Annotated in this window: 55 protein-coding genes and 3 pseudogenes (1 of these 58 running past the window's edge); 32 read left to right on the forward strand and 26 right to left on the reverse strand. The window is 36.3% G+C overall.

Annotation, left to right across the window (positions count from 1 at the left end):
• Positions 1–140 precede the first annotated feature (140 nt).
• The 3 genes and pseudogenes from ACFIJK_RS06380 to ACFIJK_RS06390 form a co-directional block, all read right to left on the reverse strand.
• On the reverse strand, positions 141–335 hold the full coding sequence (locus ACFIJK_RS06380; protein ID WP_375627264.1) for a hypothetical protein: 195 nt from the start codon (positions 333–335) through the stop codon (positions 141–143).
• 169 nt (positions 336–504) lie between these two features.
• Complete coding sequence (locus ACFIJK_RS06385; RefSeq protein ID WP_375627265.1) at positions 505–852, reverse strand: hypothetical protein; 348 nt, start codon at positions 850–852, stop codon at positions 505–507.
• A gap of 110 nt (positions 853–962) precedes the next feature.
• A pseudogene (locus tag ACFIJK_RS06390) lies at positions 963–1,319 on the reverse strand (YqaJ viral recombinase family protein); the annotation flags it as partial.
• Between ACFIJK_RS06390 and ACFIJK_RS06395 the strand changes: the two are divergent.
• From ACFIJK_RS06395 to ACFIJK_RS06405, 3 genes are all read left to right on the forward strand, one after another.
• Complete coding sequence (locus tag ACFIJK_RS06395; RefSeq protein ID WP_375627266.1) at positions 1,311–2,177, forward strand: hypothetical protein; 867 nt, start codon at positions 1,311–1,313, stop codon at positions 2,175–2,177. The pseudogene ACFIJK_RS06390 and the gene ACFIJK_RS06395 overlap by 9 nt on opposite strands.
• Positions 2,161–2,547 (forward strand): hypothetical protein, encoded by a 387-nt coding sequence (locus ACFIJK_RS06400; RefSeq protein WP_375627267.1) that lies wholly within the window; start codon positions 2,161–2,163, stop codon positions 2,545–2,547. The genes ACFIJK_RS06395 and ACFIJK_RS06400 overlap by 17 nt, the downstream gene beginning before the upstream one ends.
• 83 nt (positions 2,548–2,630) lie before the next feature.
• Positions 2,631–3,146, forward strand: a complete 516-nt coding sequence (locus ACFIJK_RS06405; RefSeq protein ID WP_375627268.1) for a hypothetical protein — start codon at positions 2,631–2,633, stop codon at positions 3,144–3,146.
• Between the two features lie 67 nt (positions 3,147–3,213).
• Here ACFIJK_RS06405 and ACFIJK_RS06410 read toward each other — a convergent pair whose 3' ends face one another.
• Together ACFIJK_RS06410 and ACFIJK_RS06415 are read right to left on the reverse strand one after the other, a co-directional pair.
• Positions 3,214–3,507, reverse strand: coding sequence for a HigA family addiction module antitoxin (locus ACFIJK_RS06410; RefSeq protein ID WP_004856691.1), 294 nt, complete (start codon positions 3,505–3,507; stop codon positions 3,214–3,216).
• A gap of 16 nt (positions 3,508–3,523) precedes the next feature.
• Entirely contained in the window at positions 3,524–3,805 is a 282-nt protein-coding gene (locus ACFIJK_RS06415; RefSeq protein WP_156851769.1) for a type II toxin-antitoxin system RelE/ParE family toxin, read from the reverse strand.
• A 188-nt stretch (positions 3,806–3,993) separates the two neighbouring features.
• Here ACFIJK_RS06415 and ssb point away from each other — a divergent pair, with 188 nt between their 5' ends.
• The 4 genes from ssb (at position 3,994) to ACFIJK_RS06435 (ending at position 5,940) form a co-directional block, all read left to right on the forward strand.
• Positions 3,994–4,434, forward strand: a complete 441-nt coding sequence (gene ssb, locus ACFIJK_RS06420; protein WP_375625806.1) for a single-stranded DNA-binding protein — start codon at positions 3,994–3,996, stop codon at positions 4,432–4,434.
• A gap of 335 nt (positions 4,435–4,769) precedes the next feature.
• Positions 4,770–5,243 (forward strand): hypothetical protein, encoded by a 474-nt coding sequence (locus tag ACFIJK_RS06425; protein ID WP_375627310.1) that lies wholly within the window; start codon positions 4,770–4,772, stop codon positions 5,241–5,243.
• 107 nt (positions 5,244–5,350) lie between these two features.
• Complete coding sequence (locus tag ACFIJK_RS06430; RefSeq protein ID WP_375627269.1) at positions 5,351–5,608, forward strand: AbrB/MazE/SpoVT family DNA-binding domain-containing protein; 258 nt, start codon at positions 5,351–5,353, stop codon at positions 5,606–5,608.
• Positions 5,608–5,940 carry a type II toxin-antitoxin system PemK/MazF family toxin gene (locus ACFIJK_RS06435; RefSeq protein WP_375627270.1) on the forward strand — a complete coding sequence of 111 codons (333 nt, stop codon included), beginning with the start codon at positions 5,608–5,610 and terminating at the stop codon, positions 5,938–5,940. The genes ACFIJK_RS06430 and ACFIJK_RS06435 overlap by 1 nt, the downstream gene beginning before the upstream one ends.
• Before the next feature lie 187 nt (positions 5,941–6,127).
• On the opposite strand, the gene ACFIJK_RS06440 is transcribed toward ACFIJK_RS06435, so the two are convergent.
• Positions 6,128–6,424, reverse strand: a complete 297-nt coding sequence (locus ACFIJK_RS06440) for a hypothetical protein (protein ID WP_375627271.1) — start codon at positions 6,422–6,424, stop codon at positions 6,128–6,130.
• A gap of 32 nt (positions 6,425–6,456) precedes the next feature.
• On the reverse strand, positions 6,457–7,095 hold the full coding sequence (locus ACFIJK_RS06445) for a hypothetical protein (RefSeq protein WP_375627272.1): 639 nt from the start codon (positions 7,093–7,095) through the stop codon (positions 6,457–6,459).
• 281 nt (positions 7,096–7,376) lie between these two features.
• Between ACFIJK_RS06445 and ACFIJK_RS06450 the strand changes: the two genes are divergently transcribed.
• The 9 genes and pseudogenes from ACFIJK_RS06450 to ACFIJK_RS06490 all read left to right on the forward strand — a co-directional run bounded on the left by ACFIJK_RS06450 (position 7,377) and on the right by ACFIJK_RS06490 (position 14,191).
• Positions 7,377–7,691: a hypothetical protein gene (locus ACFIJK_RS06450; RefSeq protein ID WP_375627273.1), complete on the forward strand. Its 315-nt coding sequence runs from the start codon at positions 7,377–7,379 to the stop codon at positions 7,689–7,691.
• A pseudogene (locus ACFIJK_RS06455) lies at positions 7,672–8,999 on the forward strand (PBSX family phage terminase large subunit). The gene ACFIJK_RS06450 and the pseudogene ACFIJK_RS06455 overlap by 20 nt, the downstream one beginning before the upstream one ends.
• Positions 8,984–10,027: pseudogene (locus ACFIJK_RS06460) on the forward strand (portal protein); the annotation flags it as partial. The pseudogenes ACFIJK_RS06455 and ACFIJK_RS06460, both read left to right, overlap by 16 nt.
• On the forward strand, positions 9,975–10,949 hold the full coding sequence (locus ACFIJK_RS06465) for a tail fiber protein (protein ID WP_375627311.1): 975 nt from the start codon (positions 9,975–9,977) through the stop codon (positions 10,947–10,949). The pseudogene ACFIJK_RS06460 and the gene ACFIJK_RS06465, both read left to right, overlap by 53 nt.
• Before the next feature lie 9 nt (positions 10,950–10,958).
• Positions 10,959–11,222, forward strand: coding sequence for a hypothetical protein (locus ACFIJK_RS06470; RefSeq protein ID WP_375627274.1), 264 nt, complete (start codon positions 10,959–10,961; stop codon positions 11,220–11,222).
• A gap of 6 nt (positions 11,223–11,228) precedes the next feature.
• On the forward strand, positions 11,229–12,938 hold the full coding sequence (locus tag ACFIJK_RS06475) for a hypothetical protein (protein WP_375627275.1): 1,710 nt from the start codon (positions 11,229–11,231) through the stop codon (positions 12,936–12,938).
• Between the two features lie 13 nt (positions 12,939–12,951).
• Positions 12,952–13,617 (forward strand): lysozyme, encoded by a 666-nt coding sequence (locus tag ACFIJK_RS06480; protein ID WP_375627276.1) that lies wholly within the window; start codon positions 12,952–12,954, stop codon positions 13,615–13,617.
• Positions 13,614–13,841, forward strand: a complete 228-nt coding sequence (locus ACFIJK_RS06485; protein ID WP_273788001.1) for a hypothetical protein — start codon at positions 13,614–13,616, stop codon at positions 13,839–13,841. The genes ACFIJK_RS06480 and ACFIJK_RS06485 overlap by 4 nt, the downstream gene beginning before the upstream one ends.
• Before the next feature lie 131 nt (positions 13,842–13,972).
• Entirely contained in the window at positions 13,973–14,191 is a 219-nt protein-coding gene (locus tag ACFIJK_RS06490) for a hypothetical protein (protein WP_273787999.1), read from the forward strand.
• A 60-nt stretch (positions 14,192–14,251) separates the two neighbouring features.
• Here ACFIJK_RS06490 and ACFIJK_RS06495 read toward each other — a convergent pair whose 3' ends face one another.
• Both ACFIJK_RS06495 and ACFIJK_RS06500 read right to left on the reverse strand, forming a co-directional pair.
• On the reverse strand, positions 14,252–14,533 hold the full coding sequence (locus tag ACFIJK_RS06495; RefSeq protein WP_273787998.1) for a type II toxin-antitoxin system YafQ family toxin: 282 nt from the start codon (positions 14,531–14,533) through the stop codon (positions 14,252–14,254).
• Between the two features lie 7 nt (positions 14,534–14,540).
• Positions 14,541–14,822 carry a type II toxin-antitoxin system RelB/DinJ family antitoxin gene (locus tag ACFIJK_RS06500; protein WP_375627277.1) on the reverse strand — a complete coding sequence of 94 codons (282 nt, stop codon included), beginning with the start codon at positions 14,820–14,822 and terminating at the stop codon, positions 14,541–14,543.
• 190 nt (positions 14,823–15,012) lie between these two features.
• Here ACFIJK_RS06500 and ACFIJK_RS06505 point away from each other — a divergent pair, with 190 nt between their 5' ends.
• The 8 genes from ACFIJK_RS06505 to ACFIJK_RS06540 all read left to right on the forward strand — a co-directional run bounded on the left by ACFIJK_RS06505 (position 15,013) and on the right by ACFIJK_RS06540 (position 22,647).
• Positions 15,013–15,444: a helix-turn-helix domain-containing protein gene (locus ACFIJK_RS06505; RefSeq protein ID WP_375627278.1), complete on the forward strand. Its 432-nt coding sequence runs from the start codon at positions 15,013–15,015 to the stop codon at positions 15,442–15,444.
• 638 nt (positions 15,445–16,082) lie between these two features.
• A complete protein-coding gene (locus ACFIJK_RS06510; RefSeq protein ID WP_375627279.1) occupies positions 16,083–17,246 on the forward strand; it encodes a D-alanyl-D-alanine carboxypeptidase family protein in 1,164 nt (387 codons plus the stop codon).
• Positions 17,247–17,274: 28 nt separating this feature from the next.
• Positions 17,275–17,919 (forward strand): dTMP kinase, encoded by a 645-nt coding sequence (gene tmk / locus ACFIJK_RS06515; protein WP_375625837.1) that lies wholly within the window; start codon positions 17,275–17,277, stop codon positions 17,917–17,919.
• Positions 17,916–18,959: a DNA polymerase III subunit delta' gene (locus ACFIJK_RS06520; RefSeq protein WP_375625839.1), complete on the forward strand. Its 1,044-nt coding sequence runs from the start codon at positions 17,916–17,918 to the stop codon at positions 18,957–18,959. The genes tmk and ACFIJK_RS06520 overlap by 4 nt, the downstream gene beginning before the upstream one ends.
• 76 nt (positions 18,960–19,035) lie before the next feature.
• The gene (gene metG / locus ACFIJK_RS06525) at positions 19,036–20,595 is read left to right on the forward strand and encodes a methionine--tRNA ligase (protein ID WP_375627280.1); all 1,560 of its coding nucleotides are present in this window, start codon (positions 19,036–19,038) and stop codon (positions 20,593–20,595) included.
• A complete protein-coding gene (locus tag ACFIJK_RS06530; protein WP_375627281.1) occupies positions 20,585–21,358 on the forward strand; it encodes a TatD family hydrolase in 774 nt (257 codons plus the stop codon). The genes metG and ACFIJK_RS06530 overlap by 11 nt, the downstream gene beginning before the upstream one ends.
• Before the next feature lie 10 nt (positions 21,359–21,368).
• The gene (locus ACFIJK_RS06535) at positions 21,369–22,178 is read left to right on the forward strand and encodes an MBL fold metallo-hydrolase (protein ID WP_375627282.1); all 810 of its coding nucleotides are present in this window, start codon (positions 21,369–21,371) and stop codon (positions 22,176–22,178) included.
• Between the two features lie 109 nt (positions 22,179–22,287).
• Positions 22,288–22,647: a hypothetical protein gene (locus tag ACFIJK_RS06540; RefSeq protein WP_375627283.1), complete on the forward strand. Its 360-nt coding sequence runs from the start codon at positions 22,288–22,290 to the stop codon at positions 22,645–22,647.
• Positions 22,648–22,940: 293 nt separating this feature from the next.
• Here ACFIJK_RS06540 and ACFIJK_RS06545 read toward each other — a convergent pair whose 3' ends face one another.
• Genes ACFIJK_RS06545 through pcsA form a run of 3 tightly spaced genes read right to left on the reverse strand, consistent with a single transcriptional unit; the run spans position 22,941 to position 25,236 of the window.
• Positions 22,941–23,354 carry a DUF6163 family protein gene (locus ACFIJK_RS06545; RefSeq protein ID WP_375625848.1) on the reverse strand — a complete coding sequence of 138 codons (414 nt, stop codon included), beginning with the start codon at positions 23,352–23,354 and terminating at the stop codon, positions 22,941–22,943.
• A complete protein-coding gene (locus ACFIJK_RS06550) occupies positions 23,351–24,397 on the reverse strand; it encodes an enoyl-CoA hydratase/isomerase family protein (protein ID WP_375627284.1) in 1,047 nt (348 codons plus the stop codon). Before ACFIJK_RS06550 ends, ACFIJK_RS06545 begins: the two co-directional genes overlap by 4 nt.
• Positions 24,398–24,423: 26 nt before the next feature.
• The gene (gene pcsA / locus ACFIJK_RS06555; RefSeq protein WP_375627285.1) at positions 24,424–25,236 is read right to left on the reverse strand and encodes a phosphatidylcholine synthase; all 813 of its coding nucleotides are present in this window, start codon (positions 25,234–25,236) and stop codon (positions 24,424–24,426) included.
• A 183-nt stretch (positions 25,237–25,419) separates the two neighbouring features.
• On the opposite strand from pcsA, the gene ACFIJK_RS06560 reads away from it, so the two are divergent.
• The 4 genes from ACFIJK_RS06560 (at position 25,420) to sodC (ending at position 28,626) form a co-directional block, all read left to right on the forward strand.
• Positions 25,420–26,646 carry a UbiH/UbiF family hydroxylase gene (locus tag ACFIJK_RS06560; protein WP_375627286.1) on the forward strand — a complete coding sequence of 409 codons (1,227 nt, stop codon included), beginning with the start codon at positions 25,420–25,422 and terminating at the stop codon, positions 26,644–26,646.
• Positions 26,647–27,037: 391 nt separating this feature from the next.
• The gene (locus tag ACFIJK_RS06565; RefSeq protein ID WP_375625856.1) at positions 27,038–27,382 is read left to right on the forward strand and encodes a hypothetical protein; all 345 of its coding nucleotides are present in this window, start codon (positions 27,038–27,040) and stop codon (positions 27,380–27,382) included.
• Positions 27,360–27,716, forward strand: coding sequence for a hypothetical protein (locus tag ACFIJK_RS06570; RefSeq protein ID WP_375625858.1), 357 nt, complete (start codon positions 27,360–27,362; stop codon positions 27,714–27,716). Before ACFIJK_RS06565 ends, ACFIJK_RS06570 begins: the two co-directional genes overlap by 23 nt.
• 382 nt (positions 27,717–28,098) lie before the next feature.
• Positions 28,099–28,626 carry a superoxide dismutase [Cu-Zn] SodC gene (sodC, locus tag ACFIJK_RS06575; protein WP_375627287.1) on the forward strand — a complete coding sequence of 176 codons (528 nt, stop codon included), beginning with the start codon at positions 28,099–28,101 and terminating at the stop codon, positions 28,624–28,626.
• 648 nt (positions 28,627–29,274) lie between these two features.
• On the opposite strand, the gene ACFIJK_RS06580 is transcribed toward sodC, so the two are convergent.
• The 9 genes from ACFIJK_RS06580 to ACFIJK_RS06620 all read right to left on the reverse strand — a co-directional run bounded on the left by ACFIJK_RS06580 (position 29,275) and on the right by ACFIJK_RS06620 (position 41,818).
• A complete protein-coding gene (locus tag ACFIJK_RS06580; protein ID WP_375627288.1) occupies positions 29,275–30,213 on the reverse strand; it encodes a COG2958 family protein in 939 nt (312 codons plus the stop codon).
• A gap of 443 nt (positions 30,214–30,656) precedes the next feature.
• The gene (locus ACFIJK_RS06585; protein WP_375627289.1) at positions 30,657–33,407 is read right to left on the reverse strand and encodes a DEAD/DEAH box helicase; all 2,751 of its coding nucleotides are present in this window, start codon (positions 33,405–33,407) and stop codon (positions 30,657–30,659) included.
• Positions 33,408–33,429: 22 nt separating this feature from the next.
• Entirely contained in the window at positions 33,430–35,070 is a 1,641-nt protein-coding gene (locus ACFIJK_RS06590) for a site-specific DNA-methyltransferase (protein WP_375627290.1), read from the reverse strand.
• An 83-nt stretch (positions 35,071–35,153) separates the two neighbouring features.
• Positions 35,154–35,555, reverse strand: coding sequence for an SUF system Fe-S cluster assembly protein (locus tag ACFIJK_RS06595; protein WP_273787976.1), 402 nt, complete (start codon positions 35,553–35,555; stop codon positions 35,154–35,156).
• On the reverse strand, positions 35,548–36,792 hold the full coding sequence (locus ACFIJK_RS06600) for a cysteine desulfurase (RefSeq protein ID WP_375625868.1): 1,245 nt from the start codon (positions 36,790–36,792) through the stop codon (positions 35,548–35,550). Before ACFIJK_RS06600 ends, ACFIJK_RS06595 begins: the two co-directional genes overlap by 8 nt.
• A 10-nt stretch (positions 36,793–36,802) precedes the next feature.
• On the reverse strand, positions 36,803–38,065 hold the full coding sequence (gene sufD, locus ACFIJK_RS06605; RefSeq protein ID WP_375625870.1) for a Fe-S cluster assembly protein SufD: 1,263 nt from the start codon (positions 38,063–38,065) through the stop codon (positions 36,803–36,805).
• 11 nt (positions 38,066–38,076) lie between these two features.
• Positions 38,077–38,832 (reverse strand): Fe-S cluster assembly ATPase SufC, encoded by a 756-nt coding sequence (sufC, locus tag ACFIJK_RS06610; protein ID WP_375627291.1) that lies wholly within the window; start codon positions 38,830–38,832, stop codon positions 38,077–38,079.
• Positions 38,833–38,990: 158 nt separating this feature from the next.
• Complete coding sequence (sufB, locus tag ACFIJK_RS06615; RefSeq protein ID WP_375625872.1) at positions 38,991–40,502, reverse strand: Fe-S cluster assembly protein SufB; 1,512 nt, start codon at positions 40,500–40,502, stop codon at positions 38,991–38,993.
• Positions 40,503–40,672: 170 nt separating this feature from the next.
• Positions 40,673–41,818, reverse strand: a complete 1,146-nt coding sequence (locus ACFIJK_RS06620; RefSeq protein ID WP_375627292.1) for a cysteine desulfurase family protein — start codon at positions 41,816–41,818, stop codon at positions 40,673–40,675.
• Between the two features lie 161 nt (positions 41,819–41,979).
• Here ACFIJK_RS06620 and ACFIJK_RS06625 point away from each other — a divergent pair, with 161 nt between their 5' ends.
• From ACFIJK_RS06625 to ACFIJK_RS06635, 3 genes are all read left to right on the forward strand, one after another.
• Positions 41,980–42,660, forward strand: a complete 681-nt coding sequence (locus ACFIJK_RS06625) for an alpha/beta hydrolase (RefSeq protein WP_375625875.1) — start codon at positions 41,980–41,982, stop codon at positions 42,658–42,660.
• Between the two features lie 314 nt (positions 42,661–42,974).
• Positions 42,975–44,228 carry a tyrosine--tRNA ligase gene (gene tyrS / locus ACFIJK_RS06630; RefSeq protein ID WP_375627293.1) on the forward strand — a complete coding sequence of 418 codons (1,254 nt, stop codon included), beginning with the start codon at positions 42,975–42,977 and terminating at the stop codon, positions 44,226–44,228.
• A 186-nt stretch (positions 44,229–44,414) separates the two neighbouring features.
• Positions 44,415–44,900: a peroxiredoxin gene (locus ACFIJK_RS06635; RefSeq protein ID WP_375625879.1), complete on the forward strand. Its 486-nt coding sequence runs from the start codon at positions 44,415–44,417 to the stop codon at positions 44,898–44,900.
• A gap of 335 nt (positions 44,901–45,235) precedes the next feature.
• On the opposite strand, the gene prfB is transcribed toward ACFIJK_RS06635, so the two are convergent.
• The 3 genes from prfB to ACFIJK_RS06650 form a co-directional block, all read right to left on the reverse strand.
• Positions 45,236–46,364, reverse strand: a protein-coding gene (prfB, locus tag ACFIJK_RS06640) for a peptide chain release factor 2 (RefSeq protein WP_375627294.1) whose coding sequence is annotated in 2 segments (ribosomal slippage) — positions 45,236–46,294 and positions 46,296–46,364 — 1,128 coding nt in all. Because the reading frame shifts where the segments join, the coding sequence is not laid out codon by codon here.
• A 167-nt stretch (positions 46,365–46,531) separates the two neighbouring features.
• Complete coding sequence (locus ACFIJK_RS06645) at positions 46,532–48,997, reverse strand: penicillin-binding protein 1A (protein WP_375627295.1); 2,466 nt, start codon at positions 48,995–48,997, stop codon at positions 46,532–46,534.
• 168 nt (positions 48,998–49,165) lie between these two features.
• A complete protein-coding gene (locus ACFIJK_RS06650) occupies positions 49,166–50,395 on the reverse strand; it encodes an N-acetylmuramoyl-L-alanine amidase (protein WP_375627296.1) in 1,230 nt (409 codons plus the stop codon).
• A gap of 588 nt (positions 50,396–50,983) precedes the next feature.
• On the opposite strand from ACFIJK_RS06650, the gene ACFIJK_RS06655 reads away from it, so the two are divergent.
• Positions 50,984–53,605: a ribonuclease E/G gene (locus ACFIJK_RS06655; protein WP_375627297.1), complete on the forward strand. Its 2,622-nt coding sequence runs from the start codon at positions 50,984–50,986 to the stop codon at positions 53,603–53,605.
• Positions 53,606–53,693: 88 nt separating this feature from the next.
• Here ACFIJK_RS06655 and ACFIJK_RS06660 read toward each other — a convergent pair whose 3' ends face one another.
• Positions 53,694–54,305: an invasion associated locus B family protein gene (locus tag ACFIJK_RS06660; protein WP_375627298.1), complete on the reverse strand. Its 612-nt coding sequence runs from the start codon at positions 54,303–54,305 to the stop codon at positions 53,694–53,696.
• 1,660 nt (positions 54,306–55,965) lie between these two features.
• Positions 55,966–57,671 carry the final stretch of a transcription-repair coupling factor gene (gene mfd / locus ACFIJK_RS06665; RefSeq protein ID WP_375627299.1) on the reverse strand. 1,795 nt of this gene lie beyond the right edge of the window, so only the last 1,706 of its 3,501 coding nucleotides appear in the window; its start codon lies off the right edge, out of view; the stop codon is at positions 55,966–55,968.

Here is a 57,671-nt window from a genome sequence, read left to right on the forward strand (position 1 = left end):
CCTTCATTTTAGATGTAATTCACTCGTGGCGTGAATCACGCTGGTGTTAAAATTTTGTTTGTGTTGCTAGAAAGGAACGTCGTCCCCTGTTAAGTTTTCTGTCTTTTCTTTGTAAACAATTTTGTAATCGGCATAAATTTTTACGTCGCCATAAATTCTTGGATCACCATCAATAATTGCATATTTGTAAATTTGTGCGTCCCCAAAAATATCCCCCCATATACTTTTGCGTTATCATAAACTTGTGCATTGCCATAAACGCGTGCAAAATAAGCAACTTTCGCGTTATCAAACACTTTAGCGCTGTCGTAAACTTCGGCACCACAATAAACCATAGCTTCATCACTAACCCAACAGTTGGCTTCATGACTTAGGTTGTCCTCATCCTCTATAAAGAGCCCCCAAGGTTACCTTTCTTGACGCCACCAAAATCTCTTAATGCTCTAATTCGGTGAAGCGTAAATCCATCAACCTCTGTTGTTTCATCAGTCAATTCATATTTTCTCATCTGGTTTGTTTTCTAGTTGAGATTCTTCTATCGTCATCAATCCAGTCGTTCCAACATACACATGCTTCACCGTAAATTTTTGCATGACCGTAAATATGCGCATCACCATAAACTTGTGCATTTTCGTAAACCTTAGCATCACCAAAAACCTTGGCATAACCATAGACTGTTGCATAACCACCAATCCAGCAATTACCATGATGCGATAGATTGTCTTCTTTCTCGATATAGCCGCCAAGATCACCTTGCTTGACGTCCTCCAAATCTCTCAATGCACGAATGCGGCGGAGCGTTTTGCGCCCAACTTCGATTGTTTCATCTGTCAGTTCATATTTCTTTTCCATGATTTATTTCCTTAATTTGCGCACAATCCACCCGTAGCGTAAATCATGCATTACTTAAAAGTTGTTAGGAAAGGGCGGGGGTGCTGGGAGGAGAGAGCACCCCCATAGGTTTAATCAGCTTTTGTCAAAATCTTGTGCATCTCTTGTTCTATTTCCCCTAAAAAGATTTCGACCGCTTTATTGATCTCTTCAATGTGTTTCTCATCACGGTTGATGCGTTTGATTTTCATTCTCAAACCAGTAGATTTGCCTACAAAGTTTGGATTATAGCTTACGAAATCACACCACTTTTGTCCTGTACAAGCCATTTGGAATTGCATCTGTGCGTGATATTCTGGCTTGATTTCGTCACCTATAAAAAAACGAAGATGAGTCATTGATTGTGGACATTTGACTTCGATTAAACCGTCCTCTCCAATGAACTCATCAGGACTTGCACCAGCCATTTCCATTTTTGGGTGTGGAATACGCGCGTTGAAGAAGAGCTAAACGATTTTGCTGATAAAAAAGAGCACATATCGCAAGTTCGTAGTGAGGCTGGTAAAAAAGGTGCACAAGCAAAAAATAATACAAAACAACATGTTAATAATTTTGCTGAAGCAAACGCTAAGCAAAATCAAGCTATAAAGAACCAGAATAAGAATATATATAAAAAAACTAAAACTATCGTTTTAGCAAAAAAAGAAATTGGTTCTGAAAGTTTAGAAACAAACGAACAGGTTGACGAGCCAACAGAGGTTGCTGCTGTTGAGACCACATCAGAGCAAATCACAACATCATCAGACAACCAACCTTCCATTCACGAGCAAGAGAACGTTCCCAAAAAAGCAAAACGAGCGCAAGCTAATCGCGGTTGTCGATTGCCTGCGGATTTTGAACCCGATTACGATTTTGCAATCGAAGAGGGCTTGCCTCCAGAGCGCGTCAAAGTCGAAATCGCAAAGTTTCGAGATTACTGGCGTTCAAAAGCCGGAGCAAATGCAACCAAAATCGATTGGCAAGCAACATGGCGTAACTGGGTACGCAGGGCTATCGAGGGTTTAGAAAAAACGAAAAACAAGAACAACAATGGTGGAAACAATGGAAACTTTTCAAAAGATCAAAGAACTCGTGGTAGTACCGGAGAGACAATCCGTAATCTTATCGGTGCAACACAGCTTAGTGACGCCTCTACAAGATACCGTGCAACAGATAGAGCAATGTGTAACTCTGGAGTTCCCATGGACCTTGAGAAATGGCATTCAATTGACAGAAACCCTAGAGAAACAAGCTTTAGAAGCTTATCAGACTGTTCAAAACTTACTTACCGTGAAAGCGTCTGTTGAAGACATAGTAGAGGCTCTTGATGTGCTTGAAGGTGGTTTGACAATGCAAAAAGTTTCGAATGTAGAAGCGCGTGCAAAGGCTTATATCGCAGCTCTTAACGGCATTTCACTCTGGTCTTTATTGCAAGCTGTTAAAAATCTTATACGTGGTGAAGCAAAAGGCATGTCCACAACGTTTGTGCCCTCATGCGCTGATCTAGCGCAGTATTGTCGTGATTTAGAAAGCAGGCTTTATGGTGTTGCTGAGAGAGTTTTTACAGCAGTTGAAAATACGCGTAACCTAGCCTTAGGAGGCAAGCGCATTTCATTCATGAGAATAGGCAAGCCTAGTGAAGAGCAACATAACAGTAGCAATTCTAAAGCGGCTTAAAACAGCAAACTAGTGAAAAGTGCTGATCATTTTACGATTAGGCATGTGTTTAAATCGACAAAAAGGTACCGCAGGAAATAAATATGTTTACAGATAAGCAGCTAAGAGCCTTGTTTGGCATTATAACTTTTATATTTTTATGTTTTTTAGGAATTAAAAAAAATCTTTACTTTATTCAGAGTATTTTGACATTCGCATCTGTTTCTTTGGTAATAGTCACAACGGTTTTTGCAATTTTATGCAATTCCAATACTCCTTCTGAATTGCAAAACAACCCAAAATACAAATGCGGAAATACAACAGGTTGGGTGAAACTAACACGTGATTTACAACAATATATGCACCGACTTTTAAAGCTAATAAGTGTAGCGCTTGTCGTTTTAATTTTCCCAAGTAGTTATAAAGAAACGGTCTCTTTACCTATTATTTCTAAGTACGTGGAGTACAAGCTTTCTTTTTCATTGGATACTATACTTTGGTACTCAGATATTGCTCTTTGGTATTCCTTTTTAGTTTGTGTATTGTTTCTTATGTTACATACACGCAGTTTAATAAATATATCTATTTACACACTACAGTGCTCAGTTAAAAAACCATAGTAAAATTTCCGAACGTTTATAGATAAAATCAACAAGAGCATAAAAAACTATCGTGGGCTGCTTGATTTTAAAGATGCCCTACTTGCTCTAAAGGTGAAATATGTGGGATTGGGCTGTTATGCCGAGCTTGCCACAAATCATGCTTTTGTTGCAATTTAAGCCAGAATTCCGCATCATTTAAACCCGCTTTTTCTAACCGTAAAGCTAAGTTAATGCTAATCGCTGCATGACAGTTTAAGACGCGGGATAAAGTTAAACGTGCAACACCAAGACGATTTGCAGCTTCTGTTACTGTTAACCCTAATTCATCAAGCAATTCTTCTTTCAAAATGCCGCCAGGGTGTGGAGGATTGTACATCATAATAACACCTCAAAACTCAATGGTAATCTTGATAATCAACCAGTTCAACGTCTGTCCCAATGAAACGAAAAGTAACACGCCAATTTCCATTGACACGCATTGACCAGTAACCTTTTAAATCGCCCGTAAGCGCATGTAGACGATACGATTTAAGAGTAACTTGTTCAGGCGCGGATATTGTATCTAAAATTACTAAAATGTTTGCTAATTTTTTAGCATGCACGGGTTGTATGCCTTTGCAGACTCCTCTTTCAAAGAATAATTTCAACCCTTTATGCTTAAAACTAACGATTGCCATATATACCCTCTTGATACTTGATACTATACACCATGCATTTATGTCAATTGATTATTTATCAAAGAGCATATTAAACATAATTTTATATGTTAAAAAACAATAATATCATTTTGAAATAATTGAAAAAATAAGCAAATCATGCTAGGATTTTTTATGTATTAAAATACAAATTTAAGGTAAGAAAAAACATGCTAAATAAAGTGATGTTAATCGGGCGTTTAGGTGCTGATCCCGAAAGCAAAACAATGAATTCTGGAGCAGAAATAGTCAATTTTAGTATAGCGACTTCTGAGAGCTATACAGATAAAAATACTCATCAAAAAGTAGAGAAAACTGAATGGCATTCAGTTGTGATTTTTAATCCACATTTAGCAAAAATAGCGCTTCAGTATCTCAACAAAGGTTCAAAAGTTTACGTAGAAGGAAAATTACAGACACGCAAATGGCAAGATAAAAATGGGCATGACCGTTATACAACAGAGATTGTTTTACCGCAATTCAAAGGCGAGTTAAAGCTCTTAGACGGAAAAAATAATGATAATCAAGAGCCATTATCTTCTTATGACAGAAGTTTCCAGCAACCTCTTGATACGCCTCATACTGTTATAAATGATGAGGTTCCTTTTTGATGTTAATGAGTCAATCCAATTCTTTGCAAATAATTATACAGAATAATATGCTTATGCAACAAGCGTTGTTAGAGAATAAAGGTAATGATGTACCTGCTACTGGTTTTGAAATAGCAATAATCATTGTATTTATGTTGACATTGGTTGTATTCGTTTGGGGGCTGGCTAATGATAAAATAAAGATAAGTGTATTAACTATAATTATAGGTCTCTCTTTATCCACGTGGTTATTTATTTTGGATAAAGAAACATGTTTAGCATCAGATAAAATTGGGCAAGATATTAGACAGACATTTGGGGGTATAAGTGAAAAAAATAAAAAGAAAGATGCTTACATTTCACAAGTGAAAGTACGTCAAGATCCTGTTAATCAATTGGCAATTGAAATGCGTGCTAAACGCTTTGTTTTGACTATTGAAGAGGCTAAAAATCCGCTTGCTGGTACTTATGTTGGGCGGCTTTGTTTGCAAGGTGTGCTTACTCAAGACCAGTATGATGCTGCGCAAAAATATCTTGAAGTGAAAAATGACTATTTGTGTGCAAAAGGTTTACCAAGCGCTGTTTATGATGAAATACCATCATCTTCTGATGACAAAGCAAGAGAAAAATGGGTTGAATTTGCAACAGAACAGTTTTCTAATATGCAAGAGGCGATAAAAGAAACACAACATCTCTATAGACAGTATAATCTTTATGCAGCAATACAATATATTGTTGTCGAAGACCAAACATTACCACATCTTGTGAATTCATTGCGGGTCGCTCTTAACGCGCTTCATAAATATTTTGACAGAAAAACTAAATGGTAAATGTTTTATTGTTCTTTTTCCATAAAAGTTCCATAAAAGCATGAAAAGCTCTTGAAGAATATGCATTAGAATGTTATATTTTTATATAATATTAAAGGGAGTGTTTTATGCACACAACAAAATTACGTAAGGTTGGAGGGTCTATTATGCTCTCTATACCGCCCGCATTGCTTGATGTTCTTCATCTTTCTGAAAACACGCAAGTGGGTTTGGCTATTGACAATGGACAATTGGTTGTAAAACCACAGGCATTCCCTAGCTATACTCTTGAAGAATTGTTAGCGCAATGTAATCCTTCAGATGATTTTGCGGATGGTGATATGGAGTGGTTTGATGCCAAGCCTGTTGGCAGAGAGCTCTTGTAATGAAGCGGGGCGAAATTTGGTTTGTATCGCTTGACCCAACTTCTGGTTATGAGCAAAAAGGAACGCGTCCTGTACTGGTTGTGTCACCGGAGGCGTTTAATCGTGCCACGAAAACACCGATTGTCTTACCTATTACAAGTGGAGGAAATTTTGCAAGAACAGCAGGTTTTGCTGTTTCATTAGCAGGAACAGGATTACATACAACAGGTGTGATACGTTGTGATCAACCACGAGCTCTCGATATAGCAGCGCGTCAGGGAAGGAAAATGGAAACAGTTCCCTCCATGATTATGAACGAAGTGCTTGCCAAGCTATCAACATTTCTAACATAGTTTTTTTATGCATCTTTAAGAACGATGCTAAAGTAAGCAATGTGACGTGAAACGTTTCTCTGTATAACGCCTTGTAAAAGACTAAGGAAAATAATTCATTCTATTGTACGCAGAAGTGCCTCTTTTTGTTTCTAAAAATAAGAAAGATATGAAGTATTTGTTTTATGATTTTTAGTATTTTTATTCTTCACTTATAGCTATTACAATCAACATCTTGAAATTTATCATAACCATAGTAATCTTTATGTTGCTGTTTTAACATTTTACATAGATTGTATCGATTAATATCAAATTTTTCGAGCACTTCGTTTGGAAGATCATATAAATTTCGAGGACCAACATCAAACATATCAACTGCATCAGCTAGGTTATTTGGAATGCGGTTCTCATCTGCATCTGATTTTTGTCCGCAGTTGGTAAAAAAAAGCACACTGATTACTATGATTAATAAGTAACTTATTTTTTTTGCTGATAAATAATTCATTATTTCTTTTATGGCTGGAGTTTAAGTATATATTAAAGATTAAGAGTTTTCTTAATAAGGTGATCCATCTTATCAATTTCATTGCTTAGTGCATCAATCATGTTATTTACTTTTTCAATATTCTGATGAAGTTCAAAAAATTGTGCCTCATAATTCAACACATCAGATGTGTGCTTAGACTTAGATGCTTTTGCCATGGCTTGAAGCACTATGTGCCGCTTTTGAACAAGGCTAAAAATGGATTGTATTGTCTCATGTCTTGCTTTGATTGCTTTATTTCGTGTATGAATTATAGTGTACAATCCATAATTTTTTTGTTGATCCTGTCTTGGACTCATATTGAGTAGTTTTATAGTCAGGGCATCCTGTTCTTGAGCTATTGTTTCCCACTCATTGAGGGTAATTTCTAGAAACTTCTGTGTGTCATTCCATCCCCTTTCCGCATTTTCTTTTGCATCTTTTTCTAGGTTCAGTTTTTCAATTATTTTAGAACAAAATAATTCATTTATACTGGCATAACCATGTGCTGTTAGCAAAAGATATGCCATAAAAAACGCAATCGTTAATATGTTCTTTTTGAATACAAATATTTTTGTAAATGTCTTTTTAATTCTGCATAAAGCTGCTTTTTTGAAAAATAACATTAATTCCCCCCACTTTTTGCTAATCAATAACTTTGTGCTTCCATATAATTGATTCGTTGAGATGACACAATTGTGAGTGGTTGGTTGTTAAAGACACTAGATTTAGGTGAAAAAAATAAAAAATACACAATATAGTGATTTTTTTGTTGACAGGATATGAAAAATAGTGTTTTATGGCGTTGCTGTACTAGTCGAATTGCGTCCAGAATTACGGTAAAGGTATAACCTTTCTTATAAGTTTATCTGATTGTTCAGAGCCCTGCTTTTGCGGGGTTTTTTTATTGTCTTGTTTACAAAAAGAAACACATATGAAAACCACTGAAAAACTTGCAAAAAAAACGCCCCCAAAGGCAGGTCAAGGGCGGGTAAAAGGCGTGCCAAATAAAACGACACGTATTTTGAAAGAAGCAGTGCTTAAGGCTGCTGAGCGCGCTGGTAAGAAATATGGTGATGATGGTTTGATCTCTTATCTCGAAAAACAGGCAATCAAATGCCCCGCTGCTTATTTGGCATTGTTGGGGAAGATTTTGCCTTTGCAAGTGACAGGGGAAGATGGCGGAGCCATTAAGATGATAACGCGTGTAGAAATCGCGCCTTTAGTGAATGACGACACGACAGATTAATATTGTTCCAAAGCTTATACCGATTTTTACAGATAAGGCTTTGGTGCGTGCTGCTTGGGGTGGACGAGGGTCTGGAAAGACAAGATCATTTGCCTTGATGGCTGCTTTAAAAGGCTATCAATTTGGTATGCAAGGGATATCGGGCACTATACTTTGTGCACGGCAGTTTCAGAATTCTTTGGCAGAAAGTTCATTGGAGGAGATTAAGCGCGCCATTGAAGCGCATGACTTTTTAAAGGACTATTACAAGGTTGGGGAGTCGTCGATTAAGTCGATTGATGGTCGTATAGCCTTTCAGTTTTCTGGTCTGGACCGGAATATTGCAAGTATCAAGTCTATGGGGCGTATTTTGCTTTGTTGGGTTGATGAGGCGGAGCCGGTTACAGAGACGGCTTGGCAAACGCTTATACCGACTTTGCGAGAAGAAGGAAAAGATTGGAATGCAGAATTATGGGTGACATGGAACCCGTTGCGAGAGAATGCCCCCGTTGAGAAGCGGTTTCGCTTTTCAGACAATGAGGCAATTAAGCGTGTTGAGATCAACTGGTCAGACAATCCGAAGTTTCCGAAGATCTTGAATGAAGCGCGATTGGATGATCTGAGAAACCGTCCAGAGACCTATAAGCATATCTGGGAAGGGGCTTATCTTACAGCGGTTCAAGGCGCTTATTATCAAAAGGAAATGTTGGCAGCCGAGCAGGAGGGGCGGATAGGGCGTGTTGCTCGTGACCCCTTGATGCAAATACGTGCTTTTTGGGACATTGGGGGTACGGGCGCCAAGGCAGATGCAACAGCGATATGGATAGCACAATTTGTTGGACGAGAGATCAGAGTGCTTAATTATTACGAAGCACAGGGGCAGCCGTTATCGGAACATATAGGTTGGTTGCGTCAAAACGGTTATGAGAAGGCGTTGATGGTTTTGCCTCATGACGGTGCGACCAGAGACCGTGTGCACAATGTGAGTTTTGAGAGTGCTTTAAATGATGCGGGCTTTGAAACACAGGTTGTTCCCAATCAGGGAGCAGGGGCGGTTAAGATGCGTATAGAGGCGGTGCGTCGTATTTTGCCGTCTGTTTGGTTTAATGAAGAGATGACGGTAGCAGGGCGCAAAGCACTGAATTGGTATCACGAGAAATGGGATGAGAAGCGCGGCATTGGTTTGGGTGCAGAGCATGATTGGTCGAGCCATGGGGCGGATGCCTTTGGTTTAATGTGCATTGTCTATGAAGCACCCAGTGTCAAAAACCCAAGCAAGAGCGTTATTGCACTATGGAAAGAGAAGCGGCATCATGGATGGCATTCTAGATCAAGACTTTCAAAAAACGACAATCCTTGATGAATATGAAATCTATAAGCGTTTAAAGTCTTGGTACGCAGAAGATATTGAACATGTTAATGAATGGCGTGAACAGGCGCGTGAAGATTTTGATTTTTATAATGGTCGTCAATGGGCAGAGGAAGATCTTGCTGTTTTAAAAGAGCAACGCCGTCCTGTCATGACTTTTAACCGCATTGTACCCCTTGTGAATGCTATTGTTGGGGCGGAGCGTAATAATAAGCGCGAAGTACAGTTTCAACCACGGCAAATGGGAGCAGCAATACCCAATGAATTGCTTACTGGAGCAGCAGAATGGTTTCGTGATGAGGCAGAGGCGGAATATGCCGATTCCGATGCTTTTCAGGATATGGTTATTTGCAGTATGGGCTGGACAGATACGCGGCTTGATTATGATACAGATCCCGAAGGGATACCTGCTGTTCAACGTTTAGATCCCTTAAAAATGGTTTGGGATGCCAATGCTGTAAGACCAAATCTCATTGACGCACAGCGTATGTGGTATGTTGATCGCAAATCCGTTGAGGATGCTAAAAGTCTTTTTCCTGATGTTGCTGTTGAAGATCTTAACGCCGATTGGGCTATCGATAGTACAACCGCTTCTGAGGATTCTCATGTGTCGCTTGATGCGTATCAAGATGACTCCAATGCGACTTCTCTCTCAGATCCGTGTTCTGGGAAACGCTATGTTACGCTGGTTGAATGCCGTTGGTTTGAATATGAGACCACTTACAAGGCGCCTGATCTTCAAACCGGTCAGATGCGCAACTATAGCAAACAGGAGTTTGAACAGCTTCAAAGGGTAATGCCGCAACTAAAAGGGGTGTGTTTTAATAAAAAAGTGGTGAGATGCGCTTTTCTGGGACGACGTCTTTTAGCAAAGCCCGATAAGCCATTAGCACCTGATGGGCAACTTGGGTGGGAGTGTATCACGGGCACGCTGGATAAGCTTAAAAACCAGTTTTACGGGATTGTTCGCCCCGCAAAAGATCCACAACATTAATTGGGCAGAAGGGCAGCCGCCTAGTTCTGTTAATGATAGTGCGCGGGTCATGATGCAGCGTATACGTGAATATCTTGCCGATAATGGTGGTTCTCTTGACTCAAAGTTTATTGTGAATGGAAAGGAACAAACAACATCAATTACGTTGACGACGGTTTCGCCAATAGCAAAATATAAAAACGATATCATTATCCGCTTTAAGGCGCGTGGTATAAATATTGGTACGACAACAATAAACATGAATAATATAGGAGCAAAGCTACTCTATAAAGCCACCAGCACGGGAATAGTATCATTGACAGGTGGTGAGTTACAAACAAATGGTATTTATGAAATAGTCTATAATGATGGCGTATCAACAAAAGGTCTTGATGGCTGGTATCTTTTAAATCCTACCCCCATTCCACCACCGAAGGTCGAAACCTTTCCTTGTGGTTTTATTGCGACCTTTGCTATGCAAGAAGTCCCAAACGGTTGGCTTTTATGTGATGGAGCTACTTATGAACGCAAAGATTATCCGCAATTATTCAAGGCGATAGGGGATAAATGGGGAAAAAACAGTGATACAACCTTTAAAGTTCCAGATTTTAGAGGAGTGTTTTTGCGCGGCTTTGATAATGGTCGCGGTTTAGACAGAAGTAGACAATTTGCTGATATACAGCAAGATTGCCTTAAATCGCACACACATGCTTGTAGCGTTGAATCGGCGGGGCAGCACGCACACAATTTTCAGTATAATGGAGTGGGATGGAGCGCCAATGATATTGGTAGAAGAAACCCCTCTTATCACTATGCCGTTCTTGGAGGAACAACACAACCTGCTGGAGTGCACACGCATAAGGTAACACTTTCTTCAACGGGTGAGGCAGAAACGCGCCCTATTAATGTACCGGTTGTTTATGCCATAAAATCATAAGGTTTTCAGATGATCAATAATCCGTCTGCTATTGATGATATTGCGGACGCGGAGCAAATCCGCGTCCTTTTTTATGCAAGCAATCGAATGGTTCATGCGCCATTGAATAAGGTGCTTGATCTTGTCAAAAACGATATACAGCATGATCTTTTAAGCGCTTTGGCAGAGTATCAAGAAGCGACAGATCAACGCATAGAGATCATGCAAAAACTTATTGATGAATTGCAGTCTCTCATCCCCAAAAATCTCAAAAACAGACTTACTAAGGAATGAAACGCGATGCCATTACCCTATCATACGCACATATTTAAGCTTGAACCAGCAACAAAGAAAGAAGTCAAAGAAGGTATTTTAAATAGTAAGGCTCTTGCACCTGTTTCAGTAGGAAGTGCAGCAGCTTATCAGGTAGAATATTTTGCAACCGCTGCTCAAGGGAAAAAGGCTGATGATGCTGTTGCAAAGAGAGATATTGGAGCTCTTGCTTACAAAGATAAGGTCACAATCCACGATATTGAAGCAAGTGGTGAAGTGCATGAGAATGCGATTTTATCAGGCGCTGGCTGGGTAAAAATATCGTCTTTAGGGATTGGCGATATGAAGGCTGCTACATATGATCCCGACAATGTGGGGGCAAATGCATTTTCTATGGAAAATATGAACGAGGGTCCTACCAAAAAGATCTTAACCACAGAGGAAAGATCAAAACTACGATGGTTGAGTGCTACCCAACCAACAATAGAAAAGTGGCATAAGGGAAGTGAAGGTGTTTATTATCCCATATCTCCGGTAGATCTCAAAAATACCATTCGTTATTTTGTAGGCTCAAAGTCTGTTGGTATGTCAAAATCAGTTTATGATCCAGATAAAATAGAAAAAGATGCCTTTGATATGGAGAATATGAATGAGGGGAATACGCATCTTATTTTAACCCCTCAAGAACGTGCACAGGTTGCAAAAATTGATAAAATTGAAGATGTGGCACAGCACGCACAAGAAAGTGCACAACAAGGGCTTTATGCAGCCAGTGAGGCGAAGGATATTGCCAATGCTGCATTCAATACAGCGAAAGATGCGCAAGATCACGCTGTAGATGCGAAAAATACCGCTGAGTCCGCACAAAAAACAGGAGACAGGGCACAAGCTGTGGCAAGTGTCGCACAAGAAACAGCGGATAGTGTACAGAAAAAAGTTGATCTCATTCAACCTCTTGCAAAAAAAGACTGGATTGATGGCATAAAGACAGTGGATGCACTTATCTCACCAGCCAAACTGATGGCTTCAATCAAAGCAAATAGTAGCAATAGCAGCGGCGCTGGTAGCGGCAACAATGGTGGCGGGGTTAGAAAACCTGTTGAAATTCTGATGACAGAAAGCGGAGATATTCCATTGCCTGATGGTATTACTGCTGACACCGATATCGAAGTATGGGCTTGGGGCGGTGGAGGTGGTGGCGTTAAGGATGGCGGCGGCGGCGGCGGTCAATGTGTGCATGTTAAAATGAAAGGTTCTGATTTAGATAAATTAAAAACAGCTTACATTGGTCGTGGTGGTAAAGGCAATGACAGTAACATTTTGTGCAATGGTGGTAGAACAATGATCAAAGGGCTTGTTACAGCAGAAGGAGGATATTCCGTTTCCATGACTCTCGTTAACTTTGGAGGGAAAGGCGGCGATGGAGGAGGAAACAGAGAGGGCATCAGTGGTGAGAGTTTTATTTTTTCTGGTGGGAATGGTGGAGGAAGTGGAATAGACGGCAAGAGAGCTGGTACCGGTGGAAGTTCGTTTCTTGGCGGCGGCGGCGGCGGTGGTGGTCAATGCAAGGGTTCTATCATGGGGCAAGGTGGTGAGAGTTACAAAGGTGGTAACGGTGGTAGAGGTGGTAAAGAATGTGGCGGTGGCGGTGGTGGATATTTTGATGGGAAACACGGAAGCGACAAAATTGGCGGCGACGGCGGTGATGGAGCAGTACTCATAAAGGTATATTTATAAGGTGAATTGAACAATGGCACGGAAAATAAGTAAAGACTGTTTATACTGTTTAAAAAAGTGGGAAGGTTTGCGCTTGCAGTCTTATCAAGATGCTTCTGGCGTATGGACGATTGGTTATGGTCATACGAAAAAAGCTGGTCAACCAACAGTGGTTGAGGGCATGGTGATTACGGAAAAAAAAGCCGAAACCATGCTTTTAGCAGATTTGCGGCAATATGAGAGGGCGGTAGAAAAAGCAGTTTGTGTGAATTTAAGCGACGAGCAGTTCGGCGCCTTTGTTTCCTTTTGTTATAATGTAGGTATTGCAGCTTTCCAAAACTCTACATTGCTTAAAAGGCTTAATCGGGGGGATTATGAAGCTGTACCAACCGAATTACAGAAATGGACCAAAGCAGGCGGTAAGCGTCTTGAAGGTCTCGCACACCGGCGTGCGGCAGAGGCAGGGCTATGGGCGAAAGGGGCTTATGTTTCTTCTAATTATCAAACAGTAGAAACGAAACAACCAACAGGGTTTCTCAAAGCAGAAGCATTGGCACCGATTATTGGTTCTTTCTCAGGTCTTGGTGGGTTTTTAGCGGGTAATGGACCAATCCAATGGGCTTTAGCCGCCATTATGGTTTTAGCCGCATGTACTGGCATTTTCTTTGTTGCTAAACGCTTTCAGGAGCACCGCCTATGATCTTATGGATGAAAAGAAACTTGATGGTAACAGGTGCGGCTTTAGCCGCTTTTTTTATTGCCTTAGCAAAAGCTTTTACTCTTGGGAAAAAAGTAGAGCAACAAAAGCAAACAGAAAAAGCTTTAAAAGCAGCCACAACACGGCTTGAGGTGGAAAGTGAAGTTAATCAAAAAAGTGATGCTGATGTGCGTGCTGCTCTCTCTCACTGGTTGCGCGACAAATAAATATGTTTTTTCTTGTGTTGGTTGGTTACCTATTTATTTAAGCCGACAAGATCTGAACACCATTAGCTCAAACTTAGCAAGAGAGATCTTAAAGCATAACAAGCAGGGTCAACGCTTGTGTGGGTGGAAACATGGCTAGAAAAAAAACACAAGACGATATAGAGCTTACAGAAGCAGAAAAAGAAATGCTTCAGGAAATGATACTTACCTACCAAAGTGTGAAAATGATGTCTCGCTTTATGAAATGGATAGCGTTTTTTATCTTTTTGTTGATTCTTGATTTTGCACGCCTCATGGATGCGCTAGATAATGTCATCGCACATTTAAAGCAGTGGTTTTCAAAGAACTGAACAACTGTCATAAAAGAAAAATTTCGTAAAATTCTTTATTACTATGAATTGGAGATCCAATTATAAACGCAGTTCAGAATGGGAACCAAGTCGTAAAAGCTCTAGTGTTTTGGCATCTGGCTTTCGATAGATCAAAACTAAATCCGGCTTTATGTGACAATCACGACAATTGCGCCACTGACCTGTTAGTGCATGATCTCTCCAATGCGCCTTTAGCGGTTCATTCTCCGCTAACGCTTTGACCACAAGCAGCAAATCCTCCTCTAGTGCATTAGCATATTTACCTTTGCTTTCACGTTTGAGATCACGCCGAAACGACCGAGTATAGACAATTTCCCGCATAGCAAGCTTAGGTTTGCTTTTCAGATTTACGCGCTTCGGTTCTATCTGCGCGTATCATGGTCCTTAAGCCGTCTAATGATGTACGTTCGACGCGTCCCATTTCGGCATCCTCGATAGCTTGTAATGTTTCCATATTTGGTTGGAATAAATCAAGTGGTAATGCTCTATCTCTAGCAATGCGGGTCATAAACATGCGCACTGCATCCGATATAGTTAAACCCGTAGACTTAATAACTGCACTTGCAATTTCTTGAACTTCATCAGGTATGCGGGCTTGAATTTTTCCCATTACTAAACCTCCTACTTAATTGGACTACAATGTACTACATTTCAAACCTATGTCAAGAGATTTATCCGTCATGCCATACAACCTTGTGTATTAAGGAGGGTAGGAAGTCAATTTTTAAAAGGAGCTAACCAAAACCTAAGAATTTCTGCTAGAATCACGTGAGAGATTCTTTTTTAATAGGATTTTTTAGATGCCAACACCATTTGGTAAAACCTTACGCAAACTTCGCATTGATCATTCAGAACGCCTTTTAGATATGGCTAAAAAATTAGATATATCTGTAGCATTTTTATCATCTGTAGAGATTGGCAAAAGATCTGTTCCTGTAGGATTAGAGGAAAAGATAATTGAACTCTATACTTTAGATCAAGAGGTAGCAGAAATTTTGAGAAGAGAATCGGATGCTTGTCGCAAAATTTTCACTATAAAGCCTTCTGATACATTCAGATGTGAAGCTATTGGTATGTTCTCTAGACTGATAAACATTATTTCACAAGAAGATTTAGAACTATTAAAAAAATTATTAGAGAAAGCTGGCAAAAAGAATGCGCTTTGTAAAGGAAAGTGTGAAAATCCTATTCCCGAACCTAATTATATGGTCCCTAACCTTAAAAAAATATAAATAAAATCAATATCTTATTGCAATTAAATTTAAGATTCGAATTCAGGTACTTATTCAAAAGGGACATATTTTAACACGCTACAAGCCTATTTTACGATAGCGCCTGTGAATGGTATGATTGGTAACGCCTTTAGACATCACTATCTTTACACTTATGAAGATATAAACCGCCACCATCGTACATTTTGCAAGCCTCCAATTTTTTGTGCGATAATTTTTAATACTTGACATGTTTATAAGAAGTATTTTTACTCTCTTTTTAATAAATTTTATTCATATACGAACCTTACTTATGACGCGTAGGCAAGCTATTTTATTAAATTCAATATAAGAGGAAATATAACGAAGGAATCTTACAGTATTTTTAATAATATAAAATTTAAAATGTTGTAATTTATTATAATAAACAATGTACTATAAATATAAAACAACAAATAAAAAATATTTTTTCTTTCATGCTTTAAAATATTAAAATCAACTTAGATGTAAGATAAAAAGTGCATCATATTACTTTTGCTAACGCTGAATAAAAATAAAATCTTTTCTTTTGTTGTCAATAATTCCTCAATTTGCAGAAATAAAAAAGTTTTTTCCTATATAAGATTCTTTATGTTAATCTTTGGGATGGGAGGAGATCTATGTATACAACATTAAGGATCTTATTGACTTTATGGGGAATATTGGCATTTGACACGTGGGGGAGAGCAGAAGTTTTTCAAATTTCTGCATCACAATTGTTGTTACTCGATGATGATACAGGGACAATACTTTATGAAAAACAAAGTGATATTCCTTTTTTTCCTGCTTCATTAGCAAAATTGATGACAGTAGAAGTTGTATTTCATCACTTAAAGAAGGGATTGTTAAAGAGTACGCAGAAATTCAAGGTAAGTGAAAATGCTTGGCGTAAAGGTGGAGCACCTTCCGGTACAACCACTATGTTTGCAAAGATAAAGACAGAAATCAGTGTTTCTGATCTTTTACGTGGTTTAATTATTATGAATGGAAATGATGCTGCTATTATTCTTGCTGAAGGAATATCTGGACATGAGTCCCATTTTGCAAAACTGATGAATCAGCGCGCGAAAGTGGTCGGATTATCTCAAAGTCATTTTGTTAACGCAACAGGGCTACCCGAAGAGGGACAATTTGTAACCGTGCGTGATATGATTATATTAGCACGTCATATTGTTCAGGAATATCCGGATTATTATGCACTTTATCGTGAGCCTCATTTTACGTGGAATAATATTTTTCAACGTAATAAAAACCCTCTTATTTCTAAGGAAATTGGTGTAGAAGGATTTGGTTTTGGCTACAGCGAAAAAGAAGGATTTTCAATGGTTGCCACCATTTCTAAAAATCATCGACGTCTTTTTTTAGCACTCAATGGTTTGCAAGATGGTAAAAAATATACAAAAGAAATAGAACACATTCTTCAATGGGGAATGACAGCATTTGATCTCAAAACGATTTTCACAAAAGAAGAAACGATTGGTCGTGCTTCTGTTTATGGTGGTAAGCAAAATTTTGTTCCACTCATTGTTAAAAAACCAATAAGTTTTATGCTTTCGAATGAAAAAAAAGTAAATGTTAAAGCAAAAATTAAATATCATGGTCCGTTGAAAGCTCCCATCGTTTTTGGGCAATCAGTTGGCGTTCTTCAAATTTTAGAAGATAAAAAGGTTCTTCTGGAAAAACCTGTTTTTGCCGGAATGAATGTTCAGGAAGGAAGTTTCTTTGCAAAAGTAAAAAATGCATTCTATGAAATAACAATTGGATGGTTACGGAAATATTTGTAGTTACGTGCTAATAAGGTTAAGGTCATACGTGTCAGGTTATTTTATTACATTTGAAGGAGGGGACGGGGTAGGAAAAACGGTGCAGATTTCTTTACTTGCTGAGTTTCTCTCTCACCAAGGTTATGATGTTGTTACAACACGAGAACCAGGAGGAACGCTAGGAGCAGAAGCAATCCGGTATATTTTGTTGTCGGGGCAAGCGCAACAGTATGGACCGTTGATTGAAGCTGTTTTGTTTACAGCTGCACGTGTCGACCATGTTACCGAGTTTATCGCGCCTTCTTTGCAAAAAGGTAAAATCGTTTTATGTGACCGCTTTATTGATTCTACACGCGTTTATCAAGGACTCAATAATACAGTCAGTTCTTCTCTTCTTGCTGTTTTAGAGTGTATTGCACTCAATGGTATCTTGCCTCATTTAACATTTTTATTAGATATGCCAGCAATGTGTGGTATGAAACGTGCAAATTTACGAAGAAAAGAAACAGAAGAAATTGATTATTTTGAAAAAGATCAGTTGGAAATTCAAGAACAAAGGCGTCAAGCTTTTCTTCAGTTGGCCAAACAGGAACCCCATAGATTTCGAGTCATTGATGCCACTGGCTCAGTGGAAGTCGTTGCACATCAAATAAAAAATATTTGTCATCAGGTATTGTTGGATCAGCTTTCATGAGTAATGTAAATATCTCACGCCAATATGATGATATTGATACAATTTTATCACCATCCCAGAATGATGTTGTTTTTGGTCATGAGGATGTTCGTCATTTTTTGACACAAATGCTTAAAGAAGAGCGTTTGCATCATGCATTATTATTTGAAGGAGAATATGGGATTGGAAAGGCTACATTAGCCTTTCATCTTGCTTGGAACATTTTAAGTTCTCAACAGGGGGCTTTCTTGAAACCCGATCCTTATTCTACTCCATGGCGCCAAATTACACAAGGAAGTCACCCTGGTCTTTTGTATATTTCACGTCGATTTGATGTAAAAACGCAAAAGTTTAAAACAGGAATACTCGTTGATGATATCCGTGATATTATGCATTTTTTAAGCCGAACATCGCAAGATAATGGATGGCGTATTGTTATTATTGATTCTGCAGATGATATGAATAGAAATGCAGCAAATGCAATTCTCAAAATACTTGAAGAACCACCTACAAAAACGTTATTTGTTATTATCGCGCATTCTTCCGGAAAATTGCTTCCAACAATCCATTCACGGTGTCAAAAAATTTCTTTCCGTCCGTTGAATAACGATGAAATGAAAAAAGTTATTACACATATTTTCGCCAATCAGGATTTACCTGATGAGAAAACAATTGAAACGATTATTAAAAAATCCGAAGGAAGTCCTCGAAAAGCCGCTTTACTTATTTGCCATGGCGGACTTGAAATTATTAAAACAATTGATGCTCTCCTAGAGAAACCTGTTTGTAACGCAACGATTGTACATACTCTTGCACAAACATTTTCATCTGTTTCTTCTACATTCCAATTTCAACAATTTTGTGATGAAATTCTTAATAAAATTCAAAAAAAAGCTATCATACTTGTTGAAAAGGGAGACTTATTTCTCTCAAAAAAATATGCGGAAAAATGGCAAGAGATTCATCAAGAAATAGAGGAAATACAACTGTTTAATCTCGATAAAAAGCAGTTTGTTATTAACTTACTTTTTAAAGTTCATAAGATCATTCATGAGGATTAGTTTTTCCGTGACAATACGATGAACAGACGTTATGTCATTATATCTTTTATTTATAGGGTTTTACAACGAGTATGACATGCGTGACACATATTACATAACAACTCCCATTTTTTATCCTAATGGTGCTCCACATATTGGGCATGCCTATAGTGCAATTGCAAGCGATGTCTTAGCCCGCTTTCAACGATTAAACGGAAAAAATGTATTTTTTCTTTCTGGTACAGATGAGCATGGTCTAAAGATGCAACAAACCGCAGCAGCATTAGGCATGACACCTCAGCAACTTGCAGATCGTAATAGTGCTGTATTTCAAAAAATGCTTGCAGTATTAAATTGTTCTAACGATGATTTTATCCGTACGACAGAAGAACGCCATTATCAAGCTTGTCAAGAAATTTGGAAAAAGATGGAAGCAAATGGCGATATTTATCTCGGTCGTTATACGGGGTGGTATTCGGTTCGCCAAGAAGCCTATTATGAAGAAAAAGATACGGAAATTGGACCAGACAACATCCGTCGTGAGAAGGAATTAGGCTCTCCAGTTGAATGGAATGAAGAAGAAAGTTATTTTTTTAGACTTTCTCATTATGAAAAGCCTCTTCTTGAATATTATGAAGAACATCCTGATTTTATTGCTCCATTTGAGCGGCGTAATGAAATTATAAGTTTTATCAAATCAGGTTTAAAAGATATCTCTATTTCACGCGCAAGTTTTAATTGGGGAATTACTGTTCCAGAGAATCCAAAGCACGTGATGTATGTCTGGGTTGATGCGCTTACAAATTATCTATCAGCAATTGGTTTTTTCAATGAAAATTCAAAAAATCGTGATTTTTGGCCTGCAAATACGCATATTATTGGTAAGGATATTATTCGTTTTCATGCAGTCTATTGGCCGGCATTTTTAATGTCTGCGGGAATTGAATTGCCTAAAAATATTTTTGCACATGGTTTTTTACTTAATCGTGGTGCAAAAATGTCAAAATCTATTGGAAATGTCGTTGATCCTTTTGAAATGGTTGATCATTATGGTCTTGATCAGGTTCGTTATTTTCTTCTCCGTGAAGTGCCATTTGGACAAGATGGTAGTTATAGCCATGAAAGCCTTGTAAACCGTATTAATGCTGATCTTGCTAATGATCTTGGTAATTTAGCGCAGCGCTCCTTGTCTATGATTGCCAAAAATTGTAATGCACAAGTCCCGAGACCAACTTCATTTTTAGCTCAAGATCAACAGCTTTTAGAACAATCTCTTCAAGTACTTGAAACTGTACATCAAGCTATGTCTTCCTATAGTATGCATTTAGCACTTTCAGCTATTTTTTCAATTGTAGCGGATGCCAATCGCTATTTTGCCAACGAACAACCTTGGAGTTTACGTAAAAATGACCAAGAGCGATTTTCTACAGTTCTTTATATCACTGTAGAAATCTTGCGGAGAATAGGAATTATGCTTTTGCCTTTCATACCCCAATCAGCAGCCAAACTTCTTGATAGCCTTGCGGTTGCTGAAGATGATCGGTTATTGTATCATATAAGTCGTTCAAAAATTCAAGAAGGGCTTGATCTTCCACCACCAGAACCGATTTTTCCTCGCTATATCTTAAAGAAAGAAGACACTCATCATGTTGATTGATACACATTGTCATCTTGATTTTGAAGATTTTTCACAAGATTTGGATAATGTTATCCAACGGGCTTTAGATGCTGATGTTAAACGTATGATAACAATTTCAACCCATGTTCATAAGTTAGATAAGCTTTTAGCCATTTCGCAAAGCTATGACCAAGTCTTTTGTTCCGTTGGAACACACCCCAATCATGCGCATGAAGAACAAAATATTACAGCGGAAGAGCTTATACAGCTCTCGAATCACCCTAAAATTGTTGCGTTTGGGGAAGGGGGGCTTGATTACCATTATGATTATTCTACACCAGAAGAGCAAAAGAAAGTTTTTCAAGAACATATCATTGCTTCTCGAGAAACACAGATTCCTCTTGTTATACATTCACGCAATGCCGATATCGATATGGAGAAAATATTACGTGAACAGATAAAAGAAGGAGCTTTTCCTTTTATCCTTCATTGTTATTCGTCTGGAATGCAACTTGCTCGTGCTGGAATCGAACTTGGTGGTTATATTTCTTTTTCAGGTATTCTTACTTTTAAAAGTGCACTTGAAATCCGTGAAATAGCAAAAATTGTGCCCCATGAGCATTTATTAGTGGAAACAGATGCTCCATTCTTAGCACCTATTCCCCATCGAGGCAAAACAAATGAACCATCTTTTGTATGCTATACAGCAGCTGTTTTGGCTGAAACAATTGGCTTAAGCATTGAAGAAACAGCTCAAATAACAACGCGTAATGCTTTTCGTTTATTTAGTAAAATGAAATAAGGCAAAAGATATGTGTGATCAATACCGATTTACAATATTAGGTTGTGGTCCTTCTCCAGGAGTGCCACGACCCAATGGTGATTGGGGAACATGTGATCCGAATAACCCTAAAAATAAACGCTACAGAAGTTCTTTATTAGTTGAACGTATTAAACCTTCAGGAGACAAAACAACAATCGTTATTGATACAGGTCCAGATTTTCGCTCACAAATGATTGATGCGCGTGTAAGCCATCTTGATGCTGCTCTTTACACACATTCTCATGCAGACCATATCCACGGTATTGATGATTTACGCAGCTATGCACTTGCACAAAAATGTTTAATAGATATCTATGCTGACAGATTTACACTAGAGCATCTCAAAAGTGCTTTCGGATATTGTTTTCAAACACCAAAAGCTTCATCTTATTCTCCCATTTTAAAAGAGCATCTTATCAATGAAGATAGTCAATTTATTATTCAGGGGCAGGGCGGAGCAATAAGCGTCAATACACATTTACAAAACCACGGAAACATTTATTCCTTAGGTTTTCGGATTGGGAATGTTGCCTATTGTACGGATGTTAGTGAATTTCCTGAAAAAACTTTATCCAAATTAATGGATCTGGATGTTCTAATCATTGACGCTCTCCAATTTAAATCCCATCCGAGTCATTTTTCTGTTGATCAAGCATTACAATGGATAGAATATTTAAAGCCAAAACAAGCAATACTTACACATATGGATAGATCGCTGGATTACAACAAGGTTATAAATTATGTTCCATCCTATGTAAAACCTGCATATCAAGGTCTTACTTTTGAAACAGATGCGTAAGCTTATTATGCGCAATATTTTAAGTTAAATAAAACACTTTTAAATTTATCCTTTATTTTATTTCATTTTTGACATATTTAGTGTTTTTTATGTCAAAAATGAGGCTTTTATGTATAAGAATTTTAAGCGGGGTGTATGTATTGTGGTTTTAGCAGTTTCCTTGACAGCATGTGGGGGGCGTTTAGAAAAAAATATTTCAACGACAACATTACATGACGGATCAATGAGTTGTGCCGATATTCAACGGGAGTTTTTTGCTAATAAACGTCAGATTAATGATACAATTGCAGAGCGTTCTAAAGCAAGAAATAAAAATGTGGCTTTAGCAGCAACAAGTATTGTATTTTTGCCTGCTTTGTTTTTTATGGATCCTAAATCCAGTGAAAGTAATGAAATTTCAGCGTTAAATAATCGCAATGCTGTGTTGAGTGATCTTGCACGTATAAAACGTTGTAAAATAGTACAGTAATTTTTATTATTTATACGACGTAATTTCATTACAACTATTTTGGTCTTTAAGAAATTTTTCTTAAAGACCAAATATTTTAATATGCTGTTCAATACCATAATTTAGTTTTAAAAGTGAATTGTACGATTATAAATATGATTTATGTTTTAAAATAGGGTTTCTTTTGTTTTGCTGTATCATATTATCGCATAATATATATTATGGAACTTTATGGAAAGAGTATATCTGGAATTAGCGCTTTGAGGAACGTATGTTTGAAAATCGAGCCTGTTATTCTGGCTCGAAAATTTCAATCACGATGTTTTTTTATTTTTTACTCTTTTTAAAAAAAACATCACAATTTGCAGTATTATGAAAGCTAAAAACAATATTCCATGAAATAATGGCAGAAATGGCTGATAAATAAAATCAGAATAATATATTGTTATTGCTTCAATCAATGCTGCAATCCACCACACGATGATACCCCATAATGAATACATCCAAAGTCCAACTAAGGCAATAGGATAGAGAATAGCCAATATAGCTGATGCAAATTGCCACTGCCAAGGCATAAGATCAAAACGCCATAGAATACCTGGAAAAACACCAACAAGGCGTATCCAATAACAAATACCTAGGACTAAGCAAATGAGTGCCAAAAACCGTAAATAACAGTTATATATTAAATTGATTTTTGAAATCCGTTTGTGTGAATTATTTTTCACAATAATAACTCTTTCTCAACAGGTTGGAAGTAAGAATCCACCATTTCATCTGTCACATTTGAAAGTTTATCTGGCTGCCATTGAGGTCTTTTGTCCTTATCGATTAACATAGCACGTATACCTTCATGAAAATCATGTGAATTAATCATATGATGTGCAATGCGGTTTTCAATTTTCATACAATCTTCCAACGTTTGAGATGAATTTTGTTTCATTTGTTTCCAGATAACTTTTAAACTTATCGGAGAACGTAACTGCAAAATATCATAACATTCTTTAGCAAACAAAATACCTTCATTACTTTTTTTATGTAGCAACTCAAGACATTTTTCTAAGGTATGGGCACTAAAACAAGTGTTAATAATACAACGTATTTCATGACTCGTTTCATAGTCTTTTGTAATTGCTCGCTCGTTTAAAGCTAAAGTAGGATCTCCTTGCTCAATAATAGCTTTTCTAATCATATCGAATTCAATTTCAGCAACGGCGTGTGTTGCTAATCCCAAATTTAAGCAATCTCCCCACTTTATGCGTGCACCCGTTAATGCAAGATATATGCCAAAATGATTGGGAAGAGATGGTAAGAAAAAACTTGCACCTACATCTGGAAAAAATCCAATCGCACCTTCTGGCATAGCAAAAACAGTATTTTCTGTAACAATTCGATGCGAACCATAGAGAGAAATCCCTACCCCTCCTCCCATCCAAATACCATTTAGGAAAGAAATGTAGGGCTTTGAAAAACGTTTGATATAAGCATTTAGACTATATTCATCACTAAAATACTGACAAGCAGTGGCACTTTTCCCCATATGATAGATTTCTACAACATCTCCACCAGCACAAAAAGCGCGCCCTTCCCCTTCAATTAAGACACAAGAGATATTATCATCTGTTTCCCATGTCCTGAGAGCTTTTTTTAAAGCTGAAACCATTCGTTGATTAAGAGCGTTTAATGCTGAAGGGCGTGTGAGCTTTATAATACCAGCACGCCCATCTTTCGTAAAAGAAATATCATCATCTGCTCCAAAATCAATTTGCATCTTATACCCTTCTTAAAACAACTATTTTATTGTTTTTTTATATTTTTTGCTCCAAGTTGAGGAAATATTTGCATGATTGCGCCGATACAATATATGTAAATTCCTGTTATCGAAATTCCTATTTTAACCCAATAGGGAGCCTCTAGTTGATAAAAGAATGCAGAAACACCAAAAAAACACCATAAGAGAAAAATTGGAAAATTAACCCTACGTAAACGAAGAACTCTTACTGGATGAATAAAATAAATTGGCAAAAAAGATATAATCGCCGATAAAACAATAATGATAAAAGTAATCCACTCTTCCGGTCTGACGACAAAAAGCGTAAAAATCATCATATTCCAAACAACAGGAAATCCTTTAAAAAAGTTTTCTTTGGTTTTCATACTAGTATCTGCATAATAAATAGCAGATGAAATAACAATAATTGCACTCAATGAAAATGATAACCCTACCCCCATGAAACCACTTTGATAGAGTGCAAAGGCAGGAATTAAGACATAAGTCACGTAATCAATAATATTATCTAACAGCTCTCCAGACCATGTTGGAAGAACGTATTTAACATCAAGTTTGCGTGCAATTGGTCCATCTATACCATCAACGAGAAGTGCAAGCCCAAGCCAACAGAACATAGCTGTCCATTCTTTTTGAGAGGCTGATATAAGAGAAAGAAACGCTAAAAATGATCCCGAAGCTGTTAGTAAATGAACGGAAAAGGCCTTTGCTTGTGGCATTGTTACTTTTTTATGGCGTAATAATTTAGCATTTGTTTTGATTTTCTTTGTTAGTTTACGTTTCAAGGTTTTCTTATCCTCGTTTTTAAAGTCTTCAACCATCTATCAATACGCCATTTTTTTACCGATGATATAACTCAGCATTTAAAAAAATCATAAAAAGGTTACTTTTTTATATCGAATTATTTATTACATACTATAATAGAAGAGCTTCATACAATAAAAAGAGAGTGATCATTTGGAAATGTTAAAATATTTTCTCAATGGAGAAAGGTTCAAACCGTTGTGATCTTTGAAAAGAAAGAGCATAAAGATATTGCTGTTATTGGTGCAGGTCCTGTCGGAATGTTAGCCGCACTGAATCTTGCACATGAGGGGCTTTCTGTTTTTCTTGTTGGTCCCCCTGCTCATACAGATGAGTTGCGGACAACTGCTCTTATGATGCCTGCAATACGCATGCTTCAAAAACTCAATATTTGGAATAATCTTCGACAACATGCTGCTGCTTTATCATCCATGAGAATTATAGATATAACTTCTAGAATTGTGCATGCTCCTACGGTGCATTTTTCTTCTGCTGAAATTGGTGAAAAAGCTTTTGGCTATAATATACCTAATGTAAAATTGAACAGTGCTTTAGTCGATGCGGTTACACGTACGCCTAATATTACAAGATTTGTTTCTGCAGCCAAATCTTTTCATCATACAAAAGACCATGTATGTATTACTCTTGTTGATCGTAGAGTCATTCAAGCACCACTTGTTGTTGCAGCTGATGGACGTCACTCTCTTACACGTGCCGCAGCAGGGATAAGTGTCAAACATTGGAATTATCCACAAAAAGCACTTGTTCTCAATTTTTCTCATGAGTTTTCTCATCAAAATACATCAACCGAATTTCATACAGAACATGGTCCATTTACACAGGTTCCTCTACCAGGGCGAAGATCTAGTCTTGTATGGGTCGTTCGTCCTTCTCGTGCTGAGGAATTATTGAATATAGAACCAAAAGCAATTGCAAAAATGATCGAAAACAAAATGCAATCAATGCTTGGAAAGCTAAGCTTAGAAACATCAATTCAAGCATGGCCGCTTTCAGGACTTCTTTCTCATCATTTTGCTGCTAATCGAACAATTTTAATGGGTGAAGCCGCTCATGTTTTCCCCCCTATTGGGGCACAGGGATTGAATTTAGGATTCCGTGATGTCCAAACTTTGATTGATATTTTACCTAACAAAATATCCAATTCTAACTCTGAAATGATTGTTGCGCATTATAACAAATGCCGCAAACCAGATATATTAATCCGAAGTGGAGCTGTTCATACACTTAACTCTGCTCTACTTTCTCACATGTTGCCTGTTCATATCATACGAAGCGTTGGGCTTGGTTTGTTACATAGTTTCTCACCATTACGTAATTTATTTATGCGCGAAGGAATGTATCCCGGTTACGGATTCAAGGAAATTATGCAAATATTTCCAACAAAATCATCTAAACAGCTCTACTGAGCAATAATAAGCGATATAATCGCTCTATGGTTTAATATTGCATTTTGAATAATATCTATTACTGATGTAAAAAATATTATATATATTTAGCATACTGATATGAAATAGAGAAAATTAATTATAGACTACAGCTGAAATTGTAAAGATATCTTGCTAAATCATATCTGTTAAATTTTGCAATATAAAGCAAATAAAAAATAATACCGTTTTGAAATAGTTATTTTATAACATTAATTTTAACAAGAAAATAAATAATAAAAAACATTTTTATTTAATAAATAGATTTTCAAAAATTTTTATTGTTAAGTATAATATTAAAAATAAAATCATCTTGGGAACTTGTTAGTAACACAGAGGTTAATAAAGTGTTGTTTCAACAAATGGTGACCAGATGAAAATAAATAATTTTTTGAAATTAAGTATTTTTTTTATAATGATTTTATGTTTCTCGTTGACAGTCACTACTTCAATCAGTGAAGTTTTTCATCTTCCTTATTGTCAAACCTTTACCTATACCTCTACTCAAAATGTCACTAAAATAGGTCAGAACTCATTTACTGCTTCACAAGTTAAAAATTGTCTTATGCAAAACGGTTTTGAGAATATTAAACGATTACGTCTAGATGACAAAGGCATCTGGCGTGCTTTAGTAAAATTTAAAAAGTCCCATTTTTTCGTATCCGTTGACTATTCAGGAACAGTTAGCATTCAAAATGAAAGAAAAAAATATGATTGATTTTAAAACTTACAGCAACGTTTCTTTTCATAGCTGTAAGAAAAGAAAATTAAAAAAGTACTGCCATTCTATGAAAGAATTTGCTTTCATTGGCGGTTTAAATGGTAGCGTATCTGGAGCTATCGCAGCAACTCTTGCAGCTTATGGTTATATTGCTCTTCCAGGATTTGGTCCAGTTATCGCAATGGGTATAGGAGTAGCACTTTCTGCTGGAATGATAATAGGAGCACTGATAGGATCAGGAATGGGAGGGAGTGTTGGTATATGCTGTATTTTATGGGAAATTTATATGAATCATAATAATTCTTTCTCTTATAAATTTCATAATGAATAGAAATTTTTATCATTTTTTCTATGAAAAACAATTAAATCATCAACAAATTATATGTTCTGTTTTTTGATAAAATAGTTATCTATTATAAATGAAATAATATCTAACTTATTAAAATTGCTTTATTACACCTCAAAAAGTAGATTTTTTAAAGCATCTCTTGAAGAAATGTAAGCGAGATATAATTATCAATCTATGAAAGCTACATTTTTTATAGATCAAAAAATGAGAGTTATGTTCAGAGCACATATATATAATTTAATTTATTTGCTCTTTCTAAGAACTAATATTTCTATGTAAATTATTTTACTTAAATTTCAATTTAAGAAAATTATAAATATTTTTATAGATAAAATTTATTTAAAGATAAGTATAAAGGTATTTTATGAAAAAAATATTATTATCATTATTGGTTTTTATGGCATTTTTAATTCATAAAAATTCTGCATTAGCATTATCAACACAAGTAAATATTTATAAACTAGAAGATAATAATTCAAAAAAGGCTATTGGTAGCATTAAAATTGAAGAAACCACATACGGTTTGATTTTCATCCCTAATTTATCTACTTTATCAGAAGGGATGCATGGTTTTCATGTGCATGTAAATCCTTCATGTGATACAAAAGATGGCATCATTGGTGGAAGCGCAGGTGGACATTATGATCCAGAACATACCGGAAAACATTTAGGACCTTATAATGTCAATGGTCATCTTGGTGATTTACCAGCACTTTATGTTGATAAGCAAGGATATGCCACGATGAGCGTTCTTGCTCCACGATTAAAAAAAATCTCTGAAATTAAAGGGCGCTCTTTAGTCATTCATTTAGGGGCAGATAATCAATCAGATAAACCATTACCGCTTGGCGGAGGTGGTGCGCGTTTGGTGTGCGGTATTATTGATAAATAAAGAGAGTATTATGGCAAACTGTGACAGTACACACTCCCTTTGCCATAAGATGTGAGAGAAATTTATTTTTTTAAATCTATTGCAAGAAATTGAGTAAACTGTGTGGGTGTTTTATAAAATCAATGTTTTTTTGAATGTTCACTTCGGATAACAAAAAACTTAATAATAATCAAAGCGAACAGCAATGAAAATTAAAAAAATAGTATTATAAATTCTCCATAAAGAAGACTTCAATATGAGGAAGTAATATTTTCAATGCTTGATGTAAAAAAAGAAAAAAATTTGAATTTCACTCTCTACAATAGAAAATTTGTAATAAATTATAATCATTAAAACTAGTATCTAATGGAATCACGCCCCACGCACAAAATAGAACGGGTCTAAAACAGAATTTTAACTCTTCCCCTACTCAACTCTACTCATGAGATGCACGCAAACAATTTTGATTGATACAATATCAATATAAGATCGTTTGAAAGGATTGAATGCTAGGATATTCCCTCCCTCATTTAAGTTTAAAAAAGACTAATTATCATTACAAATCAATATGTTATATCAATATAATAAGTCAAATAAAATAGTTAGAGTAATTTTTTATCACTCTGAAAAAAGGGCTTTTAAACAATAGAGTCTTTTTAAAACATCCCCTCATGGATACATATGATCCCAATCTAGTGGACGCATCTCGCCAGTTTGATAAAATTGACGAATGAGTTTAATATAATCAAGAAAATCTTTGTTTTCCTCAACTAATCTATTAGCAGTATCCCAGTCAATATCACTACGTTCTTTGGCTGGAATTAAGATCTCACTCTCGGAAGAGTTTTCCTTATTGAGTCTTATAAATCCAATTCCATGCAAACTTGAAAGCATTCGAAGCTCTTTTAATGTGTCAACCCCTTCAATTTCACTAGCAACTAAATAACTCAAATTAGCCCATGAAGAATTACTAACTGTTTGAAAAAATGCTTTTCGTAAATTTGAACGATTGATGAGAATTTTTACTTCAAAAGACCAAAGCTTCGTTTTTTTATCAAAATCTTGCAAAACACAATCTTTGATTTCACGATTCCATTCACTGCTTAAATCTTGCATTCCTACGAGATCTGGATAAAGCCATTTATTTCCGCCTGCACCATGTTTATTACGAGAACATTTCTCATTAATGCGCTTGCTGTAAACTGCAAGCTCTGACCATAAAAATTTAGATAATAACGGATAAAGATCATGCTCTTTAATAGAACCATCTTCTGTTCTACTCTTTGCATTGTCCTCTACTGCATCAATTTCAGCACTATCTGTTTGTTTAGTAAAATAATATTGCCGTGGTCGTCCTTCAGTGGTTTTAATTTCTGAATAACGCTTTTGTAACTGAGGGCGTCTTGCTCCTATTTCAGCAACAATTTGCTGAATAAGGGCTGCATCACTCTTAAGAGGAGTAATTATTGCCGTTGAATGCTTTTGTTTTTGACGGCATTTATCTGGGTAATTTTCAAATACCCATTGAGCAATTTCTCGAGCTGTAAATTTTGTTGTCGGGTTTTTCTTTAAAAAATTAAAAACAGTGTTTATTAAATTCAAAGTCATATGAAAAATTCTCCCCTCTCACCCTCTGGATATTTCATTATATTCAGGCTTTTTAAATGAAAGAACAATAAACTATTTAAGTTTTTTAAAGAAAGCATATTTATAAAATTACCCAATAAAATTAAAATATTTTTTGAATTTGTGACTATAAATTCAAAGATCTTTTCACATAAGGAAAGTAAGATTGTACTTTTATCAAAAATTGTAAATGTGCTAAAAATTCCCATAAAAAATCATAATCTTGTGTAACTTTTCTATACATTTTTCCTTTTATTTTAATGTTGTTAGAAAAAAATATTAATTTTTTGATTTAAAAAATCCCTAATATTTTTAAGTTAATGATGCGATAGTGCAAAAAATTAAAAATAATTATCCAAACATTTGATTGCACCTCACATCCGTCAATTAAAAAACTTATGTGTTTTATTTTTGAAAAAAATAAATTATGAGCTCTCAAGTATAGATTCTGAAATGGTAAACTCTGCACATAAACCTTCAAAACTATTATTTGCTTTAATAGCATCATGGGGAATAAGAACATAATACCATTTTTTACCGCCATAAGTAGCTGCGTAGCGCGTTGCATGACAACACCATTGAACTGCAGCTTCTCTCTTTTTTAAAATAATAGGATTTTGCATTTCAGAGGCTTTTTTAGGCTCACAAAGATACTTGGCATCCTCCGTTTCTACAACAAAGTCCGGTTCATAAGTTGATCCTTTATCATATTCTATTCTGAAAAACCCCCGAGCAGGTTTCATCCATTTCAATACTTGTGCATCATCCTCTAATATCTGAGCAAATCGTAACTCCCCTTCTACTGAATCAAACTTTTGTAAAGGATAACAGCATTTTCTAAAGCCGCTGAATACAAGTTTCTTAATATCGCTTTTAATGGCAGGAATATTACGAAAATCAAGAGGAGACGTCCCTTGCGGTAATACATAATGGATAGGCGATAAAGTTGTAAAACCCCGTGTCACTTTAACCTCATAATCTTTTTGCGTTTCCCACTGATGTTCTCTTAATTGCGCAACAATAAAACTAATAAGCTTATGCTGATAGTGAATTAATACGTTCTCAACGGCTGCATCATTGGGTAAATAAGATCGGAAATGTTCTACTATCTGACTAGCTAATTTTCGTAATAAGAGCGTATGGTTATCATAATCGACAAGGTTATTATCAATCAAACCACGAATGATGTAATTTTCGAGATAAGGCTCTTTGACATATTCATTCTTAGAAGTGAGAAAAATGCTTTTATGGGTACGCAATTCTCGAATTAAAAGTTCTTTACTAACAGGTTGCAAATTTAAGTTTTCTAAATTTTCCAAATCAAAATCAGAAAAACCATAAGTAACCTCACGCGAAGGAATGAGTACAATATTGGGAATATCTATCATCAATTCTGCTAATTTTTTTGTCAAAATTGTAACCACTTTTGATACAAGAGACTTTTGTGATGAAGGCTTAATATTCATAACTTTATTAGCAATTTTTTCTTGTATCGGTGCAGAATAAAGCATTTGAGAACTTGGCAATTTATCATTCTCTTTGATAAGATCCCACGCGATCGCTGCAATATCTCGCTCTTCAGGCGTTAATGTAGGGGAATCTGGATTACGTAATATGATACCTTGTAAATCAGATGCTCCATTTATATCGGAATTACGTGTTACCATCGTTTGCATCAATAAAGCTTCTACTTGACATGGAACCGTCACAATATCTGACTTTTCAGAGGGTACATCCCCCTCTCTTCCAATCTCAATATGCTTTTTTATAATTGAGTTTGGATCGTTTGCACGATCAATAATATCTTGAAAACGATCATGCGCAATAATTGTTAAACGATCAATAGCTTCCACGCCTGTTCTATACCCATAAGGCAAACGCAATCCACGCCCAATTGTTTGCTCTGTTAAAATTTCTGAAGCCGATGCACGCAACGGTACAATAGTATAGAGATTCGTAACATCCCACCCCTCCTTTAATTTATTAACGTGAATAACAATTTCTGTTGGGTCATGAGAATCTTCAATTGCAATAAGCTTTTGAATATTTTGATCTTCTTCTATATTCGACTGTTTTGTATGAATCTCTATAACTTTTCCCTTATAAGCCCCTGCGAAAAATTCATCTGATTCCAATAAATTCCGTAGTTTTTGTGCATGATTTGTATCTTGAGCGACAACTAAAATAAAAGGCTTAACGAACTTTTTGTTATAATCTTTTGCATAGACAATTAAATCTGCTTTCACATTTTCATGGGCATGAATTGCATCTTGTAATTTGATATGTTCTAATTGCTCAGATGTATAATTTTGAAGTTGAAAATCTTTACGTGTAGCAACAGCAGGTTCTTTTACAAAACCATCCCTCATCGCCTCTGCAAGTGAATAACTATAGATAACATTTTTAAAATCTACGGGTTTTGCACCTATTGTTTTTGGTGTCGCTGTAAGCTCTATTCCTAAAACAGGTTTTAACTCATTAATTGCCGCTGCACCAGCAGAAGCACGATAACGATGTGCTTCATCCATTAATAAAACTAAATCAGGAAGATTTGCGAGATAATCAAAATAACTTTCGCCAATCGTCTCTTGTAAGCGTTTAATCCTCGGAATACTAGATTTTAGTGCGCCTTTTTTATTATCTGTTGTATTAATTTTAGAAATATTAAAAATATTGATAAAGGCCGTATCTCTATTCTCAAACAAACGCTTTTGTCCTTCAAAATGGTGTTCATCAGCGCGAATACCTTTACCACTTTCATAATCTTCACCTGTAATAATAACGGGTCTATTGGCAATAAATTCACTCATTCCACTGAAAACATACTTCGGACTTTGGGGACTAAAATCCTGTTTTAACTTTTCATAAATAGTCAAATTTGGCGCTAAAACAAAAAAATGGCGACTGCGACCTGTTAAATAAAGATAGCTGATAAAAGCCCCCATAAGTCGCGTTTTCCCAACACCCGTTGCTAAGGCAAAACAAAAAGAGGGAAAGTTTCGTTCAAAATCTTGTACAGAAGGATAAAGATTTTTTATCACTTCTAACTCTGCAACTAAATCAGCATTTTTAGAAAGCTCTATATTTTCTAAAATTTTTACCAAAATATTTAAAGATTCACGTTGAGGATCACGTAACGATAAGCGAGCAGAAATCCTTTTTTCAACAGTGTTCATGAAAAACTCCGCTTTTTATATATTATTCAAATAGATCTAATTCTGCTTGCGCAATATCTTTATTTTTGTTGTTTTCTTTTACCACAATCACTGGTTCAAGATTGGCTACATTTAAACTGTAATCGTCCCTTCCCCATTCGCATTTTTCTAATACTGCACGGGGGATTTTAGTGAGTGTAAGATTTTCAAAGGATGCTGATTTTGTATCAAAGGCTGTGCCACAAATCAGCAACGTGCGATGAGAGCCTACCTCTTCACTCATTATACGGAGTTGTTCATGGGTCATAGCGCTTGTTGTGACATAAATATAATCTGTTTCGGTTGAATACCCTTGCATCCAATAATGATTTTCATCAGGTGCGTAGGTAAATCCCATATGTTTGCACATTGCTTCTGAAAGCATCGCAGCATTATATTCGCGACTAATAATCCATTGTCCCCATGGATCTTTTTGTAACAGAGAAGGTGCAAGGCGATAATAGCGAAATCCACCGCCACCTTGCCAATTAACACTTTTGGAAATTCCCCCTTGATCAGTTCCATCAATGACTTGTTTTAAACGAGGGATAATGTGGGTATGACAATGTTCACCAAGCTCAACCATAATCCACTTTCTTCCCATTTTATGGGCAACAGCACCGGTTGTGCCAGAACCAGCAAAAGAATCCAGTACAAGATCACCGGGATTAGTGGCAAGTTGAATAATGCGTTCCATTAAACGCTCAGGTTTGGGAGTTGTAAAGACACTATCAGAATTAAAAACTTTGACTTCTCTTTTGGCATCTTGGTTGTGTCCCACTTCTGTGTAGGGCCAAATCGTCATCGAAACCATACCATTTTTTACTTCTGATAAAAAACGCTTCAAAGAAGGAACATTGCTTCCTGTTGGACCAAACCAAATACGATTATCGTTCAATAATTCAAAGAATTTTTTTTCATTTATAGCCCAACTTCTACCATTAGGAGGCATCACCTTGCGTCCAGAAGGTGTGATGATTTCGTAAATATCCTTAGGTGTTACTCTTTTTACGGATAAATCTCCAGATTTCCAAGGACCGCGAGGATCATTATCAGGGTTTTTATAGCGCGCATCCATATCGCTTGAACGAGGAAGCAATTGAGGGCGCCAAACAGTTTTATCTTTAGCATAAACCATTACAAAATCATGGTTGTCTGAAAGCCACTTTGCATCATTTTGTGGAGCATATTTTTTTTGCCAAATGATATTGTTTATAAAATTTTTTCGACCAAAAATTTCATCCATTAACACTTTAAGATAAGCTTGCTCGTCATCATCAATTGATATCCAGATACTTCCATCATCTGCCAGTAAATGATGTAACAATTCTAGCCTGTCTCTCATAAGGCTTAGCCATATAGAATGCTCTAAACCATCTTCATAATGTTCAAAGGCATTGCCTGTATTATAAGGCGGATCGATATAGATACATTTTACCTTCCCCATATATTCTTGTTCAAGTGCTTTGAGTGCGAGCAAATTGTCACCAAAAATAAGTTTATTATCAAAAATGTCCTGAGATGATATTTGATGCGAAGCGTGATAAGATTTTTCAAGATCTTCTAATAAGATACGAGGCTCTAGTTTTGGGCGTTTTTCTTTTCCAATCCAGTTAAGTTCTAATTTTTGTTTATTATAACTCATGCGATCGTCTTTAAATTCAAATGCTTGTGAAAAGTAAACAGCTTATTCATGAATGGCTAAATTAGAGTCTCTTAACAATACTTTTAGTACCATCCGACAGCAATTTGAGCTTCTTCTGACATACAATCAGGTGTCCATGGTGGATCAAAAGTCATAGTGACTTCAACATACGAAACCCCTTCAACTGCACTGACTGCATTTTCTACCCACCCCGGCATTTCACCAGCAACAGGGCATCCCGGTGCTGTAAGAGTCATTTCAATTTTTACTGAACGATCATCTTCAATATCAATACGATAAATCAGTCCAAGCTCATAAATATCAGCAGGAATCTCTGGGTCATAAACTGTTTTGAGAGCAGCAATAATATCATTCGTCATACGATCAATTTCATCTGCTGGAATTGCTGATATATAAGATTTTTTATTTTCGCTTACAGTTTCAACAGATTCTGTAGAATGACGCTCTTCAATTGATTCAGCCATTAAAAAATGTCCTTGTTTCTTTCAATGCTTCTACTAATTGATCTACATCTTCTTGAGTGTTATACATGGCTAATGATGCCCGACAAATAGATGTTAGACCAAAGCGCTGTAATAAAGGCTGTGCACAATGGGTTCCCGCGCGTATTGCAACTCCTTTTCTATCAATAAACATAGCGATATCATGGGCGTGAATCCCTTCAATTGTAAATGATATAATAGCTCCTTTATTGGGAGAATGACCATAAATACGCAATGACTCAACCATTTTAAGTTTTTCCTGCGCATAAGCTAAAAGGGATCTCTCATGGGCATGAATCGTGCTACGACCTTTCTCTTGTATATAATCAATAGCCGCAGTTAATCCAATAGCTTCAACGATAGGAGGAGTGCCTGCTTCAAAACGGTAAGGAGGAGCATTATAGAAAACCTTATCGGTTGTTACCTCCTCGATCATTTCCCCTCCCCCTTGAAAAGGACGCATTTCTTCTAATCTATCTTTCTTACCATACAGAACACCAATACCGGTGGGACCATAAAGCTTATGACCTGTAAAGACATACCAATCACAATCGAGATCTTGCACATCAACGGTTAAATGTACTGCTCCTTGAGAACCATCAACAAGAACCGGAATAGAATCTTGATGAGCTAGTTTAATAATCTCTTTAACAGGAGGCACAGTTCCTAATATATTGGACATATGCGTTATAGCAACAAGCCGCGTTTTTTCGCTTAAAGCCTTTTGGAAATCTTCAATGTGCAGAACACCATTTTCATCGACAGGAACAAAAATAAGTTTAACACCTTTTTGTTCACGGAGAAAATGCCAAGGAATAATATTTGAATGATGTTCCATGATCGTTAGAACAATCTCATCACCTTCTTTGAGTTTGGGCATCGCCCAACCATAAGCAACAGTATTAATAGCTTCTGTTGCATTTTTCGTAAAAACAATTTCTTCAGCTTTTTGAGCATTTAGAAAAACACGAACGGTTTCACGAGAATTTTCATAGGATTGTGTTGCTATATTGGCTAAAAAATACATTCCCCTATGCACATTAGCATAACTATAGTGATAATAATTATTCATTGCATTGAGTACTGACATTGGTTTTTGGGCAGAAGCACTACTATCAAGATATGCTAATCGCTTTCCATAAACTTGATGGTGCAAAATAGGAAAATCACGCCGAATTTCTTCGACATTATAAGTAAATGTTTGTACGTTATTTTCCATTTTTTCTACCTTAAACATTTTTTTCAAGCCATTTACTAATGATATTCTCCAAAACGATTTGAATCTTATCCTGCTTGATGTCATCAATGAGCTCAGAGATAAATCCTTTAATCAAAAGTGCACGAGCCGTTTTAAATGGGATACCACGCGCCATAAGATAAAAAAGATAATCATGATTAATATTAGCAACTGTTGCACCATGACCGCATGCAACATCATCCGCAAAAATCTCAAGTTCAGGCTTTGCATTAAATTCTGCATCATCTGAAAGAATAAGGCTATTACAAGCCATGCGTGCATCTGTTTTTTGCGCTTTTTGAGAAACACGTATTATTCCTTGGAAAACACCAACAGCCTTATCTGTAACCACATTGCGTATAATTTCGGTTGACGTTGACTTTTCTTCCACATGACGAACAGTCATTGTAAGATCACTATGTGTTTGTCCTGATAATAAATTTATGACACGTAATTGAAAATTAGATTCTTCTCCCTGTAATTCAATATCGATTTCTTGGCGATTTAATTGGCTCCCTATATTAATGACATAAAGTGATAACTTCGCTCTTTGAGCAAGAACAGCACAAAATCGACCAAATTGTGTAGAATTAAAATCACGATTGCGAATGAGAATCCACGTAACATCACTATCAGCAGCAATATTTAATGAAAATATTGAACTGACAAAGGTATCTTTATCATTACCAACCTGATGTTCAATAAATATAACTTGACTATTTTTATCAACTTTTATATCCGAAAAAATATGAGATTGTCCCCCCATTTGTATATTTTGTAATTCAATGGGAATATTTAACTTTGTATTTTCAGGGATGTGAAAAAGCCAACCATCTGTAACAAAAGCTGTATTCAACTGTCCAATAAAATCCTCATCAGAAATGTTTTGATTTACCTGTACAGAATTATCTTTTAATGCGTCTGAAAGGCGTTTTACTGTAATGTTATCTACCTTTGACTCTATTGATGTTTTTCCATTGTTTATAGAAAAAACAGCACTTTCTGAAAGCAAAGCATCAATCAATTGATTGTTTTGAACTTTTGAAAAATTGCTAATAGACTTCAGTAAGGTACGCAGATTGGTATAATGCCAGCTTTCGATTTTACGGGAAGGAAGCTGTGTCGTTTGAAACTGCTCAATAGCTTTCTTGCGAATTTCCCGTATAGCTTTATCACCAGGTAAGTCGTTTACATACTGATTGAAATTACTGAGTATATTTTCTTCAATTGCTAACAAGTTTTGCTGTGTATTCATATTCAATAACCTCAAACTGCTTCCCTGATAAGATCAGCATACCCATTTTGCTCTAAATAAATCGCTAAGGATTTATCTCCGCTTTTGATAATTTGTCCTTTATAAAGAACATGTACAGTATCAGGAATGATATAATTAAGCAGCCGTTGATAATGGGTAATCACCAAAAATGAACGTTTTGAATCCCGAAGTTTATTAACACCATCTGCAACAATTTTTAGTGCATCAATGTCTAAACCAGAATCCGTTTCATCTAAAATGCAAAGTTTAGGTTCAAGAAGTGCCATTTGTAAAATTTCAGCGCGTTTTTTTTCTCCACCTGAAAAACCCACATTTAATGGACGCTTTAGCATATCCATATCTATTTCAAGTTTGGCTGAAACTTCCTTAACACATTTTATAAATTCAGGAATTTTAAGCTCTCTGTCACCGCGTGCTTTGCGTTGAGAATTCATCGCAACTTTTAAAAATTCCATCGTTGCTACCCCTGGTATTTCCATTGGATATTGAAATGCAAGAAAAACACCATATGCAGCACGTTCTGCTGGATCCATTTCTAAAAGTGATTGTCCATTATAGAGAATATCTCCTTCTGTTATTTCATAATCATCACGACCAGCAAGCAAATAAGACAAAGTTGATTTTCCGGCTCCATTTTGTCCCATGATAGCGGCAACTTCTCCATCTTGAACTGTCAAGTTTAAACCACGAATAACTTCTGTATCGGTTCCAGCAATACGGGCGTGCAAATTTTTTATCTCTAACATAATTTAATCCTGTTTTGGCTGTTTTTCAGATACCAATGCATATTATTTTGCCTTAGCATCCATCTACTTTTGTAATTACCATAGAGGTCATTTTTAGCATGATTTGCTACTGTTACAGCCTTTTTACATCAAGTCTTCTATTTATCTAATTCAATAAATTATCCAACACTACCTTCAAGGCTGATACCAATAAGCTTTTGTGCTTCGACAGCAAATTCCATGGGAAGTTTTTGAATGACCTCTTTTACAAAACCATTTACAATTAATGCGATAGCTTCTTCTTCGGGAATTCCTCTCTGCATAACATAAAAAAGTTGGTCATCAGAAATTTTTGATGTTGTGGCTTCATGTTCAAACTGAGCTGTTGCATTTTTTGCTTCAATATAAGGAACTGTATGCGCACCACAATCATTCCCGATTAACAAACTATCACATTGCGTAAAATTACGCGCATTTTGTGCTTTTCGATGTGCTGTAACTTGTCCTCGATAAGTGTTATTTGAAAAACCTGCGGAAATGCCTTTGGAAATAATACGACTGGATGTATTTTTTCCCAAATGAATCATTTTTGTACCGGAATCAATTTGTTGATGACCATTTGCAACAGCAATAGAATAAAATTCTCCACGCGCATTATCACCACGGAGTAAGCAGGATGGATATTTCCAAGTAATCGCAGAACCAGTCTCAACTTGTGTCCATGAAATTTTAGAGTTATCACCTCGACAATCTCCACGCTTCGTCACAAAATTATAAATACCGCCCTTTCCATCTTTATCGCCAGGATACCAGTTTTGTACTGTAGAATATTTAATCTCTGCATTTTTAAGGGCAATAAGCTCAACAACAGCAGCATGAAGTTGGTTTTCATCACGTTGGGGTGCTGTACATCCTTCAAGATAAGAAACATAGGAATCTTCAGCGGCGATAATCAATGTTCGTTCAAATTGGCCAGTGTTGCGTTCATTAATCCTAAAATAAGTTGAAAGCTCCATAGGACAACGAACCCCTTTGGGAATATAAACAAATGAACCATCTGTAAAGACAGCTGCATTTAAGGCTGCATAATAATTATCACTTATAGGTACAACTGTTCCTAAATATTCCTTAATAAGCTCAGAATGTTCAATAATCGCCTCTGAAATAGAACAAAAAATCACACCAGCACGTGCCAGCTCTTTTTTGAATGTTGTTACAACAGAAACAGAATCAAAGACTGCATCAACAGCCACCTGCCCCGATACAGACATACTGTCATCAAAAGTAGAGGGATCAGACTGTTTTCTTACTCCTGCCAAAATCTCTTGTTCTTTAAGGGGAATGCCAAGTTTTTCGTACATTGCTAATAACTCAGGATCCACTTCATCCAAAGATTTTGGTCCTGTATGATTTTTTGGAGCAGCATAATAATAAAGCTCCTGAAAATCAATTTTAGGATATTCAAGACGCGCCCAATGAGGCTCTTGCATTGTCAGCCAACGGCGGTAAGCTTTTAAGCGCCATGTTAGCATCCATTCAGGCTCATGTTTTTTAGCAGAAATGAATTTGATAATATCTTCATTTAAGCCTTTTGGAGCTTTATCTGTTTCAATATTGGTTTCAAAACCATATTTATATTGGTCAACATCTATTTCACGTACTTGGCGTATTGTTTCTTGTACTGCCGGCATAAATTTTCTCCATTTTTTGGCGTCAAAAACCGGTAACTAAAAGTCTTGTTTTTTCCAAGATTAAAGTAAGCAAGTTATTTCCTAGGCTATAGGTAAAGTGCAAAAATTTCAATCAAACTTATCTTATTTTTAAAATAATTCTAATTTTTATAACTTTCTGATGATAAATTTTACCCTTTTTTCTTGCTTGTAATTTGAGAAAAAAACGATAGAAAATCATCAATATCCTCAGAAGTTGTGTCCCGCCCTAGCGAAATGCGAATGGCACCATTTGGAACATGATACCCCATTGCCTCCAACACTTTGCTCTGTTTTACTTTTCCCGAAGAACAAGCAGAGCCAGATGATATAGAAAACCCTTCTAAATCAAAAGCTATTTGCATCGTTTCAGCTTTTATATTTTTCACGGTAAAGTAAGTTGTATTTGGCAAACGTTGAACTCTTTTGCCAAAAAATTCAACATTTTTACTTATTTTTTGTAGTCCATCTTCTAATTTATTGCGTAAATATATTAACTGTTTTATTTCCTCCTGTGTGAAACAATCAGCCATTGCTGCCCCAAAAGCAGCAATAAGAGGCAATGCTTCTGTTCCTCCACGGAGACCTTTTTCTTGTCCTCCTCCAATAATAAGAGGGTGTGGCATAAGAAGATTGCCACATGAAACAAAAGCACCGATTCCTTTAGGACCGCCAATTTTATGTGCAGACAGTATAAAAAAATCTCCTCCTAACTGATTAATATCCACGAAATTCTTATCGACATATTGTGTCAAATCAACAATAAGAGTGCCTCCTAAATCCCGAACAATAGCGGCGATTTCTGTTAACGGTTGAATAACACCCGTTTCACTATTTGCAGCTTGAATAGCAACAAGAGGTAAACCTTTTGTTTTATCGTGAACCGTTAAGAGTGCTATTAATTTATCTTGTTGTATGAGCCCATCTTGATTAACAGCAATGACGCTTATCAATTCTTTAGAAAAACGCCCTCCCTCTGCCACAGAGGGATGTTCAGTTGCTCCAAGGTAAAGACGAGAAAATTGAACTTTTGCATTCCCCATATTGTAAAAGGGCGTTAGCAAAGTCATTGCTGCTTCACTCGCACCAGAGGTAAATACCACGTGATCTGGATCTGTTTTAAGATTTTCAGCGATTTGCCGACGAGCCTTTTGCAACAAGGTTTTAGCCGCACGCCCTTCCTTATGAACAGATGATGGATTACCAAATATCTCTAAAGATTCCAGTAACGCCATCCGTGCCACTTTTTTGAGCGGTGTTGTTGCGTTATGATCAAAATATCGGCGTTTTATAACCATTTTACATCGCAATCATTAATCTTATGAATTGATTAAAAAAATAGCGCAATTTTCTTGAAAAGTGCACTAAAAAAAGAATATCTAATGATTATTTAAGAGATTCTATGGTAAAAGTCGACCAAGGTCAATGAGAGCCTTTTATTGCATTTAAGGAGCATTTTATGCCAGAAATTATTTTTAACGGTCCCGCGGGTCGGCTCGAAGGGCGTTATCAACCTTCACAACAAAAAAATGCACCCATTGCGATCATTTTGCATCCTCATCCCCAATTTGGTGGAACTATGAATCATAAAATTGTCTATGACCTCTTTTATATGTTCCAACAACGTGGCTTTACAACTTTACGTTTTAACTTTCGTGGTATTGGTCGTAGTCAGGGTGAATTTGATTATGGAATAGGAGAACTTTCAGATGCTGCTGCTGCTCTCGATTGGGTGCAAACACAACATCCAGACTCTAAAAATTGTTGGGTAGCAGGATATTCATTTGGAGCATGGATTGGTATGCAGCTTTTAATGCGCCGACCGGAAATTGAGGGATTTATCTCTGTTGCCCCTCAGCCTAATGTTTATGACTTTTCATTTCTTGCGCCTTGTCCCTCCTCTGGACTTATCATTCATGGCGGTATCGATAAAGTTGCCCCCCCAAAAGATGTTCAAATACTTGTCGATAAATTGAAAACACAAAAAGGAATCATCATCACACAAGAAATATTGGAAGAGGCTAATCACTTTTTCAGTGGATGTCATGAAGAACTTATTGAACGATGTGCCCACTATTTGGATAACCATATCACCAATGAATTTCTCGCTCCTCCTCCTGAAATACTTTCACTAACTTAGGAAAACACGATAGATTTATAAAAATCAGCAAAAGTCGTCTCCGATCATAAGAAAGTAATTTTTTTAGTCCGTACTTAAAACTTTTCTAAATTTTATTTCAGGATAGAAATGAGAATAACAAAATGCCTTTTTTCTCTCACTGAGAGGTCTCTCTTTTTAGCGTAAAAAGGAAATAATACCTGTATTGTTATCTTTATATTATCAATATGTCTCTTTTTCTTGTGATGTGTGCATCAGTTATGATAGATAACGCTCCGTTATATAATCACTTATTATATGAAATGAATGCACTCTTAAATTAGGAAATTGAATCTGTGTTTGCCTTTAAATCTGATTTTTTACACATTATGAGCGAACGTGGTTTTATCCACCAAATTTCAGATGAAAAAGGCTTAGATGATCTTTTTTCAAAAGAAACCGTAAGCGCTTATACTGGATTTGATCCAACAGCATCGAGTTTACATGCTGGAAGTCTTCTTCAGATTATGATGCTTTATTGGTTACAAAAAACTGGTCATCGCCCCATTGCTTTAATGGGCGGAGGAACCGGATTGATCGGTGATCCTTCCTTCAAAGATGAAGCGCGACGTCTTCTGACACAAGATGATATTGCTGCAAATATTGATGGTATTAAAAAGGTATTTGCTAACTATTTGACATTCGGTGACCGAGAAACTGATGCTTGTATTGTGAATAATGCTGAATGGTTATGCAATTTAAACTACTTAGAATTTTTGCGTGATGTAGGAAAACATTTTTCTGTCAACCGTATGTTATCATTTGATTCTGTCAGACTGAGACTTGAGCGTGAGCACTCTTTGTCATTCTTAGAGTTTAATTATATGATTCTGCAAGCTTATGACTTTGTTGAACTTTATAAACGTTATGGGTTGCGTATGCAAATGGGGGGCTCTGATCAATGGGGTAACATTATTAACGGAATCGAATTAGGGCATCGTTTAGGAACACCACAATTATATGCGTTAACATCACCATTACTGACAACCTCTTCCGGTGCCAAAATGGGTAAATCATTGAATGGAGCTGTATGGCTGAATGCGGATATGCTTTCACCTTATCAATTTTGGCAATATTGGCGCAATACAGAAGATGCTGATGTAATACGATTTCTAAAGCTCTATACCCCATTGCCAATGGATGAGATTCTTAAACTTTCTGTATTACAAGGGACAGAAATTAACGAAGCAAAAAAAATTCTTGCAACAGAAGTTACAGCAATGTTGCATGGACGTGCTCTCGCCAATGCTGCAGCAGAAACTGCTCGCAAAACGTTTGAAGAAAAAACTTTGGGAGAAAATCTTCCAACTGTTGAAATTAATGCCTCAGAATTAAAAAAAGGTGTTGGATTGCTCACCCTTTTAGTACAAGCAGGACTCGCTAAATCTAATAGTGAGGCACGCCGACACGTTCAAGGTGGAGGTGTCCGTGTAAATGATCAAATTATTGAGGATGAAACACATCTTATTATTGAAGGGGATGTCAGTGCAGAAGGAATCATTAAGCTTTCTTTCGGTAAGAAAAAACATGTTGTGATAAAACCAGTATAATCTTTTGTTGTTTTGTTTATGTTGTTCACGCCGATCTTGTTCTTTCAATCCAATCGTTGTGATAGAGCGAGTTTTGTTAAGAAAATAAAGGTCTCTTCAAAATAATAATATTCTAGAGAGTTGAATAGTTCTTTTCTTCTGTGTACTTTGATATCTTATACTTATTACACAAGAAAGATGAAAACAATGACAAGATCAATGAAAGGTGCTCTTGCTCCTGATTTTAATTTGCCTCGCGATGGAGGAGAGACAGTATGTCTTTCTGACTTTAAAGGAAAACCTGTTGTTTTATATTTTTATCCAAAAGATGACACCAGCGGTTGCACAAACGAAGCACTTGATTTCACAAAATTAAAGATGAAATTTGATGAAATCGGTGTTGCTGTTATTGGAATCTCTCCAGATAATGTAAAAAAACATGATAAATTTAAAGTAAAATATGAACTTGATGTCATCTTGGTTTCTGATGAAGAAAAAACAACCCTCGAAGCTTATGGTGTTTGGGTTGAGAAAAGCATGTATGGACGCAAATATATGGGCGTTGAACGGAGCACTTTTTTAATTGATGCAAATGGAATAATAGCAGAAGAATGGCGCAAAGTAAGCGTATCTGGGCATGCTGAAAATGTTTTAGCTACTGCAACACTTTTACATCATAACGGTAACTTATAAATTGAGTGTTTGATTTACCTTAAAAAGCAAAAGTCATCCCCCGAATTGATTTTAGTTTTTCAACGGATTCAATTTTTACAATATATTGATTTATAAGGATAATGAATTGTTTTATATTTATATTAGTCCTCCGAATATCGCAAATTTTTCTTATTTCAGCTTTCTATCACTTGCAATATCATAAGCAGGATTGGTGTGTGAGAAAAAATTGAAGAAAGGAACAAGAAAATCCCTCTTTGAACCTTTAAAGTATCAAGAATATCGTAATATCACAACATCAATAAAACAAACAACTTAAGAAAAAAATCTACATAGCTTGAAGGAAGGATATATAATTAACGAATATCCTCAATTTCTTTGTCTTGTCCATAAATGCGCCGTGCGAGTGCTGCCTCTATAAATGCATCTAAATTACCATTCAGTACGGATTGTGGATCCGTATTTTCAATCCCTGTACGCAAATCTTTGACAAGCTGATAGGGTTGAAGAACATAAGATCTAATTTGATGTCCCCATCCGATTTCTGTTTTAGAAGATTCAGCAGCATTGGTTTCTTCTTCTCTTTTTTTAAGCTCTTCTTCATAAAGCCGTGCACGCAACATCGACCAAGCCGTAGCGCGATTTTTATGTTGAGAACGCTCTGTTTGACATTGAACAACAATACCCGTTTTTATATGTGTGATGCGAACAGCGGAATCTGTCGTGTTAACATGTTGTCCTCCTGCTCCTGATGCACGATATGTATCAATACGCACATCTGCCTCTGAAACATCAACTTCAATATTGTCATCAATAACTGGATAAACCCAAATACTTGCAAAAGAGGTATGGCGCTTTGCATTCGAATCAAATGGAGAAATCCGAACCAAGCGATGAACGCCTGATTCTGTTTTTAACATTCCATAAGCATTATGCCCTTTTACAAGAATAGTTGCTGACTTTATTCCTGCTTCTTCTCCATCATGAATTTCTAAAATTTCAACCTTCATGTCATGCTGCTCAGCCCAGCGCATATACATACGTAAGAGCATAGAAGCCCAATCTTGGCTTTCTGTTCCCCCTGCTCCAGCATGAACTTCTAAATAGGTATCATTCGGATCCGCCTCTCCTGAAAGAAGTACATCAATTTGCCTTTTATCTATCTCATTTTTAAGATTACGTATTGAATTTTCTGCGTCAGCGATAATTTCAACATCACTTTCTTCTTCGCCCATCGCGATAAGCTCAATGCATTCTTCAAGTGTTTTTGTAAATGATAAAAGACCATTGATTGAATCATCAAGACGTTGACGCTCACGCATCATATCCTGTGCTTGTTGTGCATCATCCCATAATGACGGATCTTCCGCTTTTTGATTAAGATATTCGAGACGCTTTAGTGATTGATCCCAGTCAAAGATGCCCCCTTAGCAATTGAATTGCTTTCTGGATTTCATCAACTAATGTTTCTATTTCTGCTCGCATAATTTAACACCGTATTTTTTAACACTCTTTCTGGTTATGTCTCTAGAATTTTATACAAATCTGATAGCTGCTGTGAGGAAATAGCACGGACTTATCATTCTATTTACAGGACCGACACTGTAAAAAAATAAAAACTATAGACTCATGGCGAAAGGAGATTTTGTTGATTAATACAGCCCACCTGTCCCACTTTCAAGGGCTTTATTGACTTGTGGAGAAGTAGTTACTGCAGGAACACCTTCTTGAAAAGAATTTGTACTCCCAATAACTTGATATATATCAGCAGGACCAGTCCCTGGTTTAAATGCTTCTATAATAACATCTTGATCTCCTCTTTCGGCAAGCATTCCTGTTTTCCGATTAATTGGCATTAAAATCATGCCCTTTGGCATCTTAAAGGGAACATCTGGCTTTCCTTTAAGAGCATCTGCCATAAAATCACCAAAAATAGGTGCAGCTAATGAACTTCCTGTTCCATTATATCCTAACGGAGCTGGTTGATCATAACCGACAAAAATACCAACGACAATGTCAGGAGTAAATCCCATAAACCAGACATCCTTAGAGTCATTGGTTGTTCCTGTTTTAGCCGCAATATGTCGATTAAGATAACGTAAACGTGCTGCAGTACCACGCTGAACAACCCCTTCCATCATCGAGGTAATTTGATAAGCCGTCATAGGGTCAAGAACTTGATCTCTTTCATCAATCAATGTGGGTTCACGTTGATTATTCCATGAAGGCGTATTACAATTTTCACAAATACGATCATCATGACGATAAATTGTCTTTCCATAACGATCTTGAATTCTGTCTATCAGAGAAGGCTTAATAGAGCGCCCCCCATTGGCAATAACTGAATAAGCTGTAACCATTCGTAATACTGTTGTTTCACCAGCCCCTAAAGCCATGGGAAGATAAGGCTGCAATTTGTCCACTATGCCAAAGCGTTCTGCATATTCAGCGACAAGAGGCATTCCCATATCATTGGCAAGCCGTATTGTCATAAGATTACGAGAACGCTCAATACCATAACGCAACGTTGAAGGTCCTGCAAAGGTACCACCATAATTTTTGGGTTGCCAAACTTCACCATTATATTGACGAACTTCAATGGGGCCATCTAAAACAACAGATGCTGGTGTATACCCGTTATCAAGGGCTGCTGCATAAACAAAAGGCTTAAAAGCAGACCCCGGTTGGCGATAAGCTTGGGTTGCACGATTGAATTCAGATGCAGCAAAAGAAAATCCTCCCACCATAGCAAGAACGCGCCCTGTATGAGGTTCCATAGCAACAATCGCACCTTCAACCTTTGGAATTTGTTGTAAACGATAAGTGTTGTTTGCATTGGATAGTTTTTCAACAAAAATCACATCTCCAACTTGCAGAACATGAGATAAGTTCTGAACAGTTTTTCGATAACCGTTTTCTTTTACAACATGGAGGGCCCATTTTGAATCAGATTCAGATAAAACAGCAATTTCCCGTTTTTTTGATAATATACCCGAAGCTTCACGCTGTGGCTGTAAACCAATCTCTACTTTATTGGGATTAGTAGAAAGAACAACAGCTAAACGCCATTCAGGAACATCACTGAGCCCCGTGATATTTGCAAGTTCTATCCCCCAATCACCTTTTTCATCGATATGCGCATAAGCTCCACGCCATCCTTGCAAATGATCAAATTTAATTAATCCAGCGTGCAAAGCACGTCGCGCAATAAGTTGTAAATGCGGATCAAGCGTTGTACGAATGGAAAGCCCACCTTCATAAAGTGTCTTAGCCCCATAGCGATGTATTAAACGACGTCGCACTTCTTCAGTAAAATAATCAGCTGCAAAAACATAGCTATCACTCCCACGTATTGTCGCTCCTAAAGGTTTAGCTTTCGCTTTTTCACCTTGTTCACGCGTTACATATCCATTTGCAATCATCCGATCTATAACCCAATTGCGCCGATCAATAGCACGTTGTGTATTCTTAAATGGATCATAATTTGCTGGCCCTTTTGGAAGAGCAGCCAAATAAGCACATTGTTCTAGCGTCAGATCATTGACGGATTTATTGAAATAGGTCAAAGAAGCAGCTGCTATACCATAAGTACCACGACCCAGATAAATTTCATTGAGATAAAGTTCGAGAATATGATCCTTTGAATAAGTTTTCTCAATACGCATTGCTAAAATAGCTTCCTTAAATTTACGCTCTAACGTTGTTTCTGAACTTAAAAGAAAGTTTTTAGCGACTTGTTGCGTTATAGTTGATGCACCCTCTGGACGTCTTCCAGAACCAATATTACGAATATTATTGATCAAAGCTCGAGAAAGTCCTTCGGGATCTAAACCAAAATGATGATAAAAGTTTTTGTCTTCAGCCGAAATAAAAGCATTTATAACAAGCTTTGGTATTGATTGAATCGGTAAATAGAGGCGATGTTTTGTTGCAAACTCTGCCATAAGACGGCCATCAGAAGCATGAACGCGGGTCATTACCGGCGGTTCATAAAGTGAAAGAACTTCATAATCAGGGAGTGCATTTGCTTGACCACTGGTCACAACACCCCACGTTATTGCTCCACAAAGTCCAATAGCAACAAAAAAACGAAGAAGATATCTTAAAAAAATCATCATAAAAACGGCTATCGCTTTCTTAAGAATTAATCAAAGAAAAAATACGTTACCTCAAACACACCAAGCGGATATCACCACAAGATTGAGATCAAGAGAAATTGTTTTCTATCTTTTATTTATACTAGGGTATACTAGAACCCCATATTGATACTCTATTTTCTCACAAATTTAAAGAGGCTGTATCATTTTCTGCCTATAATGAGCAAATTGACGAATAGAATGAGCAATAGAGGCTGCCATTTGTTTTCTCCAATGAGGATCATTTAATAACTTTTCGTCCTCTTTATTGGATAAATAACCTATCTCTATCAAGACGGAGGGTATATCTGAAGCTCTTAAAACTTGAAAATTAGCATACCGATGTGGATTATTAATCAAGTTAATATGATTCTTTGATAAACTTGAAATAACACTATTTGCAAAATTAACCGAAAATGTATGTGTTTCACGTCGTGTAAGATCCATCAATATATCTGTAACTTCAAGCGTTTCATCTGCAGGTAAACCATCCAGCAAATCAACTTTATTTTCATTTTCAGCTAAAGATTTTGCAATGGCATCAGAGGCTTTGTCTGATATGGTGTACACTGTGGCACCGCGAAGAGAATGTAGATCAATCGTATCTGCGTGAATAGATATAAAAAGATCAGCATCGAACTCTTGCGCTTTTTTAACTCTTTCACTTAGTCTTAAAAAAATATTGGAATCTCGTGTTAAAGCAACAGTAATATGAGAATCCTTTTGTAATTCGTCTCGCAATGCACGCGCAAAGTCTAAAGTCACATCTTTTTCTAAAATTCCAGTAACACCCCGTGCACCGCCATCAATACCACCATGACCAGGATCAAGAACAACACGGAAATTATATGCTGGCATTAACTGCGTTTTTGTATCAAAATTGGTTTTTTGCTGTTTTTTTAATATTTCATCAAATTTTTCTAGTGTAGTTTTACGAATATCAATCAGCAACTGCCATAAACCATTATTTAATTTTTTTACGACACTTTTTTCAATTACAAAGGCCGTTTTACTTGTCAAAATAATGCGTGAAGTCTGCATGTCAGAAAAAGCATAACGCACATCTGAAAGCATAACGGATAATGTATTCTGTTTCTTTAAAGGCGTATTTTGCATCGAAAAGTCAATTGTAGGTAAATTGATCACCAACCGTGCTGGCCTGTCCAAAATCTGTAAACGAACATTTGGTTTTGAATTGAAAACCGCAATAATACGCGTATGAACACTATCACCAATGGTTCGAAAATTAATAAGTTTCAGAGGATCTGCGGCTTGAACACTGGTTTGGAATAGCAAAAATAATAATAAAAAGTATGTGACAAGCACAATAACATTCCCATAAGCTATTTTCAGCTTTTTGGTAAAGAAAACTCTTATCATAAGCAAAATACTCTACATTACATTTGAATAACTTATCTTGGTTATATAAAAACGATACACCAATTTATTCTCTATTTTTCAATAAAAGCTAAATAAACACCCAAAAACGAAATTAAGGTCATTAAAGACATTATCATTATACATGATTTACATTGTTACTTGCCAAACGCATGATATCAACATAAAAGAATATTTATGCTTCCTAGCTGATAATAGTCATCTAAATTATCTGTAACTCATATTAAGTTGTCTTTAGAGGTTTTTTGCCTATTATGCATTGAGACTTTGTTTATGGATGAAAAAATTCTATGTTATAACATTAGGATTGCATTACTTAAGATTCGTTGGTTCGGATATCCGAACTGTTTTAAAGATTATTTTACCGGAGACTTTTAAGAAATATGAGTCATAAAAAACAGATGGAGATAATGATGAGAAATGGTGTAAATGCAGTCATGCCTTTGCACGTGGTGTTCCGTCCTGTTTTTCTGGTATCTCCCTTTTATGGCAGACAGCCTTTTATATTTACGAATAGTTATAGCGTTCGTTTGAATAAAATTGTGCATGTCGCCTTCAGGATATTAGCTTATGTCAAACAAAATGCTTATAGATGCCTCCCATCCGGAGGAAACACGTGTTGTTGTTGTTCACGGCAACAAAATTGAAGAACTTGATTTTGAATCAGAACATAGAAAACAGCTCAAGGGGAATATTTATCTCGCACGTATTACGCGTGTAGAACCGTCTCTCCAAGCAGCTTTTGTTGAATATGGTGGAAACCGACATGGTTTTTTAACATTTTCTGAAATTCATCCTGATTATTATCAAATTCCTATTGCTGATCGCCTTGCTCTTCTTGAAGAAGAGGAAAAAGCAGCTGTAGGAGAAAATTCTGTAGATTCCTTTACGGAAGAAGCAACTAAAAATAAAAAACGCTCCAGAAGAACAAAAAAAAATGGAAAAAACAATGTCATAGCAGCCGATATTGAAAATGATATCACATCTGAATCAACAATAATTGATAATACAGAAGAAGCATTAAATACCGATATCTCTTATGATGAGATCGAAATGGTTGGTGCTGAGGACATCCGTGAAGAGCTCCCAATTTATCAAAGAAAACAAGGGCGCCAGTATAAAATTCAAGAAGTCATTAAACGACGTCAAATTTTGTTGGTACAAGTCATCAAAGAAGAGCGTGGTAATAAAGGTGCTGCCCTTACAACATATCTGTCTTTAGCAGGTCGTTATTCTGTTCTAATGCCCAACACAGCACGTGGTGGTGGTATTTCACGAAAAATTACGAACGTACAAGACCGTAAGCGTCTTAAAGAAATCGTAAAAGAATTAGCCGTTCCAAAAGGTATGGGCGTTATCTTACGAACAGCTGGTGCCAATAGAACAAAAGCTGAAATTAAACGTGATTATGAATATCTTATGCGGTTATGGGATACTATTCGCACTTTGACACTCGAGTCAACGGCGCCATGCCTTGTCCATGAAGAAAGTAATCTCATCAAGCGTTCTATACGAGATCTTTACAATAAGAACATTAGTGAAATTCTTGTCTCTGGAGAGCAAGGATATCGTGAAGCGAAAGACTTTATGCGTATGCTCATGCCAAGTCATGCAAAAGTTGTGCAACCTTACCGTGATCCTACACCCATTTTTGCAAGAAATAATATTGAAATTCAACTTGATAAAATGTTGCAACCACAGGTTTCTTTAAAATCTGGTGGTTATCTTGTTATTAATCAAACAGAAGCACTCGTTGCTATTGACGTGAATTCTGGCCGCTCTACGAAAGAATTCTCTGTCGAAAAGACAGCTTTACAAACTAACCTTGAAGCTGCTGAAGAAGTAGCGCGTCAATTACGCTTGCGTGACCTTGCTGGTTTAATTGTGATTGATTTTATTGATATGCTTGAAGAACGCAATGTAAAGCTGATCGAAAAAAAATTAAAAGATTGTTTAAAAAATGATCGTGCTCGTATTCAAGTAGGTCATATTTCACACTTCGGCCTTTTAGAAATGAGTCGTCAACGTATTCGCATATCGGTTTTAGAAAGTACAACACAGCCCTGCCCGCATTGCGCAGGAACAGGAAATATACGTTCTGAATCATCAATTGCATTACATGTCATGCGCTCAATTGAAGAATATCTTCTTCATAATTCGCAATATAATATTATCGTACGCACACCTGTAGCAACAGCGCTTTATGTATTAAATCATAAACGCAACATTCTTGTTAATTTAGAAACTCGCTTTAAGCTTAATATTAGTATTGAAGCAGATGATAGTATTGGAACGCAACATCTTGTTATTTCTAAAGGCTCAATAGCAGAGAGAATTTCTCGATCTTCATTGGAAGATGTTAATAAGCAAGAAATTGAAGATTCTGTTTTCATAGAAAGTGAATCTATTGAAAATCCTTCTCCCATTGAAACAAACCAAAAGCGTCGGCGCAAAAATCGTCACGATGAAATTACTGATCATTCTCTTTCCAACGTTCATAAAAAAGAAGATACCTTGAGTGATGATTCTTATCGTCGAGGACGTCGTCGAGGACGTCGTGGTGGTCGACGCAATCAAGATAATAATTTTCATCAGATTCGCATTCCTTACGCAGAACCAGTGGGAGATTTTGCTAAGCAGGCTTTAGCAGAAATTAAAGCAGCACACCGCAAACATCGTGTTTCACCTGCTAAATCTTTTGAACTTGAAGAAACGAAAAATAATACACAAGCTCTAGATATACAACAACAGGGTGAATCTAAAAAAATTGATACAAGTATTAAACCTAAAAAACGTTCTTCAAAATTAGTAGAAAATCAACTTTCTTTAGAGAATGATCAAAATGTCGTAGAACAAAAATCTCTTGAAGAAAAACCTAAAACTAGTTCAGTACGTAAAGCTAAAACAAAAAAAGCAGACAAATCTATTCATAAAGTAGAAGATAAAACTCTTGAAAATAGTAAAAAGTCAACACGTGGAACACGTAAAAAATCATCTTCTAAAGAGACAACGCAAATACAAAAAATATTAGAGAAAGAAACTATAATCGAGATGGAGGAAGTTGTCCAAACTTCTCCTTCCAAAATTGAAGAAACAATTAATCAACCCGTTGTTGTTTCATCAACGCCTAACAATTCTTCCAAAACTGAACGTATTGGTTGGTGGAAACGTAGAATTCTTTCGAAAAATTAAAGATTTAAAAAAACCGCCACAGAAAACTGTGGCGGTTTAAATAAACAATTATAGAAAACGTTTCAACCAATTCTATGGTGTGGGTTTATCAATTTTGCTTTGCTTTTTCTTGCTCAGCCCGCATACGATCTTCAATTTCTTTTTGCTTTGATTGAATGGCTTGCTGCATCTTTATTTGTTCTTGTTGGAAATCTTTTTCCTCCATACCAGGACCGGTATAGGCTGCTGTAAACCCATTAAGAGAAAATTCAATAGGATTAGCTGAACCACGGAAATTAACTGTGGTTACAACCATTTTTGTACCACTTTTCATAGCTGCTATAAGCTTATCATCTAAGACATCATTGGCAATACAACTTGGTCCATTACAAATAATATAAGGAATTTTTTTAGAGAAGTCGTCACCAATTTTAATGTGAACACCTTCTGGCAAAAAACGACCTGTAGGTACTTGAATACCTATACGTTTTTCATTTTGCTTCCCTTTTATTTCAACAAGATTAAAAGCCGTCAAAGGTTGTCCCGTATTCGATAATACAGTATTCATTGTATTACAAATATCAACATCATGCTGCTTACTGCAAACTTTGTACCAACCTTGTGATAAAGTTTGCGCATTTGCAGAAATACCAGCTATAAGAAAAAGGGCAGCGGCTCCAACTAATACTGAAACAGCAGAATAAACATTTTTATGCGACATGATTAAGTTAATCCTTTCAACGCGCTCTTAAGTAACTTCAAAAAAATATTAAATATAATTCCAACTTAAATTTATTAAATTATAATGAAATAACACTTAATTTTACTATTTTTACTTCAATATAAAAAAAAAAGTCAAATTTAGAGAAAAAATACGACGAGCTATTCTAATTTTTATACACCCATATAATTCCCCTCTTTATCATATTGGTGTTTGATGCAATCTATCCATAAAACACCTCTGTGCATTTAAGCTAAGATTACACAAACGAATCAATATTGCAATATTAATTAGAATAAACTCCTATACTACTCTAAAAATCTTACTAATTAAACTTTTTACATTTGTTACTCTTCATGTTAAGTTCGTGGAGCCTTAGCAACAGCTGTTGTAATGCATGAAGCTCCGAAATATCAGATAAATTTTACTTTTTTCCTTATGTGATTCGTATGATACGAAAAAATAAAATCATTTACTGTATTATTGAAACATTTCATAAATTAAAACCACTGATTGTCTAAAATTTCTGCATAATTGTAAGAGAACTTTTTCCTAATGGACAATTTTCTGCCCTTGTTTACAAAACAATGGCGATACATTTTTGTAATAAAAGTTTTATATTCTACAGCTCCTAACCAAAAAGTTTAATTTAAAAATACGCTACTAAAGGAGTGCTTTTTTCTTAATTAAACAACATATTTTCTTAGAGAGAAAATTTATAACTGTTGAAAATATTTTATTTATAATAAACTTCCTTAAAATATAACAACATATTAATTTATAATAATAATTTATCTTTTACATCATCAAATGTTTGTTTTTCATAGCTATTAAGAGCCTTCTGTTAGCAATTCTTTTATATTGCTAGAAACTGGGGCTTATCGAATTAATTGCGTCTTTTACTCAATAAAAATCTTTATCTTTCCAATCAAAATCTTTGCGTAAAATAGCACCTATATCACTCTGCAATATATCCACTAAAACTGTGCAACTAATAATAAATATGAGGATAATTTTCCATTTATTAAATAATTCAGCTTTTCTTCGTATTCTCCTACTTCGTACTCTCTCGCTATATCTACCCTAGAGATAAATTTTTATTTTTTCAAATAGATCCTGTAATTTCGAACCAAGATTATAATATTTATTCTTCAGATTTTTCAGTTCTTTTAAAAACTTATTTCGTTCCTGCAAAAGCTTCTAGTATTCTGCTTTAGAAAATTTTTTCCCAAAATATCTAAATGATAAATACTTATCTTCAATAAATTATATGCTATCTTTAGTATTCTTTCTTTTGTTTTTTAATGTTGGTATTGTTCCTTAGAAGATAAATCAGCGTGAGCGTTTTTATGCCATATATTACAGGGAGTAAAAACTATCGTTAGTAACTTTTGTAATGAAGAAAGCATGTTATCTTGGCTTAAGTTTTTGCTTTTTAGAGAAGATACTTATATGCACGTTCTATTTATTGCGGTTACACCGTCTAAGCTATTTTCTTCATTATATCAATATATCTTATGATGAAGAACGCAAAATGAATATGTAAGAAGTTCTTTTATTATAAACTTAAATTTTATTCTTATAAAAAATTAATAAATATTTGTTTTTATATAATAATTTTATAAAAACGAGTAACAATTCTGAAACAACAAAGAAGTTTTTAACCAGAATGTTGTTCTGCCATTTCGACAAGCTGTGTCATAATATTCGCTGCTCCAACAAGCCTTTCATCCGCTGTGGACCAATCACGAATAAGAGCGATACTTTGATCTGGTCGAATTTTTGCCATCGAACCTTGTTTTCCAACCCACTGAACAAGAGCAACACTATTTGCAAAATAATTATTGCGAAACTGTATAACAATCCCCTTTGGTCCAGTATCCAATTTTTCTACATGCGCTTTTCGACATAATGTTTTGATATAAAAGACTTTAAGAAGGTGTTGAACTTCAAGCGGTAAAGGACCAAAGCGATCAATTAACTCCGCTGCAAATTCATCAATTTGTTCTAAATCATCAAGTTCTGTTAAACGACGATAAAGCCCCATACGTAATGGCAAGTCAGGCACGAAACTTTCTGGTATCATCACTGTTGTACCAAGTGAAATTTGAGGAGACCATTGCTTATCTTCATTTAGCTCTCCATCTTTTAATTCAGCAACAGCTTCTTCAAGCATTTTTTGATAGAGTTCAAATCCAACTTCTTTAATATGCCCCGATTGCTCTTCACCTAAAAAATTGCCTGAACCACGGATATCCATGTCATGGCTTGCCAATTGAAAACCAGCCCCCAAGGTGTCAAGAGATTGTAAAACTTTAAGACGACGATCAGCAGCAGCTGTTAAAACTTTACCAGCAGGAAATGTAAAGAGTGCATAAGCACGTTGTTTTGAGCGCCCTACCCTCCCTCGTAACTGATAGAGTGCAGAAAGACCAAACATCTCAGCGCGATGCACAATTAGGGTATTGGCTGTTGGAATATCAAGACCAGATTCAATAATGGTTGTCGATAGCAAAACATCATATTGCCCATCATAAAATGCATTCATGATATCATCAAGTTGTCCAGCCGGCATTTGTCCATGAGCCACAACGAATTTCAGTTCTGGCACATGTGTTTTGAGATATTCTTCTACAAAAGTCAGATCAGAAATACGAGGACAAATATAGAAACTTTGTCCGCCACGATAATATTCTCGAAGCAGGGTCTCTCGTATAACAAGTGCATCAAAGGGTGAAATAAAAGTACGAACGGCCATTCTATCAATGGGGGGCGTTGTTATCAATGAAAGTTCACGTACACCCGATAATGCTAACCCTAAAGTGCGTGGTATGGGAGTTGCTGAAAGTGTGAGAACATGAATATCACTTTTAAGCTCTTTTAAACGCTCTTTGTGTTTGACACCAAAATGCTGCTCCTCATCAATGATGAGAAGGCCTAATCGTAAAAAATTAACTGCACCACTTAACAATGCATGGGTTCCAATGACAATATCGATTGTACCATCTGAAACACCTTTTTTTACTTGTGCAAGTTCTTTTGCTTTTACAAGCCTTGAAGCATGTCCAATTTTAACCGGTAATCCTTGAAACCGCGAAATAAATGTCTTGTAATGTTGACGTGAAAGCAAAGTTGTCGGTACAACAACAGCAACCTGATATCCATTTAATGCTGCGACAAAAGCACTTCGAATGGCTACTTCGGTTTTTCCAAAACCAACATCACCGCATATCAAGCGATCCATAGGCTTTCCTGAGGCTAAATCGTCTAAAACAGCATCAATTGCATTCATTTGATCTTCCGTTTCTTCATAGGGAAAGCAAGCAACAAACTCATCAAATGGTCCAACTGGTGGAAGTAAAGCAG

Origin of the sequence: Bartonella sp. PS17NMGDW (genome assembly GCF_042193555.1) — a bacterium.
Taxonomy (GTDB): domain Bacteria; phylum Pseudomonadota; class Alphaproteobacteria; order Rhizobiales; family Rhizobiaceae; genus Bartonella; species Bartonella grahamii.

Excerpts from the sequence above, each read along its gene's own strand:
- ACFIJK_RS06495 (WP_273787998.1), bottom strand. The coding sequence starts at position 14,533 with ATGCGGGAAATTGTCTATACTCGGTCGTTTCGGCGTGATCTCAAACGT.
- ACFIJK_RS06450 (WP_375627273.1), top strand. The coding sequence starts at position 7,377 with ATGAAAACCACTGAAAAACTTGCAAAAAAAACGCCCCCAAAGGCAGGT.
- ACFIJK_RS06600 (WP_375625868.1), bottom strand. The coding sequence starts at position 36,792 with ATGGAAAATAACGTACAAACATTTACTTATAATGTCGAAGAAATTCGG.
- ACFIJK_RS06480 (WP_375627276.1), top strand. The coding sequence starts at position 12,952 with ATGGCACGGAAAATAAGTAAAGACTGTTTATACTGTTTAAAAAAGTGG.
- ACFIJK_RS06590 (WP_375627290.1), bottom strand. The coding sequence starts at position 35,070 with ATGAGTTATAATAAACAAAAATTAGAACTTAACTGGATTGGAAAAGAA.
- ACFIJK_RS06500 (WP_375627277.1), bottom strand. The coding sequence starts at position 14,822 with ATGGGAAAAATTCAAGCCCGCATACCTGATGAAGTTCAAGAAATTGCA.
- ACFIJK_RS06635 (WP_375625879.1), top strand. The coding sequence starts at position 44,415 with ATGACAAGATCAATGAAAGGTGCTCTTGCTCCTGATTTTAATTTGCCT.
- ACFIJK_RS06660 (WP_375627298.1), bottom strand. The coding sequence starts at position 54,305 with ATGTCGCATAAAAATGTTTATTCTGCTGTTTCAGTATTAGTTGGAGCC.
- ACFIJK_RS06540 (WP_375627283.1), top strand. The coding sequence starts at position 22,288 with ATGTATAAGAATTTTAAGCGGGGTGTATGTATTGTGGTTTTAGCAGTT.
- ACFIJK_RS06655 (WP_375627297.1), top strand. The coding sequence starts at position 50,984 with ATGTCAAACAAAATGCTTATAGATGCCTCCCATCCGGAGGAAACACGT.
- ACFIJK_RS06565 (WP_375625856.1), top strand. The coding sequence starts at position 27,038 with ATGAAAATAAATAATTTTTTGAAATTAAGTATTTTTTTTATAATGATT.
- ACFIJK_RS06645 (WP_375627295.1), bottom strand. The coding sequence starts at position 48,997 with ATGATGATTTTTTTAAGATATCTTCTTCGTTTTTTTGTTGCTATTGGA.
- ACFIJK_RS06585 (WP_375627289.1), bottom strand. The coding sequence starts at position 33,407 with ATGAACACTGTTGAAAAAAGGATTTCTGCTCGCTTATCGTTACGTGAT.
- ACFIJK_RS06490 (WP_273787999.1), top strand. The coding sequence starts at position 13,973 with ATGGCTAGAAAAAAAACACAAGACGATATAGAGCTTACAGAAGCAGAA.
- sodC (WP_375627287.1), top strand. The coding sequence starts at position 28,099 with ATGAAAAAAATATTATTATCATTATTGGTTTTTATGGCATTTTTAATT.
- pcsA (WP_375627285.1), bottom strand. The coding sequence starts at position 25,236 with ATGGTTGAAGACTTTAAAAACGAGGATAAGAAAACCTTGAAACGTAAA.
- metG (WP_375627280.1), top strand. The coding sequence starts at position 19,036 with ATGCGTGACACATATTACATAACAACTCCCATTTTTTATCCTAATGGT.
- sufB (WP_375625872.1), bottom strand. The coding sequence starts at position 40,502 with ATGCCGGCAGTACAAGAAACAATACGCCAAGTACGTGAAATAGATGTT.
- ACFIJK_RS06475 (WP_375627275.1), top strand. The coding sequence starts at position 11,229 with ATGCCATTACCCTATCATACGCACATATTTAAGCTTGAACCAGCAACA.
- sufD (WP_375625870.1), bottom strand. The coding sequence starts at position 38,065 with ATGAATACACAGCAAAACTTGTTAGCAATTGAAGAAAATATACTCAGT.
- ACFIJK_RS06570 (WP_375625858.1), top strand. The coding sequence starts at position 27,360 with ATGAAAGAAAAAAATATGATTGATTTTAAAACTTACAGCAACGTTTCT.
- ACFIJK_RS06485 (WP_273788001.1), top strand. The coding sequence starts at position 13,614 with ATGATCTTATGGATGAAAAGAAACTTGATGGTAACAGGTGCGGCTTTA.
- ACFIJK_RS06440 (WP_375627271.1), bottom strand. The coding sequence starts at position 6,424 with ATGAATTATTTATCAGCAAAAAAAATAAGTTACTTATTAATCATAGTA.
- ACFIJK_RS06650 (WP_375627296.1), bottom strand. The coding sequence starts at position 50,395 with ATGATAAGAGTTTTCTTTACCAAAAAGCTGAAAATAGCTTATGGGAAT.
- ACFIJK_RS06435 (WP_375627270.1), top strand. The coding sequence starts at position 5,608 with ATGAAGCGGGGCGAAATTTGGTTTGTATCGCTTGACCCAACTTCTGGT.
- ACFIJK_RS06550 (WP_375627284.1), bottom strand. The coding sequence starts at position 24,397 with ATGCAAATTGATTTTGGAGCAGATGATGATATTTCTTTTACGAAAGAT.
- ACFIJK_RS06580 (WP_375627288.1), bottom strand. The coding sequence starts at position 30,213 with ATGACTTTGAATTTAATAAACACTGTTTTTAATTTTTTAAAGAAAAAC.
- ACFIJK_RS06470 (WP_375627274.1), top strand. The coding sequence starts at position 10,959 with ATGATCAATAATCCGTCTGCTATTGATGATATTGCGGACGCGGAGCAA.
- ACFIJK_RS06430 (WP_375627269.1), top strand. The coding sequence starts at position 5,351 with ATGCACACAACAAAATTACGTAAGGTTGGAGGGTCTATTATGCTCTCT.
- ACFIJK_RS06595 (WP_273787976.1), bottom strand. The coding sequence starts at position 35,555 with ATGGCTGAATCAATTGAAGAGCGTCATTCTACAGAATCTGTTGAAACT.
- ACFIJK_RS06520 (WP_375625839.1), top strand. The coding sequence starts at position 17,916 with ATGAGTAATGTAAATATCTCACGCCAATATGATGATATTGATACAATT.
- ACFIJK_RS06505 (WP_375627278.1), top strand. The coding sequence starts at position 15,013 with ATGCCAACACCATTTGGTAAAACCTTACGCAAACTTCGCATTGATCAT.
- ACFIJK_RS06510 (WP_375627279.1), top strand. The coding sequence starts at position 16,083 with ATGTATACAACATTAAGGATCTTATTGACTTTATGGGGAATATTGGCA.
- ACFIJK_RS06410 (WP_004856691.1), bottom strand. The coding sequence starts at position 3,507 with ATGATGTACAATCCTCCACACCCTGGCGGCATTTTGAAAGAAGAATTG.
- ACFIJK_RS06415 (WP_156851769.1), bottom strand. The coding sequence starts at position 3,805 with ATGGCAATCGTTAGTTTTAAGCATAAAGGGTTGAAATTATTCTTTGAA.
- ACFIJK_RS06405 (WP_375627268.1), top strand. The coding sequence starts at position 2,631 with ATGTTTACAGATAAGCAGCTAAGAGCCTTGTTTGGCATTATAACTTTT.
- ACFIJK_RS06620 (WP_375627292.1), bottom strand. The coding sequence starts at position 41,818 with ATGGTTATAAAACGCCGATATTTTGATCATAACGCAACAACACCGCTC.
- ACFIJK_RS06535 (WP_375627282.1), top strand. The coding sequence starts at position 21,369 with ATGTGTGATCAATACCGATTTACAATATTAGGTTGTGGTCCTTCTCCA.
- ACFIJK_RS06380 (WP_375627264.1), bottom strand. The coding sequence starts at position 335 with ATGGTTTATTGTGGTGCCGAAGTTTACGACAGCGCTAAAGTGTTTGAT.
- sufC (WP_375627291.1), bottom strand. The coding sequence starts at position 38,832 with ATGTTAGAGATAAAAAATTTGCACGCCCGTATTGCTGGAACCGATACA.
- ACFIJK_RS06385 (WP_375627265.1), bottom strand. The coding sequence starts at position 852 with ATGGAAAAGAAATATGAACTGACAGATGAAACAATCGAAGTTGGGCGC.
- ACFIJK_RS06530 (WP_375627281.1), top strand. The coding sequence starts at position 20,585 with ATGTTGATTGATACACATTGTCATCTTGATTTTGAAGATTTTTCACAA.
- ssb (WP_375625806.1), top strand. The coding sequence starts at position 3,994 with ATGCTAAATAAAGTGATGTTAATCGGGCGTTTAGGTGCTGATCCCGAA.
- ACFIJK_RS06625 (WP_375625875.1), top strand. The coding sequence starts at position 41,980 with ATGCCAGAAATTATTTTTAACGGTCCCGCGGGTCGGCTCGAAGGGCGT.